Annotated in this window: 61 protein-coding genes and 4 pseudogenes (2 of these 65 only partly in view); 31 read left to right on the top strand and 34 right to left on the bottom strand. The window is 38.4% G+C overall.

The features are described from left to right. From ACUW6H_RS02650 to ACUW6H_RS02640, 3 genes and pseudogenes are all read right to left on the bottom strand, one after another. On the bottom strand, positions 1–178 hold the 5' portion of the coding sequence (locus ACUW6H_RS02650) for a hypothetical protein (protein WP_454360872.1). Its footprint begins 167 nt before the window's first position; the window shows 178 of its 345 coding nt (coding positions 1–178); its start codon is at positions 176–178; its stop codon lies beyond the left edge, outside the window. Between the two features lie 447 nt (positions 179–625). Further along, positions 626–1,060: a CTP synthase gene (locus ACUW6H_RS02645; RefSeq protein ID WP_454360870.1), complete on the bottom strand. Its 435-nt coding sequence runs from the start codon at positions 1,058–1,060 to the stop codon at positions 626–628. Positions 1,061–1,506: 446 nt separating this feature from the next. Then, a pseudogene (locus ACUW6H_RS02640) lies at positions 1,507–1,617 on the bottom strand (RHS repeat-associated core domain-containing protein); the annotation flags it as partial. Between ACUW6H_RS02640 and ACUW6H_RS02635 the strand changes: the two are divergent. Then, positions 1,579–1,728 (top strand): hypothetical protein, encoded by a 150-nt coding sequence (locus tag ACUW6H_RS02635; protein ID WP_444817132.1) that lies wholly within the window; start codon positions 1,579–1,581, stop codon positions 1,726–1,728. The pseudogene ACUW6H_RS02640 and the gene ACUW6H_RS02635 sit on opposite strands and share 39 nt — an antisense overlap. Here ACUW6H_RS02635 and ACUW6H_RS02630 read toward each other — a convergent pair. The 17 genes from ACUW6H_RS02630 to ACUW6H_RS02550 form a co-directional block, all read right to left on the bottom strand. Then, complete coding sequence (locus ACUW6H_RS02630) at positions 1,708–2,127, bottom strand: DUF2750 domain-containing protein (protein ID WP_454360868.1); 420 nt, start codon at positions 2,125–2,127, stop codon at positions 1,708–1,710. The genes ACUW6H_RS02635 and ACUW6H_RS02630 overlap by 21 nt on opposite strands. Before the next feature lie 2 nt (positions 2,128–2,129). After that, complete coding sequence (locus ACUW6H_RS02625) at positions 2,130–2,558, bottom strand: DUF2750 domain-containing protein (protein ID WP_444817134.1); 429 nt, start codon at positions 2,556–2,558, stop codon at positions 2,130–2,132. A 365-nt stretch (positions 2,559–2,923) separates the two neighbouring features. Further along, on the bottom strand, positions 2,924–3,439 hold the full coding sequence (locus ACUW6H_RS02620) for an SMI1/KNR4 family protein (protein WP_454360866.1): 516 nt from the start codon (positions 3,437–3,439) through the stop codon (positions 2,924–2,926). 107 nt (positions 3,440–3,546) lie between these two features. Then, positions 3,547–3,939 (bottom strand): ankyrin repeat domain-containing protein, encoded by a 393-nt coding sequence (locus ACUW6H_RS02615; protein ID WP_454360864.1) that lies wholly within the window; start codon positions 3,937–3,939, stop codon positions 3,547–3,549. Positions 3,940–4,044: 105 nt separating this feature from the next. Continuing rightward, entirely contained in the window at positions 4,045–4,278 is a 234-nt protein-coding gene (locus tag ACUW6H_RS02610; RefSeq protein WP_454361272.1) for an RHS domain-containing protein, read from the bottom strand. A gap of 176 nt (positions 4,279–4,454) precedes the next feature. Continuing rightward, a complete protein-coding gene (locus ACUW6H_RS02605) occupies positions 4,455–5,138 on the bottom strand; it encodes a hypothetical protein (RefSeq protein WP_454360862.1) in 684 nt (227 codons plus the stop codon). Positions 5,139–5,188: 50 nt separating this feature from the next. After that, positions 5,189–5,440, bottom strand: a complete 252-nt coding sequence (locus ACUW6H_RS02600; RefSeq protein ID WP_454360860.1) for an RHS repeat-associated core domain-containing protein — start codon at positions 5,438–5,440, stop codon at positions 5,189–5,191. A 104-nt stretch (positions 5,441–5,544) separates the two neighbouring features. Continuing rightward, positions 5,545–6,189, bottom strand: a complete 645-nt coding sequence (locus ACUW6H_RS02595; protein WP_444817140.1) for a hypothetical protein — start codon at positions 6,187–6,189, stop codon at positions 5,545–5,547. Between the two features lie 251 nt (positions 6,190–6,440). Next, positions 6,441–6,926, bottom strand: a complete 486-nt coding sequence (locus ACUW6H_RS02590) for an RHS repeat domain-containing protein (protein ID WP_454360857.1) — start codon at positions 6,924–6,926, stop codon at positions 6,441–6,443. A gap of 18 nt (positions 6,927–6,944) precedes the next feature. After that, the gene (locus ACUW6H_RS02585; RefSeq protein WP_033629686.1) at positions 6,945–7,301 is read right to left on the bottom strand and encodes a hypothetical protein; all 357 of its coding nucleotides are present in this window, start codon (positions 7,299–7,301) and stop codon (positions 6,945–6,947) included. A gap of 179 nt (positions 7,302–7,480) precedes the next feature. Further along, positions 7,481–8,167, bottom strand: coding sequence for a hypothetical protein (locus ACUW6H_RS02580; RefSeq protein WP_454360855.1), 687 nt, complete (start codon positions 8,165–8,167; stop codon positions 7,481–7,483). Positions 8,168–8,617: 450 nt separating this feature from the next. Beyond that, positions 8,618–9,064, bottom strand: a complete 447-nt coding sequence (locus ACUW6H_RS02575; protein ID WP_444817143.1) for a hypothetical protein — start codon at positions 9,062–9,064, stop codon at positions 8,618–8,620. A gap of 117 nt (positions 9,065–9,181) precedes the next feature. Beyond that, positions 9,182–9,598, bottom strand: coding sequence for a CTP synthase (locus ACUW6H_RS02570; protein WP_444817144.1), 417 nt, complete (start codon positions 9,596–9,598; stop codon positions 9,182–9,184). 496 nt (positions 9,599–10,094) lie between these two features. Further along, positions 10,095–10,745, bottom strand: a complete 651-nt coding sequence (locus tag ACUW6H_RS02565) for a hypothetical protein (protein WP_454360853.1) — start codon at positions 10,743–10,745, stop codon at positions 10,095–10,097. Positions 10,746–10,882: 137 nt separating this feature from the next. Next, entirely contained in the window at positions 10,883–12,361 is a 1,479-nt protein-coding gene (gene zwf / locus ACUW6H_RS02560; protein WP_454360851.1) for a glucose-6-phosphate dehydrogenase, read from the bottom strand. Positions 12,362–12,510: 149 nt separating this feature from the next. Further along, on the bottom strand, positions 12,511–13,251 hold the full coding sequence (locus ACUW6H_RS02555; RefSeq protein WP_454360849.1) for an amino acid ABC transporter ATP-binding protein: 741 nt from the start codon (positions 13,249–13,251) through the stop codon (positions 12,511–12,513). After that, the gene (locus tag ACUW6H_RS02550; RefSeq protein WP_454360847.1) at positions 13,251–14,699 is read right to left on the bottom strand and encodes an amino acid ABC transporter substrate-binding protein/permease; all 1,449 of its coding nucleotides are present in this window, start codon (positions 14,697–14,699) and stop codon (positions 13,251–13,253) included. The genes ACUW6H_RS02555 and ACUW6H_RS02550 overlap by 1 nt, the downstream gene beginning before the upstream one ends. A gap of 180 nt (positions 14,700–14,879) precedes the next feature. On the opposite strand from ACUW6H_RS02550, the gene uvrB reads away from it, so the two are divergent. The 10 genes and pseudogenes from uvrB to ACUW6H_RS02500 form a co-directional block, all read left to right on the top strand. Further along, on the top strand, positions 14,880–16,868 hold the full coding sequence (gene uvrB, locus ACUW6H_RS02545; protein ID WP_454360845.1) for an excinuclease ABC subunit UvrB: 1,989 nt from the start codon (positions 14,880–14,882) through the stop codon (positions 16,866–16,868). A gap of 14 nt (positions 16,869–16,882) precedes the next feature. Next, complete coding sequence (locus ACUW6H_RS02540) at positions 16,883–18,784, top strand: DNA/RNA helicase domain-containing protein (protein ID WP_454360843.1); 1,902 nt, start codon at positions 16,883–16,885, stop codon at positions 18,782–18,784. Between the two features lie 30 nt (positions 18,785–18,814). Further along, positions 18,815–18,901: pseudogene (locus tag ACUW6H_RS02535) on the top strand (UvrB/UvrC motif-containing protein); the annotation flags it as partial. A gap of 16 nt (positions 18,902–18,917) precedes the next feature. Continuing rightward, entirely contained in the window at positions 18,918–19,421 is a 504-nt protein-coding gene (locus ACUW6H_RS02530; RefSeq protein WP_454360841.1) for an N-acetyltransferase family protein, read from the top strand. 89 nt (positions 19,422–19,510) lie between these two features. Next, the gene (locus tag ACUW6H_RS02525; protein WP_454360839.1) at positions 19,511–20,014 is read left to right on the top strand and encodes a hypothetical protein; all 504 of its coding nucleotides are present in this window, start codon (positions 19,511–19,513) and stop codon (positions 20,012–20,014) included. Positions 20,015–20,509: 495 nt separating this feature from the next. Further along, positions 20,510–21,067 carry a hypothetical protein gene (locus ACUW6H_RS02520; RefSeq protein WP_454360837.1) on the top strand — a complete coding sequence of 186 codons (558 nt, stop codon included), beginning with the start codon at positions 20,510–20,512 and terminating at the stop codon, positions 21,065–21,067. Next, positions 21,045–21,477, top strand: a pseudogene (locus tag ACUW6H_RS02515) (hypothetical protein). Before ACUW6H_RS02520 ends, ACUW6H_RS02515 begins: the two are co-directional and overlap by 23 nt. 23 nt (positions 21,478–21,500) lie before the next feature. After that, positions 21,501–21,968, top strand: coding sequence for an NUDIX domain-containing protein (locus ACUW6H_RS02510; RefSeq protein WP_454360835.1), 468 nt, complete (start codon positions 21,501–21,503; stop codon positions 21,966–21,968). Positions 21,969–22,174: 206 nt separating this feature from the next. Then, the gene (locus ACUW6H_RS02505; protein WP_454360833.1) at positions 22,175–22,942 is read left to right on the top strand and encodes a class I SAM-dependent methyltransferase; all 768 of its coding nucleotides are present in this window, start codon (positions 22,175–22,177) and stop codon (positions 22,940–22,942) included. Between the two features lie 135 nt (positions 22,943–23,077). Next, a pseudogene (locus tag ACUW6H_RS02500) lies at positions 23,078–23,215 on the top strand (8-oxo-dGTP diphosphatase); the annotation flags it as partial. Here the strand turns inward: ACUW6H_RS02500 and ACUW6H_RS02495 are convergent. Together ACUW6H_RS02495 and ACUW6H_RS02490 are read right to left on the bottom strand one after the other, a co-directional pair. After that, positions 23,212–23,727 carry a 3H domain-containing protein gene (locus ACUW6H_RS02495; RefSeq protein ID WP_454360831.1) on the bottom strand — a complete coding sequence of 172 codons (516 nt, stop codon included), beginning with the start codon at positions 23,725–23,727 and terminating at the stop codon, positions 23,212–23,214. The pseudogene ACUW6H_RS02500 and the gene ACUW6H_RS02495 sit on opposite strands and share 4 nt — an antisense overlap. Positions 23,728–23,738: 11 nt before the next feature. Further along, positions 23,739–24,266, bottom strand: coding sequence for an ECF transporter S component (locus tag ACUW6H_RS02490; protein ID WP_000354642.1), 528 nt, complete (start codon positions 24,264–24,266; stop codon positions 23,739–23,741). 133 nt (positions 24,267–24,399) lie between these two features. On the opposite strand from ACUW6H_RS02490, the gene ACUW6H_RS02485 reads away from it, so the two are divergent. Beyond that, positions 24,400–24,759 carry a hypothetical protein gene (locus ACUW6H_RS02485; protein WP_454360829.1) on the top strand — a complete coding sequence of 120 codons (360 nt, stop codon included), beginning with the start codon at positions 24,400–24,402 and terminating at the stop codon, positions 24,757–24,759. Positions 24,760–24,798: 39 nt separating this feature from the next. Here the strand turns inward: ACUW6H_RS02485 and ACUW6H_RS02480 are convergent, their stop codons facing one another. From ACUW6H_RS02480 to coaB, 3 genes are read right to left on the bottom strand one after another with little or no spacing between them, the layout of a single operon-like run. Further along, entirely contained in the window at positions 24,799–25,362 is a 564-nt protein-coding gene (locus ACUW6H_RS02480) for an ECF transporter S component (RefSeq protein WP_125399345.1), read from the bottom strand. Continuing rightward, a complete protein-coding gene (gene coaC / locus ACUW6H_RS02475; protein ID WP_454360826.1) occupies positions 25,346–25,897 on the bottom strand; it encodes a phosphopantothenoylcysteine decarboxylase in 552 nt (183 codons plus the stop codon). Before coaC ends, ACUW6H_RS02480 begins: the two co-directional genes overlap by 17 nt. Before the next feature lie 11 nt (positions 25,898–25,908). After that, positions 25,909–26,598, bottom strand: coding sequence for a phosphopantothenate--cysteine ligase (gene coaB, locus ACUW6H_RS02470; protein ID WP_454360824.1), 690 nt, complete (start codon positions 26,596–26,598; stop codon positions 25,909–25,911). Between the two features lie 231 nt (positions 26,599–26,829). Between coaB and ACUW6H_RS02465 the strand changes: the two genes are divergently transcribed. From ACUW6H_RS02465 to radC, 3 genes are all read left to right on the top strand, one after another. Further along, positions 26,830–28,500, top strand: coding sequence for a formate--tetrahydrofolate ligase (locus ACUW6H_RS02465; protein ID WP_454360822.1), 1,671 nt, complete (start codon positions 26,830–26,832; stop codon positions 28,498–28,500). A 202-nt stretch (positions 28,501–28,702) separates the two neighbouring features. Further along, positions 28,703–30,994: a DNA helicase PcrA gene (pcrA, locus tag ACUW6H_RS02460; protein WP_454360820.1), complete on the top strand. Its 2,292-nt coding sequence runs from the start codon at positions 28,703–28,705 to the stop codon at positions 30,992–30,994. A gap of 42 nt (positions 30,995–31,036) precedes the next feature. Beyond that, complete coding sequence (radC, locus tag ACUW6H_RS02455) at positions 31,037–31,717, top strand: RadC family protein (protein ID WP_454360818.1); 681 nt, start codon at positions 31,037–31,039, stop codon at positions 31,715–31,717. Here radC and ACUW6H_RS02450 read toward each other — a convergent pair. The 7 genes from ACUW6H_RS02450 to ACUW6H_RS02420 all read right to left on the bottom strand — a co-directional run bounded on the left by ACUW6H_RS02450 (position 31,714) and on the right by ACUW6H_RS02420 (position 36,482). Beyond that, the gene (locus ACUW6H_RS02450) at positions 31,714–32,403 is read right to left on the bottom strand and encodes a gamma-glutamyl-gamma-aminobutyrate hydrolase family protein (protein WP_454360816.1); all 690 of its coding nucleotides are present in this window, start codon (positions 32,401–32,403) and stop codon (positions 31,714–31,716) included. The two genes, radC and ACUW6H_RS02450, sit on opposite strands and share 4 nt — an antisense overlap. Positions 32,404–32,418: 15 nt before the next feature. Further along, a complete protein-coding gene (locus ACUW6H_RS02445) occupies positions 32,419–33,060 on the bottom strand; it encodes a redox-sensing transcriptional repressor Rex (protein ID WP_000660646.1) in 642 nt (213 codons plus the stop codon). Positions 33,061–33,142: 82 nt separating this feature from the next. Next, positions 33,143–33,358, bottom strand: coding sequence for a DUF4649 family protein (locus ACUW6H_RS02440; RefSeq protein WP_454360814.1), 216 nt, complete (start codon positions 33,356–33,358; stop codon positions 33,143–33,145). A gap of 6 nt (positions 33,359–33,364) precedes the next feature. Continuing rightward, positions 33,365–33,712, bottom strand: a complete 348-nt coding sequence (locus tag ACUW6H_RS02435; RefSeq protein ID WP_096407060.1) for a DUF1831 domain-containing protein — start codon at positions 33,710–33,712, stop codon at positions 33,365–33,367. 4 nt (positions 33,713–33,716) lie between these two features. Continuing rightward, a complete protein-coding gene (locus ACUW6H_RS02430; protein ID WP_454360811.1) occupies positions 33,717–34,832 on the bottom strand; it encodes a cysteine desulfurase family protein in 1,116 nt (371 codons plus the stop codon). A gap of 9 nt (positions 34,833–34,841) precedes the next feature. Then, entirely contained in the window at positions 34,842–35,801 is a 960-nt protein-coding gene (locus tag ACUW6H_RS02425) for a ribose-phosphate diphosphokinase (protein ID WP_001283848.1), read from the bottom strand. Between the two features lie 111 nt (positions 35,802–35,912). After that, a complete protein-coding gene (locus ACUW6H_RS02420; protein ID WP_454360809.1) occupies positions 35,913–36,482 on the bottom strand; it encodes a CYTH domain-containing protein in 570 nt (189 codons plus the stop codon). A gap of 129 nt (positions 36,483–36,611) precedes the next feature. On the opposite strand from ACUW6H_RS02420, the gene ACUW6H_RS02415 reads away from it, so the two are divergent. The 9 genes from ACUW6H_RS02415 (at position 36,612) to ACUW6H_RS02375 (ending at position 45,033) form a co-directional block, all read left to right on the top strand. Continuing rightward, positions 36,612–37,283 carry a GTP pyrophosphokinase gene (locus ACUW6H_RS02415; protein WP_000151560.1) on the top strand — a complete coding sequence of 224 codons (672 nt, stop codon included), beginning with the start codon at positions 36,612–36,614 and terminating at the stop codon, positions 37,281–37,283. After that, entirely contained in the window at positions 37,267–38,085 is an 819-nt protein-coding gene (locus tag ACUW6H_RS02410; RefSeq protein WP_454360807.1) for an NAD kinase, read from the top strand. Before ACUW6H_RS02415 ends, ACUW6H_RS02410 begins: the two co-directional genes overlap by 17 nt. After that, positions 38,082–38,978, top strand: a complete 897-nt coding sequence (locus ACUW6H_RS02405) for an RluA family pseudouridine synthase (protein WP_454360805.1) — start codon at positions 38,082–38,084, stop codon at positions 38,976–38,978. The genes ACUW6H_RS02410 and ACUW6H_RS02405 overlap by 4 nt, the downstream gene beginning before the upstream one ends. A gap of 43 nt (positions 38,979–39,021) precedes the next feature. Further along, complete coding sequence (gene pta, locus ACUW6H_RS02400) at positions 39,022–39,996, top strand: phosphate acetyltransferase (protein WP_000451565.1); 975 nt, start codon at positions 39,022–39,024, stop codon at positions 39,994–39,996. Between the two features lie 82 nt (positions 39,997–40,078). Next, positions 40,079–41,257 carry an A/G-specific adenine glycosylase gene (mutY, locus tag ACUW6H_RS02395; RefSeq protein WP_454360803.1) on the top strand — a complete coding sequence of 393 codons (1,179 nt, stop codon included), beginning with the start codon at positions 40,079–40,081 and terminating at the stop codon, positions 41,255–41,257. Between the two features lie 57 nt (positions 41,258–41,314). Beyond that, positions 41,315–42,022, top strand: a complete 708-nt coding sequence (gene yycF / locus ACUW6H_RS02390) for a response regulator YycF (RefSeq protein WP_454360801.1) — start codon at positions 41,315–41,317, stop codon at positions 42,020–42,022. Beyond that, positions 42,015–43,364, top strand: a complete 1,350-nt coding sequence (gene vicK / locus ACUW6H_RS02385) for a cell wall metabolism sensor histidine kinase VicK (RefSeq protein WP_454360799.1) — start codon at positions 42,015–42,017, stop codon at positions 43,362–43,364. Before yycF ends, vicK begins: the two co-directional genes overlap by 8 nt. Position 43,365: 1 nt before the next feature. Next, positions 43,366–44,175, top strand: coding sequence for an MBL fold metallo-hydrolase (locus tag ACUW6H_RS02380; RefSeq protein ID WP_038806131.1), 810 nt, complete (start codon positions 43,366–43,368; stop codon positions 44,173–44,175). 84 nt (positions 44,176–44,259) lie between these two features. Then, positions 44,260–45,033: a potassium channel family protein gene (locus tag ACUW6H_RS02375; RefSeq protein WP_454360796.1), complete on the top strand. Its 774-nt coding sequence runs from the start codon at positions 44,260–44,262 to the stop codon at positions 45,031–45,033. A 37-nt stretch (positions 45,034–45,070) separates the two neighbouring features. On the opposite strand, the gene ACUW6H_RS02370 is transcribed toward ACUW6H_RS02375, so the two are convergent. Next, positions 45,071–45,418 (bottom strand): GxGYxYP domain-containing protein, encoded by a 348-nt coding sequence (locus ACUW6H_RS02370; protein ID WP_454360794.1) that lies wholly within the window; start codon positions 45,416–45,418, stop codon positions 45,071–45,073. Between the two features lie 109 nt (positions 45,419–45,527). Beyond that, positions 45,528–47,246, bottom strand: a complete 1,719-nt coding sequence (locus tag ACUW6H_RS02365; protein ID WP_454360792.1) for a phospho-sugar mutase — start codon at positions 47,244–47,246, stop codon at positions 45,528–45,530. A gap of 386 nt (positions 47,247–47,632) precedes the next feature. Here ACUW6H_RS02365 and ACUW6H_RS02360 point away from each other — a divergent pair, with 386 nt between their 5' ends. The 7 genes from ACUW6H_RS02360 to ACUW6H_RS02330 all read left to right on the top strand — a co-directional run. After that, positions 47,633–48,787: a DUF4352 domain-containing protein gene (locus tag ACUW6H_RS02360; protein WP_000722101.1), complete on the top strand. Its 1,155-nt coding sequence runs from the start codon at positions 47,633–47,635 to the stop codon at positions 48,785–48,787. A gap of 77 nt (positions 48,788–48,864) precedes the next feature. Then, positions 48,865–50,766: an ABC-F family ATP-binding cassette domain-containing protein gene (locus ACUW6H_RS02355; protein ID WP_454360790.1), complete on the top strand. Its 1,902-nt coding sequence runs from the start codon at positions 48,865–48,867 to the stop codon at positions 50,764–50,766. Between the two features lie 2 nt (positions 50,767–50,768). Beyond that, a complete protein-coding gene (locus ACUW6H_RS02350) occupies positions 50,769–51,632 on the top strand; it encodes an Rgg family transcriptional regulator (protein WP_454361270.1) in 864 nt (287 codons plus the stop codon). A gap of 80 nt (positions 51,633–51,712) precedes the next feature. Continuing rightward, positions 51,713–52,891, top strand: coding sequence for an MFS transporter (locus ACUW6H_RS02345; RefSeq protein ID WP_454360788.1), 1,179 nt, complete (start codon positions 51,713–51,715; stop codon positions 52,889–52,891). Between the two features lie 91 nt (positions 52,892–52,982). After that, positions 52,983–54,941, top strand: a complete 1,959-nt coding sequence (gene ligA, locus ACUW6H_RS02340) for an NAD-dependent DNA ligase LigA (protein ID WP_454360786.1) — start codon at positions 52,983–52,985, stop codon at positions 54,939–54,941. A 154-nt stretch (positions 54,942–55,095) separates the two neighbouring features. After that, positions 55,096–57,381 (top strand): type I pullulanase, encoded by a 2,286-nt coding sequence (pulA, locus tag ACUW6H_RS02335; RefSeq protein WP_454360784.1) that lies wholly within the window; start codon positions 55,096–55,098, stop codon positions 57,379–57,381. Between the two features lie 195 nt (positions 57,382–57,576). Beyond that, positions 57,577–57,671, top strand: partial view of an NADP-dependent glyceraldehyde-3-phosphate dehydrogenase gene (locus ACUW6H_RS02330; RefSeq protein WP_454360782.1) — the beginning only. The gene runs 1,330 nt beyond the window's last position; the window shows 95 of its 1,425 coding nt (coding positions 1–95); it begins with the start codon at positions 57,577–57,579; the stop codon falls past the right edge of the window.

Below are 57,671 nucleotides of genomic sequence, written 5' to 3'. Positions count from 1 at the left end.
AGCCACCTATTCCTGAATATTGCTGGCTGTTTATTTCATAATAATAGTATTCTAAGTCGTCAACTTCTCTTTGCAAGATTAAGTAATTATTAGGATTAGGTTTTTTACTATCTGCAAAAGCAATGGTAAGAATACCATCTTCTATCTTGTAATATGTGTTTTTTGAAATAATTTCCATAAATAATTCCTTATCACATTGTTTCTTAACATTTTCCAGGAGGAGGTTTTTGTCGTCTTTTCTCAGTTGGACGAGGTGCTTTACGAGTTCTTTTTTACTTTTCCTGCTTCCCATGGTTCAGTCCCCGGAGCTTCATAAATTGTCCTGGCGACTGTTTTTTCATGGCACCTTTACAACTAGGACATGCTGGGTACTCTCCTTTAATTCTAGTTGATGGAGTTTCGATAGGCGAAACCGCGTACGTCCATACCGCACATGCACTACGTTAGGATTGGAGGTTTCGTACTGGCTACGACTTGCTAGCTCTTTATTGTTAAAGATAATTGAAATCGAAAGTTGATATAGAACCGATCATCTGGAGAGCAGGAATCGCATACCTATGTTCTGTATATACCCTAAAAGAGTTCTATATAAGCTAAGGCTTGGATTTACACGAGCAACAGCTTCTCAATCCTCATTAGCAAAAAATTCATAAGTATCTATCTCCTCTTTTACGAAGACTATAACAACTTTACCTTCAGGTATCCCTTTTTTGGACATGCCACCTATGGAAATACCCAAAGTGGGAAATGTAATATATGCTTTTCCATCAATGCAATCATATTCTTCTTTTAATTCTTTAATATTTTCAGGCTCAAAAAGATTTAAATTATCAAATATTGGATTCAGATGTTTACTACAAATAATGCTAACTAATTTATTATTTTTATATTCTAATGTGCAGGCATCTCTATATTCAGAAGTAATTTTAAGAATGTTATCTTCTATAACCTTTGCTGCCTTTCCATATTTAGCAATAATTTGCTCCATCGTATTTCCAAGTTGAAAAAAACGATTACCTAAATCTATGCCTTTAAAAGGAATAATTTTAACTTCATTCACTTGCATTTTCCAATGACCTTTCTTAGTTTAGATGCTTGATATTTAGTGATTAATTTCTGTCTAACAGCTTCTCGCACCATCCTTCTCAATCTCTTATCATATTTATCTATAAATTACCTCTTAGTCTCAATAATATCCATCTCCATAGCCAAATCCCATCGACCTTGAAGGATAAATTGTCTTTGTTGCGCTCTCCAACGACGAGCAGTAGTTGAACTCCCTGTACTTGACATGCCTCTATGATCTGATTTATCCATATGATACGCAGGTGCAGAACCATAAGATGGTCTATTTGGTAAATCTTTATATGCTCCCCAAGCTGGAGAGTGATTAGTTTCTCCTCCTTTATGGCTCCCTCTCTCTCCTCTGTAAGTTCCTCTACGTGCTAAACCTAAAGTATCAATCCACCCAATGGAATTCGGTGCAAATTGATAAAAATTATTCCCACCCTTCAATTTGATCGGATCCTGATTCACAAACCGCCCCGCATCAGGCTCATAGTACCTGAAGAAGTTGTAATGCAGCCCCGTCTCACGGTCAGCGTACTGGTTTTGCAGGCGGAAGTGCTGGTACGCGCTATCCGTTACCTTGGTTTCCTCTTTCAGATGACCTTTACGGTTCGGTTGGATTTCGAACTGACCATTCGTTTAAAGATAAGGCAAATCTAAGGCCTCATCATAACTTTCATCTAAGATTTTATTGACTGAGGCGGCAAACTGAATAGCCTTCATATCAATTGTTTCAGGATTATGAGGAATCGGAAAGACAGCTATACCTATTTTATTTTCTATCAACCATGGTATGCCATCCTCTAAAAATTCTTCTATCTCAATTTCATAAATATCAGAATTCTTATCTTCAGAATTTGACATAATTCTTGCAAATTCTAATTCAGGCCATATGGCTAAAGATGAATTTTTCTCATCTCCCCATAATATCCAATCTCCGTCTTTGTCTGCTAAAACATATAAAACTCCAGAGTCAGTTATCCTTTTTAAAGTATGCTCATAGCGTTCTTGACTGGACAAATTAAGAATTGCATTTATTGCTTTTTTATGTAAACCCATTGTTAACCTCCTAATAAATAAGGTAAATCAAATTCTTCACCATACCACTCATAAAAATAATCATTGATCATCTTAGCAAATTCAATTGGATCCAAAATTATAGTTTCTGTTTTTTCATCTATAGGAAAAATAACTAATCTAATATTACTTTCAGACATTAAAGGAACAGTATCTTCTAAGAAGTTCTCTAGTTCTATTTCATCTATTCTCAATGCTTGAGGATTCCATTGGAGGGCTAACTCAGCAAACTCAGATTCTGGAAAGATCATTAGATATTCTTTTCCTTCATCATCTTGCAAACATATCCAGTCATCCTTTCCATCTAGGAGGTATAAAGTTTCAATACCGGATATAGTTTTAATAGAATAATCCAATCTTTCTTTAGCTGATAATTTAACAATTGAATCAATTGCTTGTTTTGGCAGGCCCATTATTTAAATCCTTTCTATTTCCGTGCGTCTTTGATTTCTTGCTCAGATTTTCCACTACATTTTTTGACCCGATACAATCCCATTTAACGAATTATTTGATATTTTCAACATAATATATATCCTTTCCTGTATTTGTCTAAGTCAATTAGTTTCTCAGTTATCAGAGAAAACGACCTCTAGATAGAATGTCATTACTAATGGTAATGAGATTGTTAAAGAACAAATAGTTCAGACGACCTCAAAGAAGATATTAAGATTGTCTGAAAAGCAAAAACCGCGTGCGTTCGACCCGCAGGCAAACTACTTCAAAATTGAAGGTTTCATACGGGCTACGGCTTGCTTAATAAATTTATTGAATATTCTAATTAAAAATACTTAAATGGATAAACATTAAACAAATTATTGCTTATACTATTTACTGAATTTATAAACTCAGCTTTTACATTATCCGTAAGTGTCTCTCCTCCATCTAATAGGTGTTCTAAATCTCGGTATAAGAAAGCCAACTGGATAAATTGTGAGAAATCTATCCCTAAATTTGTAAATCCAGATCTGGTATATTCTCCACTATCATGATTATAATGAAAAATGGTATTATCTATTTTATTTAAAAACCATCCATCTCCTTGTCCCGCTTGTCCAATACTCCAAAAACACCTTGATATTTCGGGATAATGACTCTCTAAGTATCTATTTTCATTTAAAGCCTCTTCATAATTAAAAAGAGAAATATCAGGTATTATCTCTACCTCCTGATACTTAGCAATAAATAACAAATAGTTATTATCTAACTTGGGAAGTTTATCTAACTTTTTAATTTCTACTTTACGCTTAATACATATATTAAAAAAATCCTCGGGAAGTAATTTTAATTTGAACACAAAAGTATCCTCCATATATTTTTTGATAGAAGCATATTTCCTTCAATACCATATCGTTAAGATTAGGGGGGCATGCATGATATAGCCCACCAAGATTGATTTATAATTTATTTTTTATTTAGGTTTTTAAAATTATTTAATAGTTTTACTATCTTTTCTTTATTTTCGCTGGATGAGTTAATTGCAATTCTAACGGCATCTTCTCCAAATTCATTTTGTATATTTTTATCAGATCCATTATCAAGGAGTAATCTCACCATTTCTATATTTCCAAACATGCATGCATAATGTAGGGGGGTATATCCTAAGTCTCCTTTAAGGTCGATCAATGCCCCATTTTGAAGAAATACAAGAGCATCATTTAAAGAATTATTTCTGGATGCAATATGTAAAACTGTATCATCCATACCGCCTACTTGATTTACATCTTCAATAGTGTCACTCAAAAAATCAGGATGCGTTTCATATTTTTTTAAAATACATAATAATTCTTTTTCCATTAACAATACCTATAGTTCTAAGTTGATAAATTTAATATCTGGATTTTATTTAATACTCGTGACGCAATTTTCTTTATGCTCTTTTTTAGATTGTTTAATCTGTTTTTAAGTTCTTGTATTTTTTGAGTATGATCGTCCTGACCGTATTCGTAGGCGGTTTTGGCCTAGATTGTTATTGAAGAAATATTTTAGACGGCCCCAAGCGGTGTATTCACCGTACCACAGGAGATTGCCATGAATGTCGGTCATCTCGCGCGGGATGCCGATTTGGTCGCAGTGGAAGTAGTAGGTTTGTTGGCGGCTTTTTGATTTCGGCGCGGACGAGTTGGTTTTCGAAATCGTATTGGTAGTACTGGTTTCGACATTGGGCAGCTGGCGGTAGATCAGGTCACCCAGTGCATCGTAGGTGTAGCTGTGGTTGAACGCAATACAACAAAGGTCGTCTGAAAAGCAAAAACCGCTTGCGTGCGTACCTCACATACCCTACGTCGGGACTGAAGGTTTTATACTAATTATTAAGTATTTTGAATAAAGAAAATACCTGCTTGACTTCCAGATAGAAGTTTCTTCTTAACATTTTGGTCATAATAAAAATAACCAATACCATTCTGAAAAATATGTAATTTTTTATCTATATCTTCTTCTAATAATTGCAAGCAAAAATTAAACTTAGGAGAAGGATATATTATATCTTGTTCAAAATAAGGATTGCCAAAAATTTTGGATACATCCAATCCCATTCCATTATCTTCAAAGAATAAATGTTCATTTTCATTGTATTTCGCATCTGCTTCTTTATCAACTTCATCAAGTCTTTCAAAAAATTTTCTTTCCAAAGAAATACTTCCTAAATCTTGCTTGTCGATATCTTGTTCCCTTTCATAAATAACAGCACAACTAAAACCATCATTAAGTAAAATTAAATCATCCTGACAATTAACAGTATATTTGGATGAAATAGAGTCTTTTACTCCTCCCAGTGCATGCTCCTCTATAGAAATAAAAACAGAGATATAATAATTTCTGCGAGGGAATACATTTTCAGGTAAAAAGTCAGAATAAAGAGTAAACAGATGTGTTTGATAGGTATCAGAATTTGGAACTTTAGGCCATAATTCTAACGGAATATGTTCGGCTCCTCCTCCAATATAGCCAATACTATGTGGCGTTTTAGAAGAAGTAAAAAGTAATTTTGACATTTAAATTTCCTCAATAGCATTTATTTTTTTTTGCAAATTTTATTGCCTGTTTACGCATTAGGAACAAACTGATACAGATTGTCTCTGCCTGAAAGCCCAATCGGATCCTGATTCACAAACCGACCCGCATCAGGTTCGTAATAGCTCATCAGGTTGTAATGCAGCCCCGTCTCACGGTCGACATACTGGTTTTGCAATCGGAAGGGTTGGTGAGCAGTTCCGGATATGTTGGTTTCGCTCTTCAGTTTGCCCCAGCCGTAATAATCCCCGAACCAAATCAGGTTGCCGTCTTTATCGGTCATCTCTCTTGGGATGCCGATTTGGTCGCAGTGGAAGTAGCGGGTTTGTTGTCGGTTTTGTTGTAGGTGTAGGCCAAGGTATGACCCAGCGCGTTGGTGAGAATAAATTATTTAAATACACTATACGTCGCCAATATAACACTTAGCTCCCAAGAATAGTCATCGATATATTCCATAACAATCTCATCACTATACGGTTCATAACAAGATTTAACCAAATTCACATCCAAACGAAGAATTTCTTTTCCATTAACCCATAAATCTTTACTCTTAGCAGATAATTCAGAGAAATCTTTATGTTCTTTAAGCTTTTTGAAGGCTTTCAGATTAGTTAATTGTCTAATTCCCAAAAAATTAGAATCAGATGAGTCAGTAGAAATGCAACTCATTGAGTTTATCTCATTAATTATCGCATCCTTCAGATATGCTGCTGGTGACATAATATTATCAAGACGATTAATACATTTATTGAAAAAATCTTTATCGCCATCCCAACTTTTACTGATTTGCACTCCAAAAGCTAATGGGCTTACCACCCAAGCATCATCATCTGCTCTAGGTAAAGAAATTATTAAATAGCATGTTTGAGAACCTTCTTTATGTTCTATACAATATATGTACATATAGACTAAATGTTCATCATCAAGCTCTTTGACCCAAGATTTATATTTTCCAGAACATTCTGGATAAAGCTTGAAGCCATTATCAATTAGAAATAAATTTAAATTCTTCACATTATTATTAAAGCTCATCTTACATTCCTATAATTATTAAAATAAGTGCTTTACTACCAAAAGCCCACGGGATATTACCTTTTCTCATTTTTTCTAGTAAAGTCTTCATCTCCGGGGCCTTAGATGGATCATCTATAACGTTTATAATATACCCTAATTTGCTGTTCTTTAGGACATTTCTCTTTAGGATTTGCTTTTAATCTCCTTCCTTCTGTTCCTGCAGCAAATATTTCATTGGCACGTTTATCATGATACTGTCTAATAAAAAATCAAAAGTTCCATTTCTTTAATACTAAAGAATCAAACCAACTATTTATATTTGATGAGAATTCATAAAGGTTGTCCCCACCCATCAATCCAATCGGGACCTGATTCACAAACCGAACCGCATCAGGCTCATAATACCTGAAGAAGTTGTAATGCAGTCTGGTCTCTTCATCGAAGTATTGGTTTTGCAGTCTGAACGGCTGATGCTCATCGTTGTAAACCCTTTCATTCTTTTTCAGACGGCCCCAGGCGGTGTATTCGCCGTACCATATTAAATTGCCATGGATGTCGGTCATCTCTCTTGGGATGCCGATTTGGTCGCAGTGGAAGCAGTGTGTTTGTTGGCGGTTTTCGCCTTCTTCATTGGTCCAGTTATGTATCTGTTCCAAGGGGTCGTAGGTGTAGGCCCAAGTCTCTTTCGTGCCGTCTTTTTTGAAGATTTCGGCTTTAACCAGGTGGTCATGCAGATCGTAGAAGTAGTTCTGCACTTCGCCGTCGGTATACGATTATTTAGTAAAGCCAATTTCTTTGATCAATTTATCAATTAAATCATTTAGATTAATTTCCTTTGGAACTTCAAGTTTAATATTATTACAAAAATTAAATAATAGCTTGAATAAATATTCTCTATCATTTATATTAGGAATATGTGGTGTTATTTGTATATTCTCCTTTATAAAGTTACCAAAAAGAAATTTTTTACTATTTTTTAATATAATTGGTTTTAATAAATCTCCATTTCTATTAAATATTTCATAGAAATTTTGTTTGATATCGTCTGGTTCTAAATATAATTCTGCATCTTTGATATTGGCAAACAAACTAATATCTCCATTATCATTCACAATAATTGGCATATCCATCTTATTTTCTCAATTATTTAAAATTTAATTTAAGTTTTATTTCATTACAGTGGTCGTCTGAAAAACAGAAAACGCGTGTGTACCGCACACACCATACGTCAGTATTGGAGGTTTCATACGGGCTACGGCTTGTTTACGTTGGGAATGGAGGCTTTATACGAGATACGAATTACTAATTTCTAAGTTAGATATTTAATGTTCCCATCTGGATATTTTCCCTCCCATTTATAAGGAAAATAATTTTCTTTATAACACTTGATTATTGATTCAATAAAATAATCAGCCTTATCAAAAGCATAGTATTTTATAAGTAATTCTATATCTCGCATTACCTCATCCATAAAATAAACATAAATATTATTTTCCGCATCTAAATTATCAATTCTTTTACTCAATAAAGTGAATATTTTTTCAATAGCTATACTTATCTTTTCTCTACCACTCGATGAAAAGTATACTTTATTGATATTCCTCATATACATATCTTTTAATCTACCATAATAATTTTCATCAAGTAAATTTTTAACCTTCTGTTCTTTAGTATTTTTTTCTAAATCCAAATTTAGAAAGATTTTTTCAACATACTCTATATTCTCTACATTAATAGGCACATCTTCTCTACTAGGAAGTTCCTTTATTTTATTTAAAAAGTATGTAAGTATTTGATCTTTTCCACTAAGCAAAACTTCCATTTCTTTAATTAAGCTAGATTGATTATCTGGAATTAATTTTACAAATAAATCAATCAACTCAGTTCTTCCTTGAATATCAATATCCGAATCATTAATACTTCTAAATATCAAATCCTGCGCTTTACCTATTTCATTTACTTTAATATATTTTTTTATTAGCTCTATCTTTTTCATTTTAACACTTCCTTGATGATTTAATATAGCGAGTCCATGTAGTAGGTTTTAATTTAGCGGACGAGTCGGTTTTCTAAATCGCATTGGTAATATTGGTTTTTGACATTGGGCAGCTGGCGGTAGATCAAGTTACCCAGTTTGTGGATGAGAAATTTTTAAAAGGACGAATGTTTCAGACGACCTTGATGTTGAACGGTAATCGGATTATTAAAGAACTGATATTTTGGAAAACCTCAAGAAAGTATTGAGGTCGTCTAAACAGCAAAACCGTATGCGTGAGTACCACACATTCTCTGCGTCAGGACTAAATGTTTTGTCCAAGATACGGCTTGCTACCTATGTATTTGAAAATTTTATGTAGACCATGGTTATGCAAATACAGCTTGCATTTTAAAAGTCATCCAACACACAGACCTACAGAAAAGATATCTAGACAGACTACGTTCTTACTTAAATTTCAAAAGGTTCCTGCTTAACCAAATCTACATAATTAGGATCCTCTTCTTTTTGAGGTGCTCCTACCCAGCCACCTTTTTCCTTTACATAGGCTGATTTCCTATAAGAAAATTTTTGGATAATTCTAGAAATATCTTTATCTAAAGTTTCTTTTGTATTCCAGATATTTGAGCATTCTCCACAACCAAAAAAATCCTCATTATCACCAGTAATATGCGCAACCCAACCAGTACAATGTTGCGTTGGACACCTAAAAACAAAATTCTCTACTGGTATTTTTGATTTTAAATAAGAATCTTCGGTATAAGCCGTACTGTTATGGCATATAGGGCACTCTACCATAACAACTTTTAATCCTGTTTTCATCATTTGATTAACAAAATCTTTATCATTCTGAGTTAATTCAGACTTATTACCACAGTATGCACAAACTATAAACATTATTTCCTCCTAATTTAAACCATCGTACCACACATTCCCTGCGTCAGGACTGAAGGTTTTGTGTAGGCTGTGGCTTACTCTACATCGTAATTGGAAGTTTCATTGGCTACAGTTCGATTAGACCTCGATAAAACATTCAAAAAAATCAAGGTGATTTTTATCGAACGCAATTAATAACTTGCCTTCAGGAATTTTTTTCCCTGTCATACCTCCTATACAAATTCCGAGATTCTTAAAAAGGATATATTTTTTTCCTTCGATAAATTCTGAATCGATGGCTTTAAGGTCTTCGATTGAATTTTTAAATATATCAACATCTCCTAATATGGGATTAGAATCTTTTAAGCAATATCCATAGACCAATTTATCATTTTCATAAACTAACTCACAAGCATTCCTATATTCCACCTTATTATTCATAATATTATCTTCAACCATTCTTGCTGGTTTTCCATATTTTTCTTGTATTTCCTCAAGAGAAGTACCAAATACAAAATCACCAATTGATTCAAATGGCTTAATCAAGTAGTTCATATTAACCCTTTCCAATATATTTACATTAATAAAATTAGGAACATTTACTAATAATTCTACGAAATCTTGTTGCCTATTTCCTAGAAATTAATCCCTGCCGTTTGGTTTCCGAAATCATCCTTCCTACATGATTTTATATACGCCTTTTATTCTATTTCAAAGGCAGCAGTATGATATGAAAACCCTTTCGTGCGCACATTTTTGACGAAATAAGATGAAGGTCGCCTGAAAGTTCGTTTTCAGACGACCTCTATGTCAACTGCTAATGAGATTGTTAAAGAACAAATGATTCAGACGACCTCAAAGAAGATAGTGAGATCGTCTGAAAAACAGAAACCGCGTGCGTGCCACATACACCCTACGTCAGGATTGAAGATTTTGTGCAGGCTACAGCTTGCTACCTATAAAATTGAAAATTTATGCAGGTTACGGTTTGCCTGTTATTCTCAATTATTCAAAGAAAAAATTATAGAAGTTTTTTACTTCAATACTTAGTTTAGTTGACTGAAAAAAAAACATTAAGTTCAGCAATAAATTCATCGTCCTCTAGAATAAAATAATCATCATTATTAATATTTTTCGAAAAGAATTTTTCCGACAATGCCATTATTTCAGACAATGTTTGTATAAAATCTCCTAAAGAAGAAGCTATTTTTTTAGGTTCTTTTGACCCTAATCGTAAAGAAAAGATTTCAAGGGTTTCCTTTGAAATTAATATAGGTTCGTCATTTTGATTAGCTATATAGAGATAATTCTCTATGTTTATGGCTTCTTGCCATCCTACTAAGCCTTCTTGATTTTCAGATGATGCAAAAATTAAATTAAATGGCTGACCTATATGAATTTGAGGATTTAATGTTATCAAATTGAAAAAATAGTTAATGATAGACGCATTATCTTGTAATATTTTTTCGTCAATTATAATTTCCCCAAAATCGATCTCCTTACGAGAAATTTGACCATAAATATTAGAAAAATTTTTAACTGCTGTTTTCAAACTAAACATAATAATATACCCGTATCTTGTGCATTTTTTAAGTTGTTGCAACATTGCTCGCCTATCAATTAACCTATCGCGCCCCAAATTGGCCCAGCGACCTCTATGCCCTTGATTAGAATATAAATGTTCGTCAACTCCTCCAGGCAAGTTTGTCTTTTCTTTCCTTACTCAGTCTTCGTCCGAACGGGTCGTAGGCGTAGGTCCAAATCTCGGTGTTGCCGGCGGGCTTTTTGATCTCGGCTCGGACGAGTTAGTTTTCTATATCGTATTGGTAATAATGGTTTTCACTGTCGGTCAGCTTGCGATAGATCTGGTTGCCATGTCCATTTGGCACCGTATTTTTCAAGTAAATCAAAGCTGGCTTGTGGTCCCATGCTACCTGATTTATAATCATGAAGAGGAGTGCCATTATCAGCCCACAACTTCTCGATACGATCAATCAATTCCCAAGAAGCGCTAACTTCTTCCCAGTGGCTAAAGTTAGTTGAATCGTTATTCAATACATCGTAGATTAGCTTTTCATAAGGATCTGGTGAAGCACCTGTAGCTGTAGCATCAGTTCTGTAGTCAAGCGAATTATGTGCTAGTTTGAACTCTTCTCCAACTTCTTTACCGTTAAGGCTGAGAGAGAAACCTTCTGTTGGTTGGATATAGATGGTCAAAATATTTGGTGCTAGAGGCTCTCCAAAAATTGAATCCATTTGCTTAAAGACAATATTGACATGCGTTCCCTTTTCAGTCATTCGTTTACCTGTACGGAAGAAGAATGGAACACCACGGAAACGGTCACTTTCAACAAAGAAGGCACCTGAAGCAAAGGTTTCTGTCATGGATTCTGGGTTAACATTTGGTTCGCTGCGGTAAGAAATGTATTTCATGCCATCGACTTTCCCAGAACGATATTGACCTCGGATGAAGTGCTCTTTAAGTTCCTCATCTGTAGGGTGGTAAAGGTTCTTGAAGACCTTGATTTTCTCTGCGCGAATGTCATCCTTTGTAAAACTTGCAGGCTTGTCCATAGCAAGGAGTGACAAAAGCTGAAGTGTGTGGTTTTGAACCATGTCACGAAGGGCACCAGATTCATCATAGTAGCCACCACGTTCTTCAACACCTAGACGCTCTGCAAAGGTAATCTGGACATTATCAATGTGCTCACGGTTCCAAACATTTTCAAAGATCATGTTGGCAAAACGAACAGCAAAGATACTCTGAATCATCTCTTTACCTAGGTAATGGTCGATACGGTAGATTTGCTCCTCATCAAAGGCTGCAAGGAGATCTTCATTGAGTTTGCTAGCTGTTTCATAGTCTGTACCGAAAGGTTTCTCGACAATCAAACGTTCAAAGCCTTTACCGTCAACGATGTTTTCAGATTTGAGGTGCTTGGCAATAGTTCCAAAGAACTGAGGTGCCATAGACAAGAAGAAGAGCTTGTTGTGTTCAGCTTGGTATTTTTCATTGAGTTCGGCTTGTAATTGGCGCAAAGCAATGTAATGTTCCGTATCATTCACATCATGGCTTTGATAGTAGAAGTGGCTAGCAAACTCTTGGGCTTGCTCGGTACTATCTGCCAAATCAAGGATGGACTCGACAACAACAGATTCAAAATATTCCTTACTCCAAGGTCTACGAGCTGTTCCGATAACAGCAAAATGTTCAGAGAGATTGCCTGATTTATAGAGTCTGAAAAGGGAAGGGTAGAGTTTGCGTTTAGCTAAATCTCCACTCGCACCGAAAATTGTAACAATAACCTTTGATGACATCTAGCTACCTAATTTCTATATTTTTTCCTAGTTGGACTAGGGATGAGATTTCCTCATTTTCATAGTCTTTATTTTATCATAATTTTCAAAAAAATCAAAAAATCCAATACGCAATTAAAAAACTGTAAGGAGAACCTTACAGTTTTGTTTTATACATTTAAGACCTTGTCCAAGAACTCTTTTAGACGAGGGTGTTGCGGGTTATCAAAGATTTGGTCTGGAGTTCCATCTTCAAGAAATTCTCCATCAGCTGTGAAAATAACACGGTTAGCTACCTGACGAGCAAATCCCATCTCGTGGGTGACGATGATCATGGTCATACCTTGCTCTGCCAATTCCTTCATAACGTTCAATACATCTCCAACCATCTCAGGGTCGAGAGCGGAAGTTGGTTCGTCAAAGAGCATGATGTCAGGATTCATGGCTAGTCCACGCGCGATAGCCACACGTTGTTTTTGACCACCTGAGAGACTATCTGGATTGGCTTGTGCCTTATCAGCTAGACCGACTTTTTCCAGCAACTCTATTCCCAATTTCTCAGCTTCAGCCTTGGTCATCAACTTGTGTTCAACTGGAGCAAAAGTGATGTTATCTAAAACGGACATATGAGGGAAGAGGTTGAAGTGCTGGAAAACCATTCCGATGTTTTCACGGACATGGTCGACGTTGGTCGATTTTTCAGTCAAGTCGTAGCCATTAACCATGATATGGCCACTCGTTCCCTCTTCTAGCAGGTTGAGGCTACGAAGGAAGGTTGATTTACCAGAACCTGAAGGACCGATGATACAGACAACGTCCCCTTCATAGAACTTAGTTGTAATTCCTTTTAGGACCTTATTTTTTCCATATTGTTTATGTAAGTCATTGACTTCGATTTTTAATTTTGCCATTAACGAATCCTCTTTTCTAAGCCTTTGGCTAGTCTAGTCAAAAGCGTGATGATGATAAGATAGAAGATAGCAAGGATTGCATACATCTTGAAACTTTGGTAGTTACGGGCAATGATGATCTTACCAGTTTGGAAAAGTTCTACCAGACCGATAGCTGACACGATAGTCGTATCTTTAAGAGCGATAACGAACTGGTTGACAAAGTTTGGAAGCATGAGTTTAGTTGCTTGCGGCAAGATAATCTTACGCATGGTTTTTCCATAAGAGATACCAAGACTGCGGCTGGCCTCCATTTGACCAACTGGAACAGCTTGGATACCACCACGAACGATTTCAGCGATATAAGCAGCTGAATTGAGCGAAAGGGCAATGGTACCAGCTACAAAGTCGTTGATAGGGCTTTGCTGACCAGTAATCGACTCGATGAAGTTTGGAATACCCCAGAAGATGAAAGCTGCTAGAATCATCAACGGAATACCACGAATGACATCCACAAAAATCTCTGAAATGACTCGGAGTGATTTGTATGGACTAACGCTTAACATACCAAAGATAATTCCAATCACGATCGCAATCGCAAACGAGATAAGTGCTAAAGCGAGAGTGATTCCAAGCCCACTAAGGAGTTGTTTGTAGTTGTTTTGAAGCAAGCCCCAGATAGTGGTTTCGTCAACTGTATTTGTAGAAGTAGTTGTTGCTCCACTTGCTAGATACTTGTCGAGAATTTTTTGGAATTCTCCATTAGCTTTGAGGTTGGCAAGTCCTTTATTGAACATCTGAATCAACTCTGGATTGCTGCCTTTCTTGACTGCAAAGGCTGTTTCGCCGATTGGAGTTCCAGCGATTGGCGTTTTCAATTTTTGACCTTGGCTGATAGAATATTTGAGAACTGGCTCATCATCCATCACGGCATCAATAGCTCCAGTATTGAGGCTGTCATACATGGATGCACCATCTGCAAAAGTTTTAATCTTGTAACCGTATTTGCTTTGGTTCTCAGTAAGGAATGTTTGAGAAGCAGTACCATTTTTAACACCAACGGTCTTATCCTTGAGGTCTTCATAAGAAGCGATAGTGCTTGATTCTTTGACACCGAGAATGGTATTAGCAGTGTAGTAGGAATCTGAGAAGTCAAAGGTAGCTTTACGAGCATCCGTAACAGACATTCCAGCTATAATACCATCTGCTTGTCCTGCTTGAACAGCGCTAATAGCTGCGTCAAATCCAGGATTAGTAATTTCAATCTCAAATCCTTGATCCTTGGCAATAGCCTTGATCAAGTCCATATCAATACCAGTATACTCGTTGCTTGAATTTTGAAATACAAAGGGAGCAAAAGATGAATCACTTGCAATAACATACTTAGATTTAACTGTGTCAGCTTTTACTACTCCTAGTGAGAAAATGGGAAATAAAATTAGCAAAAATGCTAGGATTTTTTTCTTCATTTTAAGTCTCCTTTCTGAATATTTTCCCATTATAACAGAAAATATTTCAGAAGGCAAATTTTAAGGTTTTATATGTAAGAAGATATAACATGGATTTATAACCCTGATAAATTCAGAGATAAAGAATCTGGTGGAATTTATGGTAAAATAGAAGGATAGAAAAATGCAGATGAGGCAATCATGATAAATCGAATTACAGATAATACATTTAAGTTAGTATCAAAATACCAACCATCAGGAGATCAACCCCAAGCCATCGAACAGTTGGTTGATAATATCGAGGGTGGAGAAAAAGCCCAAATTCTGATGGGGGCGACTGGTACTGGGAAGACCTATACCATGAGTCAGGTCATTTCCAAAGTCAATAAACCAACTCTGGTCATTGCTCATAACAAGACTCTTGCTGGTCAGCTCTATGGAGAATTTAAGGAATTTTTCCCAGAAAATGCAGTTGAGTACTTCGTATCTTACTATGATTATTACCAGCCAGAGGCCTATGTCCCTTCGAGCGATACCTACATTGAGAAGGATAGTTCCGTCAATGACGAGATTGATAAGCTTCGCCACTCAGCGACTTCAGCCCTTTTGGAGCGTAATGATGTCATCGTTGTGGCTTCTGTCTCTTGTATCTATGGTTTGGGTTCGCCAAAGGAATATTCTGATAGTGTTGTTAGTCTCCGTCCAGGTCTTGAGATTTCTCGTGATAAACTCTTGAATGACTTAGTCGATATCCAGTTTGAACGCAATGATATTGATTTCCAACGAGGAAGATTTCGCGTTCGTGGGGATGTTGTGGAAATTTTCCCAGCCTCTCGAGATGAACACGCTTTTCGAGTAGAGTTCTTTGGGGATGAGATTGATCGTATCCGTGAAGTAGAGGCTTTGACAGGTCAGGTATTGGGAGAAGTGGATCATCTGGCGATTTTCCCAGCCACTCACTTTGTGACCAATGACGACCATATGGAAGTTGCGATTGCCAAGATTCAGGCGGAGTTGGAGGAGCAGTTAGCAGTTTTTGAGAAAGAAGGCAAACTGCTGGAAGCTCAGCGTTTGAAACAGCGGACAGAGTATGATATCGAGATGTTACGTGAGATGGGTTATACCAACGGTGTTGAAAACTACTCACGTCACATGGATGGTCGTAGCGAAGGAGAGCCTCCTTATACGCTTCTTGATTTCTTCCCAGATGATTTCTTGATCATGATTGATGAAAGTCACATGACCATGGGGCAGATCAAGGGCATGTACAATGGAGACCGTTCGCGTAAAGAAATGCTGGTCAATTATGGTTTCCGTTTACCGTCCGCCTTGGACAATCGACCTCTCCGTCGGGAGGAGTTTGAGAGTCATGTGCATCAGATTGTTTACGTTTCAGCAACACCAGGCGACTACGAAAATGAACAGACCGAGACAGTGATTGAACAAATCATTCGTCCAACGGGACTCTTGGATCCAGAGGTGGAAGTCCGTCCGACTATGGGACAGATTGATGACCTCCTAGGTGAAATCAATGCCCGTGTTGAAAAGAACGAACGAACCTTTATTACCACTTTGACAAAGAAAATGGCAGAGGATTTAACCGACTACTTCAAAGAAATGGGCATCAAGGTCAAGTACATGCACTCGGATATTAAAACCTTGGAGCGAACGGAGATTATCCGTGACCTACGCTTGGGTGTCTTTGATGTCTTGGTCGGAATCAACCTGCTCCGCGAAGGGATTGACGTTCCTGAAGTGAGTTTGGTTGCCATTCTCGATGCTGACAAGGAAGGCTTCCTTCGTAACGAACGTGGCCTCATCCAGACCATTGGACGTGCTGCCCGCAATAGTGAAGGGCATGTCATCTTGTATGCAGACACGATGACCCAGTCTATGCAAAAAGCTATCGATGAAACAGCCCGTCGTCGGAAAATCCAGATGGCTTATAATGAAGAGCATGGTATTGTGCCTCAGACAATCAAGAAAGAAATCCGTGACCTAATCGCTGTGACCAAGGCAGTCGCCAAGGAAGAGGACAAGGAAGTCGATATCAATAGTCTTAACAAACAAGAGCGCAAGGAACTCGTCAAGAAACTGGAGAAACAAATGCAAGAAGCCGTCGAAGTGCTTGATTTTGAACTTGCCGCCCAGATTCGGGATATGATGTTGGAAGTGAAGGCCTTGGATTAGATAGGATAAAACGAATGACTAATACAGAAAATAATAAATTTCCACGCTGGGGTGAATATCCAAAAAATAATCCCATATTTAATTATGTTCATGCAAAGCTCGATAAAGAAATAATTCCTGATATTTCTGATGAAGATTTTAGAGCACTATCTGACTTTCCTTTGATTTATATTTATATATCCCCTATTCAAAGTGATGGAAGAAGGTATTATTATATAGGTCAAACTATTAATGTGAGTAGGAGAACTAAAGAGCATAGTGAAAAGTTAAAAAAAGAAAATTATGAACGTTTTAAAGAATTTATAAATGGTGAGTATATAACTTTTTATGGAGAGAATATATCTCAAAATTTAAATTATATCGAAAAAATTTTGATTTTAACATTTATAGAAGAATTTAATTTTTTAAATTTTGTAAACATGAATAAAGATGGTGATTACGTTGGAAAATTACTTGCAAACAAAGATAGAGGTAATGAATCTGGAAAATATCAAGCATTAAGAGAAGTTGTTGAAAAAGATGTAATCAATAATATTCTTAAATTTTTACAGGAAAATAAATTAATTGATGATAAACCAAATTTAAAGCGAGTAACTTCAAGTTTGTTTGCAGAAAGTCCATTCTTTGAACTTACAAAAAATCAAAATTCTATTTTAAATAATATTTTAGAATCAAATGATAAGCACATTCATCTTATTAAAGGTGGGGCTGGAACTGGGAAGACTGTACTATTATTACATCTTATTGCTCGTTTAAAATTGAAAAACAAAGAAAGCAAAATTGCAGTTTTTGTAAAAAATACACATAGAGATCGTTTTAAAAAAATTTTAACAAGTTACGGATTGAAACCTGATGATAATTGCATTGACATTGTTACTTTTAATCAATTATCAGAAACTAATACTGAGTACGATTATATTATTATTGATGAGGCACAACGAACAACTAGATTAATTGAAGGGTTAGTTTATCCCACAGGAGCAAAAAATGATACGGATATTCTAAAAAGATTAAATGAAATTATCGGAAAGGAAAAAGAGTACACAACTGAAGAAAAAATTAAGGGATTAAAATACCCTTCCGTTTTACATTTTATCAAAAAGAAATTTACTAAATCACATCTAATAATTTCTTATGATGACTCCCAACGTTTAAGAAAAGTTGATGGTATTGATATTAAAGAAATATTTAATGATAAAGATAAGAATAAAGAAAAAGAACAATTAAAAGAACCAGAAATAGATAAAGATAATATTTGTGAATATACATTGGAAGCGCAACTAAGAATTTTAAATGGTAAATCTGAAAAATTTGCAGAGGAATTTGTTACTTTTATTAAAGAATTATTAGGTATCTACCATAAAAAATTAGATGATAAATTCATAAATTATTATAAAAATAAAATAGGAGAAGTAGACTATTTTAGAATTGCCTCAAATATAGAGGAATGGGTAAAATATGTATCAGAGAAGCAATTTAGATTTCCTGAAAAGAAATCACTTTGTTTGGCCGGGTACTGCAAACCTGTAAAAAAAGCAAATGATTATGAATTCATAAAAATTAATTCCAATGGAGATTCATTAAAATGGAGTATGGATGGAGAAAAGTTTAGAAATTATGCAAATAAATCAACAGAAGTTGGAAATGTTTATGATATTCATGGATTTGATATAGATTTCGCATCAATTTATATTGGCAAAGATATCTATTTAGATGAGGAAGATAAATGTATAAAAGTAAATAAAGATAATTCTTTTGATACAGCTGCTAAAAAAGGGGTAGAAAATATTGACGAGTTTGTAAAAAACGCTTATTATATTTTATTGACTAGAGCAGTATATGGTCAAATAGTTTATATAGAGGATGATAAACTAAGGGAGTTTTTGCTAAAAATATTTTCGTCTGACAAAAATTAATTGTTTATGAAATAGTATATTGATTTTTAACAAATGCAAGAAGCCGTCGAAGTGCTTGGCTTTGAACTAGCAGCCCAGATTCGTGATATGATGTTGGAAGTGAAGGCGTTGGGGTAGTGAAGGAGAAAAATAAATGGATCTTACTATCAAACAGATGGAAACTCCTGAAGAGATAGAAGGCAAGTCCCTCGTTCATTGGCAGACGTGGAGAGAGGCTTATGACGACCTTTTACCTGCAGAATTTCAGGAGACAATGACATTAGAAAGATGTCGATTCTTTAGTCAAAAATATCCAGAAAATACATTGATTGCGATGGATGGCATGAAGGTAGTTGGTTTTATCAGTTATGGAAACTTTCGTGATGTGGCTATTCAAGCTGGCGAAATTATTGCCTTATATGTTTTAAAAGACTATTATGGAAAAGGTATTGCTCAGAAGTTAATGAAGGAAGCTCTGACGACTCTTGAACAGTTCTCTGAAATATTCTTATGGGTATTAAAAGAGAATAAGCGAGCCATTGCTTTTTATCAAAAAATAGGTTTTACTCTTGATGGTCAAGAAAAAATACTTGAACTTGGAAAATCGATCACTGAAATTAGAATGGTATATAAGAAATCATCAGAATTTGAGAGTTAAATGCAAGGACAGTTGCGATTTGTTCTCAGAGTGCAAAATCAACAAATGATTACGTTTTAGCATATATTTTTAAATAGAGAGAAGTGATTATGGATTTGAAAGAGATGAAGTATAAGAAGTCATCGAGCTTAGATTCTGTTCGTTTTTGGTTACAAGGGCATCGATTTGTCAAATTTATGCTTGATATGATCTTTTATATCAGCTTGTTCCTAGTTATAGAATTTACAACATCACAGAACAAAAGCATTCCAGCTGATTTTCGGTACAGAGAACTCTTGTTTCCCTTGCAATTGAATCTTATTATCTTAGGTTATAGACTCTATGCCTTCTTTTTATCAGTGAAAACAAAAAAAGAAGAGACCCTTAAAAAATTCTGTGAACCCTTTATTTATATCAATGTCCTTAGCTTCATTTTTCAACTGATTGGTGTGAGAAAAAGAGGAAGAGTTGTTCTCTCACCTTTGTTTTCACTGGAGTCTTCCTATATCTGGTTTCCTATTGTCATCTACCTTCTAGTCTTGATGTTAACGTTGGCAATCTTCTTTCTCTCTAAAGCTTCAAAAAAAGGAGTAGATGAAAATGAAGATGAGTAGACAAATGAAGTACAAGACAAAAGAAAAGTCTTCTTGGACTAAGATGATTTATCTTTGGATGGAAAGGCACCGAAGGATTGGTCAACTCCTGGATACGAGTGTGTTATTCGGATCTTTGTTTGTATCATTTCTTGCTGCCTCTTTCATTGGTTCTCCATTCCCAAACTTAAACTATCTTTCTCCCTTAAGCTTTAATCTTTTCCTTCTGCTCTTATCAACCTATTTCCTTGTCTTTCGTTTTAGTAGTGATAAACTTCAGAAATGGCGTTACTTTTCATGGGGATTTATTGGGTTCAATGGTCTTCTTTTTCCCTTTCATCTCTTGGTAGGTCTGAATTGGCTAGGACGTCGTAAGTCAACGAATTTCCCTCCTCTAATTTCTATGGATCCAGCCTATGTCTGGGTCCCTATTGTAAGTTATCTCTTTTTCTTTTTCTTGGGGCTGGGCATTCTGCTTTTGATTATACAGATAGAAAAGAGAAGAAGGAGGCGTAAATGGAACGAAAGATTAAGAAACCAAAGAAGATCAAACAAAAGAACATAAAAATGAGAAAAATCCATAAAAAGGATTCTTTGATAGCTCACGTCCAATTGTGGATGGGAAGGCATCCAAAGCTTGCTTCTTTTATGGATGGTGGCATAATATTATTTTCTATTTTTGGTATCATGTATGTGTTGTTTGGGACAACACTTATCCCAAAACCATATCAGGAAATGTCCTATGTCTTGCCAATTATTATGAATTTTGTCTTTTTGGTGCACACACTCTATCAAGGTATTTTTAGAGATGGTTTTAGCAATAAGGATTCAGTACAAGAATTTTTAGAACCTTTTCTATACATAAATGGACCTATTTTTCTTCTCCACTTAATTGTTGGGGTGAAAGGGAGAAATGTTAAAAAAATTCCTTCCCTATTATCTGTTGATTATCGCTACATCTGGCTTCCAATTGCTACATATCTGATCTTTTTCATCATTCCAGCGATATTGATGGCAATTTTGAAATATAATGACAAAAAGAGGAAAAATCATGACAAAAGAAAATCGAATTAAGTTATTTTCATTTAAAACACTCTATTTGGCTTTGCTGACTTTTGTGGGTCTTCATTTGGTTTGGCCTATCCTTTACGCCAGTTTTGTGGAATAGTTGGTTTTTCATTCTTTGTTTGACCTTCTTAATCCATCCCTGGAGAATTTTTTATATAACAAGAGATGTTCAATGGTATCATCTTATTTTTCAAATCTTTAGTGGATTGGTGGCACTTTATCTTTGGTTTGGAGCATTTTTTGCTTTGTCAATTATCTCGGATCCAACCATCCCTATCAATATAGACTATCACATACAAGATAAGGAAATCATCATTTCTAGAGTTTTTTTGGCCCGTAGTACTTATGAACATCATGAGTTGATCAACCCCTTTATCATGAAGTCAGAAGTAAAATACAACGAAGATACATTTTAATAACTTAGAAAGCGAGCAAATCTATGTCCCGTGCGCAAGCAACCATTTTAACCAACATCTGTCTAATCGAAGATCTAGAAAATAAGCGAGTAGTCATGCAATATCGTTCACCAGAAACCAATCGCTGGTCTGGCTATGCCTTTCCTGGAGGTCATGTTGAGAATGGCGAGGCCTTTGCCGAGTCTGTCATTCGTGAAATATACGAAGAAACTGGTTTGACCATTCAGAATCCCCAACTGGTCGGTATTAAAAATTGGCCCTTAGATACAGGTGGGCGCTACATCGTTTTTTGTTATAAGTCGACAGAGTTTACTGGAACTCTCCAATCCTCAGAAGAAGGAGAAGTTTCTTGGGTACAAAAAGACCAGATTCCTAACTTGGAACTGGCCTATGATATGCTGCCTTTGATGGAAATGATGGAAGCACCTGACAAGTCTGAGTTTTTCTATCGCCACCGTACAGATGATGGCTGGGAGAAAGAAACTTTTTAGTTCTATGATTAGTTGATAGGTGTTATCCTTTAAAGGTAGGTACTGAAATATAGGCTAAGTATGGCGAAGTAAGCCAACTGATTATTTCTGAAATTCTTATTATTCTTTTCTATCTTTATCTTTAACAATCTCCACCTTCAATTCTGAAATCAGAGATTGTTTTATTATATGGTATAATCTTAAGATATGAAAGGAAGTACCAGAAAATGGATGATAAAGTAATTGAACAATATGCAAAACAAGATAATCTTGATATTAGAGTAAACATACATAAGAAGTATTCAAAAAATAAATTAGGATTTAACAATTGGATATTTTCCAACTACCAAATCACTAATGAAGTAAAGGTTCTAGAATTGGGATGTGGTACAGGAGAACTGTGGAAAAGTAACAGTGGTTCTATAGATAAAATGAAGCAGTTGGTTATTACAGATTTTTCTAAAGATATGGTGAAAACAACGAAGTCAGTGATTGGAAATAGAGACAATGTCAACTATGAAATAATGGATATTCAAAAGATTTCTTTTGAGAATGAAACGTTTGATATTGTTATTGCAAATATGCTTCTACATCACGTAAATGATATTCATAAAGCGCTCTCTGAGGTGAATAGAGTCTTAAAAACAGGTGGAATTTTTTACTGTGCTACATTTGGTGAAAATGGAGTTGTAGATTATTTGGCAGGCTTATTTAAAGATGAGGTTAATCAAGATTTGGAAAATAAAACATTTACTTTACAAAATGGAAAAAGCCAACTGAGTATGTATTTTGACTCTGTTGAAACATTACTCTATGATGATGAGTTACAGGTAACTAGTATAGATGACCTAGTTAAATACATCCAATCCTTTAAAGGAATTTCAGAAATAGGTTCGCTAGAAGAAAAAGTCATTCGTAAAAGATTGGAAGTACATTTTCATAAGGGTAAGTTAATTATTCCTAAAGAATATGGTATGTTTATTGCTCGAAAGTAAAATTAAGGGAACGAAATTGTGAAAAATTAAGGAGAAGCTTTTTAATATAAAATCAAGTGGTTAGTCTTTAGAGCATGATACAGCCGCTTCTATATAAAAAGGTCTCAACTTTTTGGATTTGAAGAAGTTTCTTGAGTACAAAAAGACCAAATTCCTAACTTGGATCTGGCCTATGATATGTTGCCTCTGATGGAAATGATGGAAGCACCTGACAAGTCTGAGTTCTTCTATCGCCACCATACAGAGGACGGATGGGAAAAGAAAACCTTCTAGTCTTTTACTAAATAACCAAGCTGATCCAAGGCCTCCTCGATATAGTGGAGGTCTTGTTGTGTTTCGGCTTCAACAAGGTGGTAATGGGTGCCATCCGTCAATTCAGAAAGTGGTCTAAAGTCAGAGTTCTCGACTTGCTCTAAAAAATGTTGGACATCTCTACGACAGGTGAGTTTGAGTAGGGTCTCAATTTCTCCATAAACTGGATGGTCGATCAAAGTATTCTGAACACGTCCGCCATTATCTACAATAGCTAGAAGTTCTTGACCGATTTCTTCCATCTCATGTTTAACCTTGAATAGTTTGTGAACGTAAGGACTGGCATTGTTTTCTTTATAGATATAGCCACGATTTGTGGATAGGATAGGAGCTCCATCTGCTCGGAGAATAGCGATGTCCTGTACAATGACCTGGCGCGTAACATGAAAGTGTTCAGCCAAGGTTTGGCCATTGAGGGCTTTTGGTGCCTCTTTTAAGAGTTTGAGAAGAGCTTGTTTGCGATCCTTTGTCATAGTTTTTCCTTTTAGCGACGTTTTCGAAGCACTTTAAAGACAGCTAGTGCTAATGTATAGTCTACCATACTATGGATAATTGTACCAAAACCAACTAGAACAAAGAGAACATAAAACATATTTTCAACATTTGTCCCTGAAGTAGCATAGAAGATGATACAAGCTATTACTTCAGCGATAGCATGAACAACACCCAAAACAAAGTTAAAAATCCAAGATGTCTTTGGTTTATCCAAGGTTTCAGGGAATTTCTTTAAGTACAAAGCCCCCAAAGTACCAAAAACGATGTGAGAGAAGGCGCGCAGGACGATAACCATGGGATAGCCTGCCATCAGGAAGCCAAGACTAGAAGCAATAATCACAAAAGCAGCCATCAAAGGCGAAAGAAACATGGCGATAAAGATGGGGATATGACTTCCCAATGTGTAAGAAGCCGGTGGGATAACGATTTTAAAAGGCATAATGATTGGAATCAAAATCGCTATTGCAGTGAGTAGTGCAGTCATGGTCATAAACTGCGTTTTTTTTCGTATATCCATAAGAACCTCCATTTATCTGTATATACATAAGTATAGTATAATAAATAGTCAGCCAAGTCAAGGTCCAATATTGATTTTTAAGACATTTTTGGTTAAAATGTGGTAAAGAATTTTTGATTTAGGAGAGGATGTCATGATACTTGTTGTTTATCTAGTCGTGGTAATCGTGATGATGTCAAAACAGGAAAAAGAAGGGAAAGTAGTCTCAGGTTGGACTCGTTTCATAGTTTATAGTTTATTAGTCCTTTCTCTACTCTCTCTATTAGCAAGTAGTCTGGCTGTTTCGCTTTTTAGCCTTCCTTTATTAGGTTTTCTTTTGATGGCAGCAATACTAGAAATTGCTTATTTCGTCATATTGGTGATTGCATTTGGTTTGGTTTTATTATCACTAACCCTATACTTGGATAGTCAGAGAAACCAAGAACCAACTCCTCTTTCACATCATGTAGTGAGACTCGGTGTTCACATTCTTTTGATTATTCTCATGCATTAAATATGAAAACTCCACTTTCATTACGAAAGTGGAGTTGTTTTATTTTTTCAAGGTTTGTAAACGTGGGACAATTGCTACTGTGAGAACTGCAGAGATGACAAGCTCAGCAATTGAGTTGGTTGAAATAACAGTTGCAAGGAGTTTTTGGATATTTCCATCGAAGACATTTCCAAAAAGGAAGAAGATTCCCCCAAGTACAAAGACTGTATTTGTAAGTGAACCAAGAGCTCCGGCAATGATGAGACCCGTTCTGTTTTTTAATAATTTATAAACTAGATAAGGTGTCAGACCGATCAAAATACGAGGAAGGATAGCAATCATTGCTGAATAGATGTTTCCGTTCGGTACGAATGGAGAGAAGAGGTAGCTGGTTGGAAGGATTGTAATCGTGTTAACCGTCAAGCTGAGTAGCCCCATCAAGAAACCGAGTGTAACACCAACTCGTGGGCCGTAAATAATACTTGCAATAATAACAGGAACATGTACGATAGTTGGTTTAATTGGGAATGGGAATAGATTAAATAAGAGTGAGCTCAGAAAGTGAATGACCAACATGGTCGCAAAAAAGATAGCAATCGGAGCAATATTAGAGCGTTTTTTCATTGAGTGTTTCCTTTATTCTTTCTAAAATAATATCCAGGTCTGCCAAAGCTCCCCTTCCGTAGTCACCACATGCAAGTAAGGATTCTTTTGGAGAGATAAGCTTGTAACCATATGTTTCTAAAGTTTTAAGGTTTGTCTGAGTTGCCGGATGGTCATACATCTTTGTATTCATGGCTGGCGCTAAGAGTTTAGGGATGTGACTTGGTAGGGCAAGAGCCGTACTGGTCACCATATTATCCGCAAAACCGTACGCAAGTTTGGCAATGGTATTAGCAGTAGCAGGGACAACGATAAAAAGGTCTGTTTCTTTTCCTCTTTCGATATGATTGACTTGATCAGGATAGGGTTCCTGCATGACATCAAGGTGAACTGGATTTTGTGAGAGTACCTGTAGTGTCAAAGGCTGGATAAACTCTCTTGCCGCTTCGGTCATTAAGACAGTGACATCATGGCCTTGTTTTTTCAAAGAACTGACTAAATCAGCTGCTTTATAGGAGGCAATGGAACCTGTCACTGCAATCAGAATGTTTGCCATAGCTTTCCTTTCTATGAATCGTATGTATGAATTTTCTCAAGGAGGAGGTTCGCAATTTCCTCTTTGGTTTGAACGGTTTGAAGACGATCTTTCTCAACAAAGATTGCCCGATGCTGATATGCTGAGATTTGAGTAAGATCATTCGCTATGATTAAGTCAGCCTGGTTCTTGACAAGACTCTGTCTAGCAACTTCAATAAGATGATCATCAGTAACATCAACCAACAGTTTGAAACCAATCAAATGAATAGAAGGATTCCACTCTTTGACTAGGGAGATAATCTTGGGTGTTTTTTTCAAAAATAAAACCTGCACCTCATCAGTTGAAGAAATCTTAGCTTCTTTATTTTGCTTATCTAATAATTCTTCCAGATTAGAGCTCGTCTTAACTTCATCTAGTCCTGTCATATAAATAGGAGTGTAGTCAGAAACTGCCATCGAATGAATCAAGACCTGATAATCTTGAACACACTCTTTCATTTCTAAAAGAAGATCATTCGTATTTTTGATTTCTAGAATGGTTAGATGGGGATGAAGTTCTGGCTTAAGAGCACTAGGAGTCGTAATCAGACAAACCTCATGACCAGCAGCAAGTAGGGTTTCGGTGATGATTTTCCCCAAGCGACCAGTCGAGTGATTCGTGATAGAGCGGACGCTATCGATTGCTTCACTTGTACCGCCTGACGTAACTAAAATTTTCATAGGACTATTGTACCAAAAAATAAAATAGAATCAAAAGAAAGCGTTTGTTTTTTTATCTAATTTTCCTGTAAGATTATAGTTTTTGGCTATAAAAACTTATAAAAAGTAGAAAAGATGACTAAAATTGGACTTAAAACTTGATGTTTATAAACTTTACTAAGCTTTTTGTATGTGAAAAATCTTTTTTTGTGTTATAATGAGTTATCATATTAGATGTTAGAGGAGTTTGCTATGAAAACAGATATTGAAATCGCACAGAACATTGAGTTAAAGCCAATCGTGGATGTTGTGGAGAAACTTGGGATTTCTTACGATGATTTGGAGTTGTACGGAAAATACAAGGCTAAGCTCAGTTTTGATAAGGTCCGTGCAGTCGAGAGTAATCCTGTTGGGAAATTGATCTTGGTTACTGCCATTAATCCAACACCAGCGGGTGAAGGAAAGTCAACCATTACCATCGGTCTTGCAGATGCCTTAAACAAAATCGGCAAGAAAACCATGATTGCTATCCGCGAACCATCTCTTGGACCAGTAATGGGGATTAAGGGTGGTGCCGCTGGTGGTGGTTATGCGCAAGTTTTGCCAATGGAAGACATCAACCTCCACTTTACTGGGGATATGCATGCCATTACAACTGCTAACAATGCCCTTTCTGCATTGATTGACAACCACTTGCACCAAGGAAATGAGCTGGGAATTGACCAACGTCGTATTATTTGGAAGCGTGTTGTGGACTTGAACGACCGTGCTCTTCGCCATGTGACTGTTGGTCTTGGCGGTCCTCTAAATGGTATTCCACGTGAGGATGGTTTTGATATTACAGTTGCTTCTGAAATCATGGCGATTTTGTGCTTGGCGACGGACATCGAGGACTTGAAACGCCGTTTGGCGAATATCGTTATTGGCTATCGCTATGACCGTACCCCTGTTTCTGTAGGTGATTTGAAGGTTGAAGGTGCCTTGGCTCTAATCTTGAAGGATGCTATTAAACCGAACTTGGTTCAGACAATTTATGGTACACCTGCCTTTGTACATGGTGGTCCATTTGCCAATATCGCTCATGGATGTAACTCTGTCTTGGCAACAACAACAGCCCTTCACTTGGCTGATTATACAGTCACTGAAGCTGGTTTTGGTGCGGACCTTGGAGCTGAGAAATTCCTTGATATCAAGACACCAAACTTGCCAACTTCTCCAGATGCGGTAGTCATTGTTGCAACCCTCCGTGCCCTTAAGATGAATGGTGGGGTGGCTAAAGATGCTTTGACAGTAGAAAATGTTGAAGCGGTCCGTGCAGGTTTTGCTAACTTGAAACGCCACGTTGAGAACATCCGTAAATTTGGAGTGCCTGCAGTTGTCGCGATTAACGAATTTGTTTCTGATACAGAAGCTGAAATCGCTGCCTTGAAAGAACTCTGTGCTTCTATTGATGTACCAGTTGAACTAGCAAGTGTCTGGGCCAATGGCGCGGAAGGTGGAGTAGCGCTTGCCGAAACGGTTGTTCAGACTATTGCTGAAAATCCATCCAACTATACTCGCCTTTATGACAACGACCTTTCTGTCCAAGAAAAGATCGAAAAGATTGTTACTGAAATCTATCGCGGTACAAAAGTCAACTTTGAAAAGAAAGCTCAAACGCAAATCGCCCAAATCGTTCAAAATGGTTGGGATAAATTGCCAATCTGTATGGCGAAAACTCAATACAGTTTCTCAGACAATCCAAATGCACTTGGAGCGCCAGAGAACTTTGAAATTACCATTCGTGAATTGGTACCAAAATTAGGGGCTGGCTTTATCGTTGCCCTTACTGGTGATGTCATGACCATGCCCGGACTTCCAAAACGACCTGCAGCTCTCAATATGGATGTTGAAAGCGACGGAACCGTTCTAGGCTTGTTCTAAGATTTAGATGATATTAAAAGAGTTTGGAAATGCTATCCAAGCTCTTTTTCCTGTCAAAGAATAACCTCAACTTCATTTGAAAAATACATGTTTTGTAAGCACTGATGAAAATTTGGCTTATCAAAGTGTTCTCTGTAAAGTTTCTATTTTCCCTGATTTCTGATATAATAGAAACATTGACTTCAAGAGTAAGGAAGAGAAGATGAACGCATTATTGAATGGAATGAATGACCGTCAGGCTGAGGCGGTGCAAACGACAGAAGGCCCCTTGTTAATCATGGCGGGGGCTGGCTCTGGAAAGACTCGTGTTTTGACCCACCGTATTGCTTATTTGATTGATGAAAAAATGGTCAATCCTTGGAATATCTTGGCCATTACCTTTACCAACAAGGCTGCGCGTGAGATGAAAGAGCGTGCTTATGGTCTTAATCCAGCTACTCAAGACTGTCTAATTGCGACTTTTCACTCCATGTGTGTTCGTATTCTGCGTCGTGATGCAGATCATATCGGCTACAATCGTAATTTCACTATTGTAGATCCTGGTGAACAGCGAACCCTCATGAAACGAATCCTCAAGCAATTAAACTTGGACCCTAAAAAATGGAATGAACGAACTATTTTGGGGACTATTTCCAATGCTAAGAATGACTTGATTGATGATGTGGCTTATGCTGCCCAAGCTGGAGATATGTACACGCAAATCGTGGCCCAGTGTTACACAGCCTATCAGAAAGAGCTTCGTCAGTCTGAGTCCCTTGACTTTGATGATTTAATCATGTTGACCCTGCGTCTTTTTGATCAAAATCCTGATGTCTTGACCTACTACCAGCAGAAGTTCCAATACATTCACGTGGATGAGTACCAAGATACCAACCATGCCCAGTACCAATTAGTCAAACTCTTGGCATCTCGCTTTAAAAATATCTGTGTAGTTGGAGATGCTGACCAGTCCATCTACGGTTGGCGTGGTGCGGATATGCAAAATATCTTAGATTTTGAGAAAGACTATCCCAAAGCCAAGGTTGTCTTGTTAGAAGAAAACTATCGCTCAACCAAAACCATTCTCCAAGCCGCCAATGATGTCATTAAAAATAATAAAAATCGTTGTCCTAAGAATCTCTGGACTCAGAATGCTGATGGGGAGCAGATTATTTACTATCGTGCAAATGACGAACAAGATGAGGCTGTTTTTGTAGCCAAAACCATTGATGAACTTGGTCGTAGCCAAAACTTTCTTCACAAAGACTTTGCAGTTCTTTATCGGACTAATGCGCAATCTCGTACTATTGAGGAGGCCCTCCTCAAGTCTAATATCCCTTATACTATGGTTGGTGGGACCAAGTTCTACAGTCGTAAGGAAATCCGTGACATTATCGCTTATCTTAACCTCATTGCCAATCTGAGTGACAATATCAGTTTTGAGCGTATTATCAACGAGCCTAAACGTGGCATTGGACCAGGAACCGTTGAGAAAATCCGTGATTTTGCAAACCTGCAAGACATGTCCATGCTAGACGCTTCAGCCAATATCATGTTATCTGGCATCAAAGGGAAAGTAGCCCAGTCTATCTGGGATTTTGCCAATATGATTTTGGATTTGCGGGAGCAATTAGACCAATTAAGCATAACAGAGTTGGTTGAAGCAGTTCTTGAAAAAACAGGTTATGTCGAAATTCTTAATGCCCAAGCGACGTTAGAAAGCAAGGCTCGGGTTGAGAACATCGAAGAGTTCCTATCTGTTACTAAGAATTTTGACGACAATCCTGATAGTCAAGAAGAGGAAACAGGTTTAGATAAACTCAGTCGTTTCTTGAATGATTTGGCCTTGATTGCGGATACGGACTCTGGTAGTCAGGAAACATCGGAAGTGACCTTGATGACCTTGCATGCTGCTAAGGGGCTTGAGTTTCCAGTCGTCTTTATCATCGGGATGGAGGAAAATGTCTTTCCTCTTAGTCGAGCAGCTGAGGATCCTGATGAGCTGGAAGAAGAGCGCCGTTTGGCCTATGTCGGTATTACGCGTGCTGAAAAGATCCTCTATCTGACCAATGCCAACTCTCGATTGCTTTTCGGTCGTACAAGCTATAACCGTCCAACACGTTTCATCAATGAAATCAGTTCGGACTTGCTTGAATATCAAGGCTTAGCTCGTCCTGCTAATACCAGTTTTAAGGCTTCTTATAGCAGTGGTGGGATTGCTTTCGGTCAAGGTATGAGTTTGGCTCAGGCCCTTCAAGAACGAAAACGCAAGGCTGCACCAAGCTCTATCCAGTCAAGTAGTCTCCCGTTTGGACAATATACAGCTGGAAATAAAACTGATACGAGCGATACCAACTGGTCTATTGGGGATATTGCACTTCACAAGAAGTGGGGAGAGGGAACAGTCCTTGAAGTTTCGGGTAGTGGTGCTACGCAGGAACTGAAAATCAATTTCCCAGAAGTCGGCCTGAAAAAACTCCTAGCCAGTGTGGCACCAATTGAGAAAAAAATCTAATTTTCCATCCTTCTCACGAATAATATAGTGAGGAGGATTTTTATGTACAGCATTTCATTCCAAGAAGATTCACTTTTGCCTAGAGAAAGACTGGTTAAAGAAGGAGTAGAGGCACTGAGCAATCAAGAATTGCTAGCTATACTACTCAGAACCGGAACGCGTAAGGCTAATGTTTTTGAAATTGCCCAAAAAGTCTTGAATAGTCTCAACAGTCTAACTGATTTGAAAAAAATGACCCTGCAGGAATTGCAGAGTCTGTCTGGTATTGGACGCATTAAAGCTATTGAACTACAAGCAGTGATTGAACTGGGGAATCGCATTCACAAGCATGAAACCCTTGAGATGGAAAGTATTCTCAGCAGTCAAAAGCTAGCTAAAAAAATGCAACAGGAACTTGGTGATAAAAAACAAGAGCACCTAGTGGCGCTCTATCTCAATACTCAAAATCAAATCATTCATCAGCAGACTATCTTTATCGGATCCGCGACACGTAGCATTGCTGAACCGAGGGAAATCCTTCACTATGCCATCAAGCATATGGCGACTTCTGTTATTTTAGTCCACAATCATCCTTCAGGCGCAGTAGCACCTAGCCGAAATGATGACCATGTAACCAAGTTAGTCAAGGAAGCCTGTGAACTGATGGGAATTGTTTTCTTGGACCATCTGATTGTCTCGCACTCGGATTACTTTAGTTACCGTGAAAAAACGGATCTGATTTAAAGTTCATTAACAACATAGTCAAATAGTGTTTTGTCCTTGGGGCGATTTTCAAATAGAAATTCTGGATGCCATTGGACGCCGAGAAATGGGATGTCATCTGTTGTTACGACTGCCTCGATAATCCTATCCTTGGGATCATAGGCCACAACCTTTAAATTTGGAGCCAAATCCTTGATACTCTGATGGTGGAAGGAGTTAATATGAGAGATTTCTCCGTAAATTTCTCTGAGAACAGTATCTGGTTCGGTAAGAAGTCGCTGGGTAGTGTACTCAGCGGAACAATCCTGCCAGTGATCTTCGATATCTTGATGAAGTGTGCCTCCCATGGCAACATTAAAGAGCTGGGTACCACGACAAACAGAAAAAATCGGTTTTTTCTGCTGGATAGCTTCTTTGATAAGAGCTAGTTCAAAGATATCCCTTTGTAAATGGTAGTCATCGCTGTCAATTGTTTTTGGCTGGCCGTAGAATTTTGGATCGACATTTTGCCCACCAGTTAGGATGAGTTTATCAATCATGCTAATATAGTGATGTGCCATTTCTTGGTCACCAATCGGAAGGATAATGGGAATTCCGCCAGCGTCCTTGACTCCTTCAATAAAGCCTTTTGCAGCATAGCTCATCATGATGTCATCGTCTGGATGAGCTTTTTCATTTCCTGTAATCCCAATAACTGGTTTATTCATAAATGCTTTCGCTTTCTAATCCTCTTTCCGCATAAAATAGAGGAGGGTTTGGAGTTCACTTGTCAAATCAACGTACTGAACGACCACATCTTTTGGAAGGTGCAGGTGGACAGGAGAAAAACTGAGAATACCTTTTACACCAGCATCTACCAAGAGGTTAGCTACTTCTTGGGATTTGACACTTGGAACAGTTAGGATAGCAGTTTTAACATCTGCGTCCTTAATCTTTTCCTTGATTTGAGATATACCATAGATGGGAATCCCGTCAGCAGTCTCAGTACCGACTTCAGGATGGTCATCCAGGTCAAAGGCCATGATAATCTTCATTTTGTTGCGCTCGTGGAAGCGGTAGTGGAGAAGGGCATGCCCCATATTACCAATCCCAACCAACATAACATTGGTGATGGAGTTATCATTTAGGAGGTCAGCAAAAAACGTCATGAGTTTTTTAACATCATAACCAAATCCACGTCTTCCTAGTTCACCAAAGTAGGAAAAATCACGACGGACGGTCGCCGAATCGATACCGATAGCCTCTGCAATTTGTTTAGAGTTGGCACGTTCGATTTTTTCTGCATGAAATCTCTTGAAAATTCGATAGTAAAGTGAGAGTCTTTTTGCTGTTGCTTTTGGAATAGCAGACTGTTTTTCTTTCACAAAATCACAACCTTTCTATTCTTCTATTTTATAGAATCATTGTGAAAAAATCAACAAAAATAAGAAAAAACTAAGAAAATTCTTAGTTTTTATCTAAAAAATGAACTTGTGATAGAAATCGATAGAGATCTCCGACTAAACCTTGGTAGATTACTTTATCATTAAAGGTTAAAGAGGTTACCAGAAATGTATCTGGTAGCGTTACGCATCCTGACAGGGATAACATGAGTTCATCGTAGTCGGTATATTCAAGTATGCGCTCAATTTGGTAACTATCTATGTAGGTGAGACGATACATGAGGTCTTATCTTTCCTCTTTAGTGAAAATCCCACGTTCCACAAGACTATCCATGAGGAAGTAGAATTTTTCTTGGTGAATATGGTGATCATCTGATTTAAAGATATCTACCAAACGAAGACCGGACTTATCTGTAATGTTGAGTTTAACACCTGTAAGGTCTTTATTGATAATGATTTTTAGTTTGAAACCTTCACCACTATTAGGTACTTTCTCAAGTAGACGAGTCAGTTCGTAGTTTCCTACTTTTGTTTCAAAGAAAGTATTGTCTTTTAGTGTGAACTTTTTAACAGTTGGACTAAGTGTATAGTTGTAGCGACAGTTTTGTAGTTTAATGGTTTTTTCGAATGCCATTAGTTTAATCTCCAATAATATTTTTTAAGGTTTGTGCGAGTTGTTTCAGTTCTTCCTCAGTATTAAGAGGAGAGAGACTGATACGGACAGATTCTTTTAAACGAGGCGAATCGGCTCCATAGAAAGCTTCGAGTACATGACTGGTTTGCACAATACCAGCAGTACAAGCGGAACCAGTTGAAATTGAAATTCCCTCAAGGTCTAACCGAAGTAAAAGCAAATCATTTTTCTGGCCAGGAAAACCGATATTTAAAACATAAGGCAGTTGGTTGCGACTTTCATTGAGATAGTAGTCTAAATCGGCAATCTCTTCTAAAAAAGTAGCTTTAAGTGTGCTTAGTTTTTGGTAATGATCAGCTTGATAATCCAGATCTTCTTTGAGAGCAGCAATCATACCTACAATGGCAGCAAGGTTTTCTGTTCCGGCTCGTTTTTTTTGCTCTTGGTCCCCACCGTGAAGGTAGGAATCAAAATCTACAGTCGAAGAGTAAAGAAAGCCAATTCCCTTTGGTCCATGGAATTTGTGGGCAGAAGCACTGAGGAAATCAATTCCTAATTCTTCTGGATGGATAGGAATCTTCCCGATGGCTTGTACAGCATCTACATGATAAGCAGCAGGATGGTCTTTTAAAATATGTCCAATCTCAGCGATAGGCAAGAGACTCCCAGTTTCATTATTAGCATACATGGTAGAAACGAGGATGGTATCGTCACGTAAAGCTTCTTGAATCTGTTGGGCAGTGATTTCTTGATTTTCTGGTTGGATGATGGTCGCTTCAAAGCCAAGATGTTGAACCAGATAATCAATGGTCTCAAGGACAGAATGGTGTTCAATAGCTGTAGTGATGATATGTTTGCCACGTTCCTGATGACGGAGACAATAGCCAATGATAGCTGTATTGTTACTTTCTGTACCACCAGACGTGAAAAAAATATGTTGAGGTTTGGTTCCAAGTAAGTGAGCCAAGTCCTGACGAGCTTCACGGAGCAGTTTACCAGCATGACGACCATGACTGTGAATACTTGAAGGATTACCATGGGTTTCTTGCATAACCTTGGTCATTTCTGCGATAGCTACAGCTGACATAGGTGTAGTTGCAGCATTGTCCAAATAAATCAAAGAATCACCTTATTTCTTTTTGTTGTAAGCAAAGAGTGGGCTGACTGGTTTTCTTTCGTGAATACGGATGATAGCATCACCGAGCAATTCGCTAGCAGTAATGTAACATACATTTTTAGGAGTTCTTTCTTTTGTTGCTACAGAGTCCGTTACAAGGATTTCTTTAATGTTAGTTGCGTCTAGAAGTTCAGCAGCACCTTCTACAAAGAGGCCGTGACTAGAGACCGCATAGATTTCAGTTGCCCCTTCGCGTTCAACGATTTTTGCTGCTTCAGAGAAAGTACGACCAGTATTTAGGATATCGTCAATCAGGATGGCTTTCTTACCTTCAACATCCCCAATGATATAGCCCTCACTTCGTTCTGAGTCATCTTGAGCATAGTCTATGATAGCGATTGGAGCATCCAAGTATTCAGCTAAGCTACGAGCACGTTTAACACCAGAGTTTTTTGGACTAACCACAACGACATCAGAACCAAGAAGACCTTTGTCACAGTAGTGTTTAGCAAATAGAGGAATTGTATAAAGATTGTCCACAGGAATGTCGAAGAAACCTTGTACCTGTACAGCATGGAGATCAAGAGTTAGAACACGATCAACCCCAGCTTTTACTAACATATTTGAAACCAATTTAGCTGTCAGTGGTTCACGGGAAGAAGCGATGCGATCCTGACGCGCATAGCCAAAGTAAGGAAGTACGACGTTGATACTATGAGCACTGGCGCGAACACAGGCATCAACCATAATCAATAATTCCATCAAGTGGTTGCTAACTGGGTAGCTTGTTGATTGAATGATATAGACGTCATACCCACGAACACTCTCTTCGATATTGACTTGGATTTCACCATCAGAAAATTGACGTGAAGATAATTTTCCAAGAGGGACACCAACAGTATCAGCAATCTTTTGAGCGATTTCTGGGTTAGAGTTTAGGGTGAAAAGTTTCATGTTGTTTCTATCTGACATTATAGACCGTCCTCTGTAAACTTTGTGAATCTTCTTTGGAAAAGTTTCTTTTTCTTAATGAAGATTCTATTATTTTTATCTTTTCTATTTTACCAAAAAAAGGAGATTATTTCAGCTTTTTTTCATGTTTTTAATGAATCGAATTAATTTTGATGGAGCCTTCTGGTAAGTTATGTGATTTTCATCTAAAAATTGCTGAAAATCGACTTTTCCTTGTTCAAAATTAGTGACTTCAAGTTCCAGTTCGTAGTCGGTTTGACCAAAGTAATGGCTTTGATCTAAGGCCATCAAACCGATATCGGTTTCCATTTCGTAACGAATCGTTTCAAGACAACCCAGAATAAGCCAGTCATGGCTTTCAATACCAATCTCAGTAAGCTTCTCCAGAACCATTCCTTGAGGTAGGATCTGTTTTTCTAAATAATGTTCAGCTTCTGGAAGAGTCATTTTTTGATTGTATTCCATATTGCCAATAGTTTGAGGAACTTTCAAGGTTAATTCAGCGCAATCTGAAAGGGCGCGAATGCGCATGGCAACCTTTTTTTCGCGCAACTGGAAATCAGGCGTGTCAATGTAGTAGTTTTTTTGGTGAACAGGAGCTATATGGGCAAACTGTTTTTTTAAATGATTGTAGTCATCTTTTTTCAGTAGTGTTTTCAGTTCAATTTCTAATTGTTTCATTTTTCTAACCTTTTCTTTATCTTTGAAAGCGGATTTATGGTATAATGTACAATGTATTTATTGTATAAGATTGTAGTGAAAAAATCAAAAATTTTTAACAGCACAATCTCATACTAAAAGGGAGAAAGTATGACCATAGAATGGGAAGAATTTTTAGATCCTTACATTCAAGCTGTTGGTGAATTGAAGATTAAACTTCGTGGGATTCGCAAACAGTACCGTAAGCAAAACAAGCATTCTCCGATCGAGTTTGTAACTGGTCGGGTAAAACCGATTGAAAGTATCAAAGAAAAAATGGCTCGTCGAGGAATTACTTATGCAACTCTGGAAAATGACTTGCAAGATATCGCAGGGCTACGTGTCATGGTTCAGTTTGTTGATGACGTGGAAGAAGTTGTTGCAATTCTACGTAAACGTCACGATATGAGAGTCGTTCAGGAACGAGATTATATCAACCATCGTAAGGCGTCGGGTTATCGTTCTTATCATGTTGTTGTCGAATATACTGTAGATACGATAAATGGGGCTAAGACCATTCTCGCCGAGATTCAAATTCGGACCTTGGCTATGAACTTTTGGGCTACCATTGAGCATTCGCTCAATTATAAGTACCAGGGGGACTTTCCAGAGGAAATAAAAGAAAGATTGGAAATCACTGCCAAAATTGCTCATCAACTAGATGAAGAAATGGGCAAGATTCGAGATGACATTCAGGAAGCTCAGGCACTCTTTGATCCTTTGAGTAGAAAACTAAACGACGGTGTAGGAAATAGTGACGATACAGATGAAGAATACAGGTAAGCGAGTTGACCTCATAGCTAATAGAAAGCCGCAGAGTCAGAAAGTTTTACATAAACTGAGGGAAAAACTCAAAAAACAGCATTTTATAATCAATGATACAAATCCCGATATCGTCATTTCGATTGGTGGTGATGGGATGCTTTTGTCTGCTTTTCACAAGTACGAGAATCAGTTAGACAAGGTTCGATTTGTAGGTGTACATACAGGACACTTGGGATTTTACACGGATTACCGTGACTTTGAGTTGGACCAGTTGGTTACCAATCTCCAACTGGATTCTGGAGCCAAGGTTTCTTATCCAGTCCTGAATGTCAAAGTGACTCTTGAAAACGGTGATGTAAAAACCTTCCGTGCTCTAAATGAAGCGAGCATCCGTCGGTCAGACCGCACCATGGTTGCAGATATCATCATTAATCACGTTCCATTCGAGCGCTTTCGTGGAGATGGTGTGACTGTCTCAACGCCTACTGGGAGCACTGCCTATAACAAGTCCTTGGGAGGAGCGGTTTTGCACCCTACCATTGAAGCCTTGCAACTGACTGAAATTGCAAGTCTCAATAATCGAGTTTATCGGACTCTAGGTTCGTCAATTATTGTTCCGAAGAAAGACAAAATTGAGCTTTTACCGACTCGTAATGACTATCACACGCTATCTGTTGACAATAGTACCTATTCTTTCCGAAATATAGAACGGATTGAGTACCAAATCGACCATCACAAGATTCATTTCGTAGCGACACCAAGCCACACTAGCTTCTGGAATCGTGTTAAAGATGCCTTCATCGGCGAGGTGGAAGAATGAGGTTCGAATTTATCGCAGATGAACATGTCAAGGTCAAAACCTTTCTGAAGAAACACGAGGTTTCTAAAGGACTGTTGGCTAAGATAAAGTTTCGAGGTGGGGCTATCCTAGTCAATAATCAACCTCAGAATGCAACTTATCTCTTAGATATCGGAGATAGGGTTACCATTGATATTCCAGCAGAGGAAGGCTTTGAAACCCTTGAAGCCATTGACCGTCCTTTAGATATCCTGTATGAGGATGACCACTTTTTGGTTTTGAATAAGCCTTATGGAGTAGCTTCCATCCCCAGTGTCAATCATTCCAATACCATTGCGAATTTTATCAAAGGCTACTATGTTAAGCAGGAATACGAAAACCAGCAGGTTCATATCGTGACCAGACTGGATCGGGATACATCTGGTTTGATGCTCTTTGCCAAGCACGGTTATGCTCATGCACGATTAGACAAGCAACTGCAACGAAAGTCTATCGAAAAACGTTATTTCGCTTTGGTTAAGGGCAATGGGGATTTGGAGCCAGAAGGGGAGATTATTGCACCGATTGCGCGTGATGTGGACTCCATTATCACGAGAAGGGTTGCCAAGGGTGGAAAATACGCCCATACCTCTTACAAAGTTGTAGCGTCTTATGGAGATATTCACCTGATCGATATTCAATTGCATACTGGGCGAACCCATCAGATCAGAGTGCATTTTTCTCATATCGGTTTTCCCTTGTTGGGAGACGATCTCTATGGAGGTAGCCTAGACGATGGGATTCAACGACAGGCCTTGCATTGCCATTTCTTATCATTTTATCATCCCTTCTTGGAGCGTCAGCTAGAGCTGGAAAACCCCTTGCCAGATGATTTTAACAATCTTATTACTCAGTTATCAACTAATACTCTTTAAAATCTATTTTGAGTATAATTTAATTTCTTAAAGGAGAAAACTCATGGAAGTTTTTGAAAATCTCAAAGCCAACCTAGTTGGCAAAAATGCTCGTATTGTTCTCCCTGAAGGGGAAGAACCTCGTATTCTTCAGGCAACCAAACGATTGGTAAAAGAAACAGAAGTTGTCCCTGTTTTGCTTGGGAACCCAGAAAAAATCAAAATTTATCTTGAAATCGAAGGGGTTATGGACGGCTATGAAGTGATTGACCCTCAACACTATCCTCAATTCGAAGAAATGGTTACTACCTTAGTTGAACGTCGTAAAGGTAAAATGAGTGAAGAAGGTGCTCGTAAGATTTTGCTTGAAGATGTCAACTACTTTGGTGTTATGCTCGTTCACATGGGCTATGTTGATGGAATGGTATCAGGTGCTACTCACTCAACAGCTGCAACAGTTCGTCCTGCACTCCAAATCATTAAAACTCGTCCAAATGTATCCCGCACTTCAGGTGCCTTTCTCATGGTTCGTGGAACAGAACGCTACCTATTTGGGGATTGTGCCATTAACATCAATCCAGATGCAGAAGCTTTGGCAGAGATTGCTATCAACTCAGCTATTACAGCTAAAATGTTTGGCATCGAACCTAAAATTGCCATGCTAAGCTATTCTACTAAAGGTTCAGGATTTGGTGAAAGTGTTGATAAGGTAGTGGAAGCTACTAAAATTGCTCATGACTTGCGTCCTGACCTTGAAATCGATGGAGAATTGCAATTTGATGCGGCCTTCCACCCTGAAACTGCAGCATTGAAAGCCCCAGGAAGTAACGTTGCTGGGCAAGCAACTGTCTTTATCTTCCCTGGTATCGAAGCAGGAAATATTGGTTATAAGATTGCAGAACGTCTTGGTGGCTTCGCGGCTGTAGGTCCAGTTCTGCAAGGTTTGAACAAGCCAGTAAACGACCTTTCTCGTGGATGTAACTCTGATGATGTTTACAAGTTGACCCTTATCACTGCTGCCCAAGCGGTTCATCAATAAGAAATAGGCCTCTTTCCTTTGGGAAGAGGCTTTTTAGCGCTAAGAAAAGGACAGTTAGGAGCTTCTATGTTATACTAGATATATGTTAGATTTGAAAGAATACGGTGTTGACATGTGGCCAGAGGAGAAGATTTTCTCTTTCCGTGAGAAACTTCTCAACTGGTACGATGAATACAAAAGAGATTTACCTTGGCGAAGAAGTAAAAATCCTTATCATATCTGGGTTTCTGAAATCATGCTCCAGCAGACTAGGGTAGATACGGTTATTCCCTACTATGAACGATTTTTGGATTGGTTTCCAACTGTTGAAAGTTTGGCAAATGCGCCTGAGGAGCGTTTACTGAAGGCTTGGGAAGGTTTGGGCTATTATTCTCGCGTACGCAATATGCAGTCGGCGGCTCAGCAGATTATGACAGACTTTGAAGGGAAATTTCCAAACACTTACGAAGGGATTTCTAGCTTGAAAGGGATTGGCCCCTATACTGCGGGAGCAATTTCTAGTATCGCTTTTAATCTACCCGAGCCAGCAGTTGATGGCAATGTCATGCGAGTTTTATCTCGCTTGTTTGAGGTAAATTATGATATCGGAGTTCCTAGCAATCGAAAGATTTTCCAAGCTATGATGGAAATCTTGATTGATCCGAAACGGCCAGGGGATTTTAATCAAGCTTTGATGGACTTAGGCTCTGATATTGAGTCTCCAGTTAATCCTCGACCTGAAGAAAGTCCTGTTAAAGACTTTAGCGCAGCCTATCAGAATGGAACCATGGATCGATATCCGATCAAAGAACCCAAGAAAAAGCCTCTTCCAATCTATCTCAAGGCTTTGGTTGTGCGCAATGACCGAGGGCAATATTTACTAGAGAAAAACGAAAGCGAGAAACTGCTAGCTGGATTTTGGCATTTCCCCTTGATTGAGGTCGAAGAATTTTCTAGAGAAGATGATCAGCTAGATCTTTTTTCTCAAGTCAAAGAGGAAAGCAGAGCATTTGGACCAAGCCCCCAAGAAAGTTTTGAGCAGGATTATGATTTGGAGGTTGATTGGTCTCATCAAACTTTTGAACAAGTCAAGCATGTCTTTAGTCATCGTAAATGGCATATTCAAATCCTAGCAGGTCAGGTGACAGGATCAAAACAGTTCTCCGACAGAGAAATTCGCTGGCTCTCCCCTCAAGAGTTTGCTGACCACCCCCTCGCTAAACCTCAACAAAAGATTTGGCAGGCTTATAAAACAGTTCTTGGAGATGGGGGCTGGGATTAGCCATTTGTGTCTTCTTTCCATTTTTTTGTTATAATAGAAAAAGAAAAAGGTGATCTTATGAAAAAAATATTAATTGTAGATGATGAGAAACCAATCTCAGATATTATTAAGTTCAATATGACCAAAGAAGGCTACGAGGTTGTAACAGCCTTCAACGGTCGTGAGGCAATCGAGCTATTTGAAGCCGAGCAACCCGACATTATTATCCTCGACTTGATGCTTCCTGAAATTGATGGTTTAGAAGTAGCCAAAGCCATTCGCAAGACCAGTAGTGTTCCTATCATTATGCTCTCAGCTAAGGATAGCGAGTTTGACAAGGTTATCGGTTTGGAACTAGGGGCAGATGATTATGTCACAAAGCCCTTCTCAAATCGTGAGTTGCAGGCGCGTGTCAAGGCTTTACTTCGCCGTACCGACTTGGTTTCAGTTGATAATCAAGAGTCTGATGAGAAGAAATCTCAGCCACTTCAGATTGGCGATTTGGAAATTGTTCCAGACGCTTACGTGGCCAAAAAATACGGTGAGGAATTAGATTTGACCCACCGTGAGTTTGAGCTCTTATATCACTTGGCTTCCCATATTGGACAAGTGATTACGCGTGAACACTTGCTTGAGACTGTTTGGGGTTATGATTATTTTGGTGATGTTCGTACAGTGGACGTGACTATTAGACGTTTGCGTGAAAAAATTGAAGATACTCCAAGCCGTCCAGAGTATATCCTCACCCGTCGTGGTGTTGGCTACTATATGAGAAATAATGATTGAAGATATTAGACAAACTATTCTGACCAGTGATTTTATCTTTATCTTGATTTTACTTGGCTTTATCTTGGTAGTGACCTTGCTCTTACTGGAAAACCGTCGAGATAATATTCGTCTCAAAGAGATAAATCAAAAGGTTAAGGACTTGATTGCGGGTGATTATTCTCAAGTTTTGGACTTACAAGGCAGTACAGAAATCACCAATATTAGCAATAATCTCAATGATTTGTCAGAAGTTATTCGTTTGACCCAAGAAAATCTGGAACAAGAGAGTAAAAGATTGCATAGTATTCTTTCTTACATGACAGATGGAGTGCTTGCGACCAATCGCCGTGGCCAGATTACCATGATCAACGACATGGCCAAGAAACAGCTCGGTGTGCAGAAAGAAGATGTTCTTAACAAAAGCATTTTAGAATTGCTTAAGATAGAGGATGAGTATGAACTGCGTGACCTGATTACTCAGATTCCTGAGTTGATGATTGATTCCCAAGATGTGAATGGTGAATACCTGAGTCTTCGTGTACGTTTCGCTTTGGTTCGCCGTGAGTCTGGATTCATCTCGGGTTTGGTTGCTGTTTTACATGATACGACCGAGCAGGAGAAGGAAGAACGCGAGCGGAGACTCTTCGTTTCAAACGTGAGTCATGAGCTGAGAACTCCTTTGACCAGTGTTAAATCTTATCTTGAAGCCTTGGACGAGGGAGCCTTGTATGATCCTGTAGCCCCTGATTTTATCAAGGTTTCACTCGATGAAACCAACCGTATGATGCGGATGGTGACAGATCTCTTGCATCTCTCTCGAATTGATAATGCGACCACTCAGTTGGATGTGGAATTGATTAACTTTACGGCCTTTATCACCTTTATTCTTAACCGTTTTGACAAGATGAGAGGTCAGGAACAAGAGAAAAAATATGAGCTGGTTCGAGATTACCCAATCAATTCTGTTTGGATCGAGATTGATACCGATAAAATGACCCAGGTGATTGATAATATTCTTAACAATGCCATTAAGTATTCACCAGATGGTGGCAAAATTACTGTCAGCATGAAGACCACTGATGACCAGATGATTTTATCCATCAAAGACCAAGGTTTAGGTATTCCAAAGCAAGATTTACCTAAAATTTTTGACCGCTTCTACCGTGTGGATCGTGCAAGAAGTCGTGCACAAGGTGGAACTGGGCTAGGTCTAGCCATCGCCAAAGAAATCATCAAACAACACAACGGCTTTATTTGGGCCAAAAGTGAATACGGTAAGGGCTCAACCTTTACCATCGTGCTCCCTTATGATAAGGATGCCGTAAAAGAAGAAATATGGGAGGACGAAATAGAAGACTAGAATGAGTGAAATAGGCTTTAAATACAGTATTTTAGCATCAGGTTCCAGTGGAAATTCCTTTTATCTGGAAACCCCAAAAAAGAAAATATTAGTGGATGCAGGCTTGTCTGGTAAGAAAATTACCAGTCTGCTAGCTGAAATCAATCGCAAACCTGAAGATTTGGATGCAATTTTAATTACGCATGAGCACTCAGATCATATCCATGGAGTGGGTGTTCTAGCTCGCAAATATGGTATGGACCTTTACGCCAATGAAAAAACCTGGCAGGCTATGGAAAATAGCAAGTACCTCGGTAAGGTGGATTCATCGCAGAAGCACATTTTTGAAATGGGTAAAACCAAAACCTTTGGCGATATCGACATCGAGAGTTTTGGGGTTAGTCATGATGCCGCAGCACCACAGTTTTACCGATTTATGAAAGACGACAAGAGTTTTGTCATGTTGACTGACACAGGTTATGTTAGTGATCGTATGGCAGGAATTGTTGAGAATGCTGACGGTTATCTCATCGAGTCCAACCACGATGTAGAAATCTTACGAGCGGGATCTTATGCTTGGCGACTCAAACAGCGTATCCTATCTGATCTCGGTCACCTTTCTAACGAAGACGGTGCTGAGGCCATGATTCGTGCCATGGGAAATCGAACAAAGAAAATCTATCTTGGCCACTTGTCCAAAGAGAACAATATCAAGGAGCTGGCTCATATGACCATGGTCAATCAGCTAGCCCAAGCTGATCTGGGAGTCGGAGTTGACTTTAAGGTTTACGACACTTCACCAGATACCGCAACACCATTGACAGATATATAAAAAGAAGGCGGGAGCCTTCTTTTCTTATGTATTTATCAGGGATTTAGTGTGGTATAATGATTAAAAATATATAGGAGTGATATTGTGAAGAAAAAATGGTTATTTAGAGATTACTATGATACAACGATTATCATTCTAGCACTGATATCGGTTGTTCTGGTTTTACTTGGATTTGCGGAAATGATTGATTTGGACAATCCTCCCTACAGCATCATTGATTTAGTGATTTGGTTTGTTTTTGTGGTAGATTATGGTTGGCGCTTCTTTTCAAGCCAAGGAAAATGGCGATTTATCCTTGAAAATATCTTTGACTTGTTAGCTATCCTTCCTTTAAACGCTATTTTTACAGTATTTCGATTAGGGCGTATCTTCCGCTTAGCAAGACTGACAAAATTACTGAAACTCACTCGTCTTTTAAGAATCGTAGGATTGACTGGCAAGTTGGAAAAGAAGGTTAGCAAACTCTTACGGACAAATGGCTTACTTTATATTTTCTATCTCAATTCCTTTATTGTACTGGTAGGGAGTTCAATTTTATCAGTTGTTGAAGAAAAATCTTTTTCGGATAGTCTTTGGTGGGCGCTTGTAACGGTAACAACTGTTGGTTATGGGGATATTGTTCCTACTTCCATTTTTGGGAAGTGGTTAGCTGTTTTACTAATGCTTGTTGGTATTGGAACAATAGGAATGTTAACGAGTTCCTTGACGAATTTTTTCGTGAAAGAGAATCCAGATGAACAGATAAAACTCGATAAACTACAAGATGAATTATCCAGTCAGAGAATACTACTTGAGAAACAATCTGAGAAGATAGAAGAACTACATAGAATGATACAAGATTTGCTTGAAAAAAAGTAATTTAGACCATACAAAAACCACTCAACGAGTGGCTTTTTTACAATCCTGCAAATTCTTTGATTTCTTGTGCTGACATGGAAGAGTCGCAACGGACATTGATTTGGCCATCAGCAACATGAACGAATCCCGGAACAGTTGGGATTCCATAACGTGAGCGGAAATCTTGCAAAGCATTGAGTTGGCTTGGTTCTTCGCTATTGATGAAGTAGATGTGTGCCTTAGTTTCAGCTACGACACCTGCTAATGTAGCAGCAAATTTACGGCAGTAAGGGCAAGTTTTGCGACCGATGAAGAAGGATGCAGTTTCTTTATTATCGAGTGCTTCTTGGGCGCGTGAAACTGTAGTCACTTCAAGGTCTTTAATATCTTCTAAAAACTGATTCATAAGAATACCTCTCTTTTTTTGATAAAACTAGTATGCCACAAAGTTTCTAAAATTGCTCGAATTTGATACGAAAAAAGATGAGATTGGTTTATCTCATCTTTTAGCTTGCTTATTTTACAAAGGCATTGATTTCTGCTTCGATGTTGGCAATCTTAGCTTGTGAATCTTCGTTGCTTTCACCCACAACGGCAATGTAGAACTTGATTTTTGGTTCTGTACCTGAAGGGCGAACTGCAATCCATGAACCGTCAGCAAGTGTGTATTTCAAAACATCACTTGGAGGAGTTGTCAAGTTTGTAACAGTACCGTCAGCAGCAGTAGCAGTTTGAGCCTTGAAGTCTTCTACGACAGTGATAGCTGTTGTGTTCCATTCTTTTGGAGCATTGTTACGGAACTTAGCCATAATCGATTTGATTTGTTCAGCACCGTCTACACCTGAGAGAGTTACAGAGATAGTCTTTTCAGCATAGTAACCATACTCTTTGTAGATTTCCTCGATACCGTCAGCAAGAGTCAAACCACGTGAACGGTAGTAAGCAGCAAGCTCAGCAACGACAAGAACGGCTTGGATAGCGTCTTTATCACGTACGAATGGTTTAATCAAGTAACCGAAGCTTTCTTCAAATCCCATCATGTAGGTGTGGTTGTGTTTTTCTTCGAATTCTTGAATCTTTTCAGCGATAAATTTGAAACCAGTTAAGACGTTGAACATAGTTGCGCCGTAGCTTTCAGCAATCTTCGTTACCAAGTCAGTTGATACGATTGATTTGCAGAGGGCTGCATTTTCAGGAAGAGTTCCAGCGTTTTTGTGAGCTTCCAAGATGTATTTAGCCATGATGGCACCGATTTGGTTACCTGAGAGGTTGAGGTAGCTGCCATCTTTTTGAAGAACTTCAACTCCAACACGGTCAGCGTCCGGGTCAGTTGCAACAAGAACATCTGCACCAACTTTGCGTCCGAGTTCTTCAGCAAGGGCAAAGGCTGCTTGACTCTCTGGGTTTGGAGATTTAACCGTTGAGAAGTCTGGGTCTGGAGTTGCTTGCGCTTCCACGACTTGAACAGAATCAAATCCTGCTTGAGCAAGAGCGCGACGTGCCAACATTTCACCAGTACCATGAAGTGGTGTGTAGACAATCTTCATGTCTTTACCAAATTCTTCAATCAAGGCAGGGTTGATGTTGACATCTTTAACTTCTTTGAGGTACTCAGTGTCAATAGCATCACCGATGACTTCAATCAAACCAGAAGCTTTTTCCGCTTCTACATCGGCAACTTCCACAGCAAATGGATTTTCGATAGCACGGATATAAGTAGTCAAAGCGTCCGCATCGTGTGGAGGCATTTGTCCACCATCTTCTCCGTAAACCTTGTAACCATTAAATGGAGCTGGGTTGTGGCTAGCAGTAATCATGATACCAGCGAAACAGTTGAGGTGGCGAACGGCAAATGAGAGTTCTGGAGTCGGACGAAGGCTTTCAAAAACATAAGATTTGATACCGTGTTTTGCTAGAACTGCAGCAGATTCAAAGGCAAATTCTGGAGAGAAGTGACGGCTATCGTAGGCAATTGCCACACCACGTTCTTTTTCATTTCCACCTTTTGACTCAATCAAACGAGCCAAACCTTCAGTCGCTTGACGGACAACATAGATATTGATACGGTTAGTACCAGCTCCAATCAATCCACGCATACCAGCAGTACCAAATTCAAGATTGGTATAGAAGGCGTCTTCCTTTGTCTTTTCGTCCATGTTTTCCAAATCTTGACGAAGGTAGTCTGGAAGTTCAGCAAAATCAAGCCATTTTTGATAGTTTTCTTGGTAAGTCATTGAGCGTCTCCTTTTATTGTAAATTGTTTTAATCGGCTTTATTATACCATGATTTAGGATTTTAGTAAAACGTTAGCATAGGCGCTATTACTCGAATCGAGCTTTTTTCATTTCCCTAAAAAAGGATAAACAAGAGTTTATAACTAAACGGTTTCAAATTGAATTCCTAATAAATTTAGAAAATTATATAGAAAAAGTTTTCAAAGAAAAAACGTGACTTCCTATTGATTCTCTAAGAAGAAGCTTCTATACTTAAAATAATTTTTTGGAAAAATTTAAGCTATTATTCTATAATTTTAAGTTTTTTTTAAAAGGTTCGGTTTCTATTTTGAATTTTATTATCGCTATGGTAGAATATAGTAAATAATAAAAGGAGATATTCTATTATGAAAAAAATTCTTAAGCATTCTGCTTTGCTGGTATCAGCTTTAGCACTTGTTGCTTGTGGATCAACAAAGAAGGCAAGCGACAACGGTACTGCCTCAAACTCCAACTTTGAAGTATCTGTTAAAGATGGTATGTTTGTATTGCCTAAAGATGAAGATTCATCTTCAAGCTACCTTGCTCTTCAGGTTGAAATCAAAAACAACCGTGATAAAAAGTTCAGTTTCACTAGCCGCGATATCACCCTTTACAATGAAAAAGATGAAAAAGTAGAACCAATTCAAATCTATGAGAGTGACAGTAAGACTAAATTCATGTCTTATGGAGATAGCATCTCTAAAGGTAAGAGTGTAGCTGGTTATGTTGTTTATGAAGTAGACAAAGATGCTAAATATGAGCTTCATTTTGCACCTAGCTTCTACGAAGATATCAAAGAGGACTCTAAAAAGAATAACGACGTAGCTATCAAAGTTGATCCAAGCAAATACGAGGATCACATTGATGAAGCTAAAGAAGTAATGAAAAAATATGTCGATGCCGTTTACCTTAATGGAGAAAGCTCTGGTGGCGGAACGAACTTAAGTACATCTGATAACAAGGCTCAAGTCGTATCCCTTGCAGATGATAAAAAATCTTCTGATGGTGATGCTGAATTTACAAATGATGTGAAGGCTGATAGAGAAGAGTTCATCAAGAAATTTGTAGAATCATTCGGAAAAGGTTTCTACAACTACAAACCATCAGACGCAGAGCTTCGTACATTTGCTGAGGCGTATATCAAAGCAAACTCTAAACGAGCAAAAATTGATTACAAAGTTAAAACATACTTGCCAGACTACGCAGTTATCTATGTAAGACCTGAAACGATTGACTTAGATAACTTGAATGTTTATGAATTAAGCCGTAAATTCTACGACGAAAACAAAGGTAAGTACAGCAACTATTCAGAAGCTATGAAAGCTGGTGAGAAGTATATTTTAGAAAATGCTCCAAGCCAATTTGAATCAACTCCTCTAGATACTAGTAATAGTATGAGAAAAGAGGGTTATGAAATCAAAATGACGAAGAAGGATGGTAAATGGACAATCGATACCTCTTCTAAGAACTATGATTTAAAAGATATGGCTCGCACATTCCGTGGAGGCATTGGATACTAAAATAAAAAGTTCGAGTTTATACTCGAACTTTTTTCATTGCAATTGTCTAAAATTGAAAAAGATAGTAAAATAGAATCATGATTATTTTACAAGCCAATAAAATTGAACGTTCTTTTGCAGGAGAGGTTCTTTTTGATAATATCAATCTGCAGGTAGATGAACGCGATCGGATTGCCCTTGTTGGAAGAAATGGGGCAGGAAAGTCGACTCTTTTGAAGATTTTAGTTGGAGAAGAGGAGCCAACTAGAGGGGAAATCAATAAGAAAAAAGACATCTCTCTTTCCTACCTAGCCCAAGACAGCCGATTTGAGTCTGAGAATACCATTTATGACGAAATGCTCCATGTTTTTGATGATTTACGGCGTACGGAAACACAACTGCGTCAGATGGAGTTGGAGATGGGTGAGAAAACTGGAGCTGAACTAGATAAACTCATGGCAGACTACGACCGTTTGTCAGAGAATTTTCGTCAAGCTGGCGGTTTTACCTACGAAGCAGACATTCGAGCGATTTTAAATGGTTTCAAGTTTGATGAGACTATGTGGCAGATGAAAATTGCTGAGCTTTCAGGTGGTCAAAATACTCGGCTTGCTCTTGCAAAAATGCTCCTCGAAAAACCAAATCTCTTGGTCTTGGATGAGCCAACCAACCACTTGGATATTGAAACCATTGCCTGGTTGGAAAATTACCTAGTCAACTACAGTGGCGCTCTCATCATTGTTAGTCACGACCGTTATTTCTTGGACAAGGTTGCAACAATTACGCTCGATTTGACCAAGCATTCTTTGGATCGCTATGTGGGGAATTACTCTCGATTTGTTGAGCAAAAAGAACAAAAAATGGCAACTGAGGCAAAAAACTATGAAAAACAGCAGAAGGAAATCGCTGCTCTGGAAGACTTTGTCAATCGCAATCTAGTAAGAGCTTCGACAACCAAACGTGCCCAATCGCGCCGTAAACAACTGGAAAAAATGGAGCGCTTGGATAAACCTGAAGCTGGTAAGAAATCAGCTAATATGACCTTCCAGTCTGAAAAAACATCTGGTAATGTTGTCTTGACAGTTGAAAATGCAGCCATTGGTTATGATGGGGAAATTTTGTCAGAACCGATAAATCTTGACCTTCGTAAAATGAATGCTGTTGCGATTGTCGGACCAAATGGGATTGGGAAATCAACCTTTATCAAGTCAATCGTTGATCAGATTCCTTTTATCAAGGGAGAGAAGCGATTTGGTGCTAACGTTGAGGTTGGTTACTATGATCAGACTCAAAGTAAGCTAACACCAAGTAATACTGTACTCGATGAACTTTGGAATGATTTTAAACTGACACCTGAAGTTGAAATCCGCAACCGCCTAGGTGCCTTCCTTTTCTCAGGAGATGATGTTAAAAAATCAGTTGGCATGCTGTCTGGTGGTGAACGTGCTCGTTTGTTGCTTGCTAAACTGTCTATGGAAAACAACAACTTCTTGATTCTTGATGAGCCGACCAACCACTTGGATATTGATAGCAAGGAAGTGCTAGAAAATGCCTTGATAGACTTTGATGGAACCCTTCTGTTTGTCAGCCACGACCGTTACTTTATCAATCGCGTAGCTACTCATGTTTTGGAATTGTCCGAAAATGGTTCGACACTCTATCTAGGAGACTATGACTACTATGTTGAAAAGAAGGCAGAAGTAGAAGTGAGTCAAGCTGAGGAACTTTCTACTAGCAATCAAGAAAAAGAAGCAAGTCCATTTAATGATTATCAAGCTCAGAAAGAAAGTCAGAAAGAAGCCCGCAAGCTCATGCGTCAAATCGAGAACTTGGAGGCAGAAATTGAAGAATTAGAAACCCAAAGTCAAGCCATCTCTGAACAAATGTTGGAAACCAATGACGCTGAACAACTCATGGAGTTGCAGGCTGAACTGGAAAAAATCAACCATCGTCAGGAAGCGGCTATGCTTGAATGGGAAGAATTATCGGAGCAGGTGTAAAGATGAAACATCTAGGAAAGGTATTTCGTGAATTTCGAACAAGTGGGAAGTACTCCTTGAAAGAGGCGGCAGGTGAATCATGTTCAACCTCTCAGTTATCTCGCTTCGAGCTTGGGGAGTCTGATCTAGCAGTTTCTCGGTTCTTTGAGATTTTGGACAATATTCATGTGACTATTGAAAATTTCATGGACAAGGCTAGGGATTTTCAAAATCATGAACATGTTGCCTTGATGGCACAGATTATTCCGCTTTACTACTCAAATAATATTGCAGGTTTTCAAAAGCTTCAAAGAGAACAACTTGAAAAGGGTAAGAGTTCGACCAATCCCCTCTATTTTGAGCTGAATTGGATTCTGCTACAAGGTCTGATTTGTCAAAGAGATGCTCATTACACGATGAGTCAGAGTGATTTGGAAAAGGTAGCAGATTATCTTTTTCAAACAGAAGAATGGACTATGTATGAGTTGATTCTTTTCGGGAATCTCTATACTTTCTACAATGTGGACTATGTGGCTCGGATTGGCAGAGAAGTCATGGAGAGGGAAGACTACTACAAGGAAATTTGTCGGCATCGAAAACTTGTTTTGATTTTAGCTCTTAACTGTTACCAGCATTGTTTGGAAAATCGGTCCTTTGCGGATGCGGACTATTTTGAGGGCTATGTGGAGAAGTTGATTGGAAATGGTATCAAGCTTTATGAGCGCAATATCTTCCATTATCTTAAAGGTTTTGCCCTCTACCAGAGAGACTTGAAAGAAGAAGGTTGTAGTCAGATGCAGGAGGCTATGCATATTTTTGATGTGCTTGGACTTCCAGAGCAAGTGGCTTACTATCAGGAACATTATGAAAAATTTGTAAATGCTTAAATTTCCCAAATAAGGGAAAAATAAAGAGACTCCTTTCAGTTTTGATACAATAGTTTCAAAATTTGAGAGGAGCTTTTTATATGAATCGACATGCAATCCAGTTGATTAGTCGTGGGGCTATTAATAAGATAGGAAATATGCTCTATGATTATGGAAACAGTGTTTGGTTGGCATCAATGGGGACGATAGGACAGACTGTTCTTGGTATTTATCAAATTTCTGAGTTGGTTACATCGATTCTGGTCAATCCCTTTGGTGGAGTGATTTCAGATCGCTTTTCGCGTCGCAAAATTTTGATGACGACAGACTTGATTTGTGGTATTCTCTGTTTAGCTATTTCTTTCATCAGAAATGATAGATTGATGATTGCTGCCTTGATTTTTGCCAATATTGTTCAGGCGTTTGCCTTTGCATTTTCTCGTACAGCCAATAAAGCCATTATAACTGAGGTTGTAGAGAAAGACGAGATTGTGACCTATAACGCTCGCTTAGAGCTCGTTTTGCAGGTTGTAGGAGTTAGCTCCCCTGTACTTTCTTTCCTCGTTTTACAATTTGCCAGTCTCCATATGACGCTTGTTTTAGATGCCATTAGTTTTTTCATTGCATTTGTTCTAGTGGCTCTCCTTCCTCGAAAAGAAATCCAAGTACATGAGAAAAAGAGTTTTAGTTGGAAAGACATCTTTGTTGATATGAAGGCTGGAATACACTATATTTGGCATCAGCAAGAGATCTTTTTCCTTTTGTTAGTAGCTTCCAGTGTTAATTTCTTTTTTGCAGCTTTTGAATTTCTCCTCCCTTTTTCAAATCGACTATACGGGGTAGAAGGAGCTTTTGCAAGTATTTTGACTATGGGCGCTATTGGTTCGATTATCGGAGCTCTTCTTGCTAGTAAGATAAAAGCAAGTGTTCATAGCCTTTTGATTTTACTAGCTTTGACTGGTATTGGAGTTTTTATGATGGGGTTACCACTGCCAACTTTTCTTTCCTTTTCTGGAAATTTAGTTTGTGAACTATTTATGACAATGTTTAATATTCATTTTTTTACTCAGGTTCAAACCAAGGTTGAAAGTGAATATTTGGGCAGAGTATTGAGTACTATTTTTACTTTAGCTATTCTCTTTATGCCAATTGCAAAAGGCCTTATGACAGTGTTGCCAAGTGTACATCTTTCTTCTTTCTTGATAATCGGAAGTGGAGTTGTCTTCTTGTCCTGTATATCTCTCATTTATGTTCGAAATCGTTTTAAAAAAAAGGTATAAATCTCCTTGCCTAAAAAAATATTTCACTATTAACTATTTTTTCAGCCCTTCTCCATTGTGAGGAGGGCTTGGTTTGTGGTAAAATGGTTTTATGAATAAAAGAATGAATGAGTTAGTTGCCTTACTCAACCGCTATGCGAGCGAGTACTATACGAGTGACAATCCTTCGGTTTCAGATAGCGAGTACGATCGCCTCTACCGAGAGTTGGTCGAGTTGGAAGCTGCCTATCCAGATCAAGTTTTAGCAGACAGTCCAACCCATCGTGTTGGTGGTAAGGTTTTAGATGGTTTTGAAAAATACAGTCATCAGTATCCTCTTTATAGTTTGCAGGATGCTTTTTCACGTGAAGAGTTAGAAGCTTTTGATGCGCGTGTGCGAAAGGAATTACCTCATCCCACTTATATCTGTGAGTTGAAAATCGATGGTTTGTCTATCTCTCTTACCTATGAGAAGGGGATTTTGGTCGCTGGGTCGACGCGTGGAGATGGTTCTATTGGTGAGAATATCACTGAAAATCTCAAACGCGTTAAGGATATTCCTTTGACCTTGCCAGAAAAACTAGATATCACAGTTCGTGGGGAGTGTTACATGCCACGCGCTTCCTTTGAATTGGTCAACCAAGCTCGCCAAGAAAATGGAGAGCCTGAATTTGCCAATCCTCGTAATGCGGCGGCTGGAACTTTGCGTCAGCTGGATACAGCAGTAGTTGCCAAGCGCAATCTTGCGACTTTTCTCTATCAAGAAGCAAGCCCTTCTACTCGTGATAGCCAAGAAAAAGTCTTGAAGCATCTTGAACAACTTGGTTTTGTAGTTAATCCTAAACGAATCTTGGCTGAAAGCATGGATGAGATATGGGATTTTATCCAAGAAGTAGGACAAGAACGGGAACATCTACCTTACGATATTGATGGAGTGGTTATCAAAGTCAATGACTTAGCAGGTCAAGAAGAACTCGGTTTTACAGTTAAAGCGCCTAAGTGGGCAGTGGCCTACAAGTTCCCTGCTGAGGAAAAAGAAGCCAAACTACTCTCAGTTGACTGGACAGTAGGCCGTACTGGGGTTGTCACGCCAACTGCCAATTTGACACCTGTTCAGCTTGCTGGTACTACCGTTAGCCGTGCGACCCTACACAACGTAGACTATATTGCTGAAAAAGATATTCGCAAAGACGATACGGTTATCGTTTATAAGGCTGGAGATATCATTCCTGCTGTTTTGCGTGTGGTAGAGTCCAAGCGTGTTTCTGAAGAAAAACTAGATATTCCGACTAACTGTCCGAGCTGTGACAGTCAGTTACTTCATTTTGAAGATGAGGTTGCTCTACGTTGTATCAATCCTCGCTGTCCAGCCCAAATCATGGAAGGCTTGATTCACTTTGCCTCTCGTGATGCCATGAATATTACAGGCCTTGGTCCTTCCATAGTTGAGAAGCTCTTTGCTGCTAATCTAGTTAAGGATGTAGCGGATATTTACCGTTTGAAAGAAGATGATTTCCTCCTTTTAGAAGGTGTCAAGGAAAAGTCTGCGTCAAAACTGTATCAGGCTATTCAAGCATCTAAGGAAAACTCAGCTGAGAAGCTTTTATTTGGCTTGGGAATTCGCCATGTCGGAAGTAAGGCTAGTCAGCTCTTGCTCCAACATTTCCATACGATTGAAAATCTGGCTCAGGCAGATCCAGAGGAAGTGGCAAGTATTGAAAGTCTGGGTGGTGTGATTGCCCAAAGTCTTCAGACCTATTTTGCTACCGAAGGATCCAAAATTCTCTTAGATGAGCTGAAAGAAGCAGGCGTCAATCTGGCCTACAAAGGTCAGACTGTAGTAGCAGATGCAGCCTTGTCAGGTTTGACAGTAGTTCTGACAGGAAAATTGGAACGTCTCACGCGCTCAGAAGCAAAAAGCAAACTCGAAAGTCTGGGAGCTAAGGTAACAGGCAGTGTATCCAAGAAAACAGATCTAGTCGTAGCAGGAGCGGATGCAGGAAGCAAGCTCCAAAAAGCACAAGAACTTAGTATCGAAGTTCGAGATGAAGCTTGGTTGGAAAGTTTGTAAAGAATAGCAGCCAGCTAGGTCTTAAACAGTCAGAAATAATCTGTCCTGAAGTGTTTTTACATAGATTGAGTCTATTGTCAGTCAGAGATTCAATCGCTGAATCTATCAGTACCACATAAAAAATTTAAATAGAAATTAGAAATTAGGAAAAGAAATGTATAGATACCCAGTAGTCATCCATTTTCATCGAAAAAATGGGGATTATACTGCTTGTTCATTTGGTAGAAAACAGGCAGACAATGTTGAAAAATTGTATTATGAGAATGACTTTTTTGGAGCAAAGTTCTCCTTTACAGTTACAAGTTCAGAAAAGTTAGAAAACCTAAAATTCTCAGTTGAGATTGATGGAAAAATTAAGGAATATCCAGTGCGTTATAACTACTATCCGCTTCTGACAGAGGTTTGGATTTTAGAGGGTGACGAGACGGTTTATTATTCTGAAAACCCAGCCATTGCTAGTCCTTACTACAAAGATCAAAATCCATTTGCTTTTGATAAAGCAATCCATAGCGCTAGCTACGATCACCACTGGGGCTACCAAGGAGAACTAGGTTGCAGCCTTTCAGATTATCAGACAAGCTTTAAACTTTGGGCTCCTACGGCTACAGCTGTACAGGTAGTTGTCTATGAAAATACCAGCAACGATGCTCCGATTTGGAAAACCTATAATCTAGAGCGTGGGAATAGCTATTCATATAGTCATAAGTACAATACCATTGGTGTTTGGGGTCTAGATTTAGATGAAAATCTTGCTGGCAAGGCTTATCAGTATCAGATTGAATTCCCTCATCACAAGAGTTTGACAAGAGATCCTTATACAATTGCAACCAGTCCTGACGGAAAACGTTCTGTTATTCTCTCACACAAAGAAAGACAAGTAGATGGATTTGAAGTCAAACATGGGACAGAAGCTCCTTGGCGTTTGGAAAATCCATGTAAAGCTGTTATCTGTGAAATGCATATCCGAGATTTGACCAAATCTCCAACATCTGGAGTGGCAGAGCATCTCCGTGGAACCTTCCTTGGGGCTGCACAGACAGGAACGACTAACCAATTCGGACAAGCAACCGCCTTTGACTATATCAAAGAACTTGGCTGCAACTATGTTCAACTTCAACCAATCTTTGATCGCCATAAGGAATACGATGAGGATGGAAACGTAACCTATAACTGGGGCTATGATCCTCAAAACTACAATGCCCCAGAACCAAGTTTCTCTAGCAATCCAGATGATCCAGGACAAGTCGTTCGTGATCTAAAAACGATGGTTCAGGCCTATCATGATGCAGGAATTGGTGTCATCATGGACGTGGTTTATAATCACACCTTCTCAACGGTTGATGCGCCTTTCCAGACAACTGTACCAGATTATTACTACCGCATGAACCGAGATGGAACCTTCCAAAATGGTACAGGAGTAGGAAATGAAACAGCCAGTGAACATGAAATGTTCCGTAAGTACATGATTGATTCTCTCCTATACTGGGTGAAAGAATACAATATTGATGGTTTCCGTTTTGACTTGATGGGTATTCATGATGTCAAAACCATGCAAGCGATTCGTTGGGCGCTAGATGAGGTTGATCCCCGTATTATCACCTATGGAGAAGGCTGGGATATGGGAACAGGTCTTGCACCTTATGATAAGGCCAAGAAGGACAATGCCTACCAAATGCCAAATATCGGATTCTTCAACGATGATCAGCGTGATGCGATTAAAGGAGGAGAAGTTTATGGTGCAATCAAGTCAGGATTTGTCAGTGGTGCAGCCACCGAACCAATCGTAGCCAAGGCTATTCTTGGTAGCCGAGAGTTGGGCTCTTATCTGAGTCCAAACCAGGTTCTCAACTATGTTGAAGCCCATGACAATTACAATCTTCATGACCTGCTGGCGACGCTTCATCCTGATCAAAGTTCTGACCAGATTATGCGCAAGGTTGAGACAGCGACAGCAATGAACCTTCTCATGCAAGGAATGTCCTTTATGGAAATTGGCCAAGAATTTGGTCGAACCAAGTTGATTCCGACTGGTGAAGATAGACAACTCACTCCCGCAGACCGAGAACGAGCTATGAATAGTTACAACGCTCCTGACAGTGTCAACCAAATAAACTGGGATTTGATCAATGAAAGACAAGAGAGCATTGAGTTTGTCCGTCAGATTATTCGACTGAAAACACAGACTAGTGCCTTTTCTTATCCTACATACGAAGAAGTTTACCGTCATGTCTTTGTCCACACGGCTGCAGAAAATAGCGGATGGATTGTTTACGAGATTCACGGGGGACCAGAACATCTATTGGTCGTATTTAATGCCAAGGGAACTTCCTTCTACTTTGAAAATGCAGGAAATCTGGAAATGCTTGTGACAAATAGTCGTTCAAAAGAGTCGAATGTAATCGACAATACTAGTGTCGCAGTGCTTAAAGTACTCTCTTAAATTCATAAACTAAAAAGGGTTAGATTGTCTAATCCTTTTTGTTATGTATAAGTTTTCAATGAAGAGTAGAATTAAGTGTCAAATTATTTGAAGAATCAAGTTTGTGAAAAAAATCTCAAAATTTTCACAAAAAGGGTTGTAATTTTCTGAAAATTTGTTAAAATAAGTTTTAATCATTTTCAGGAGGAAGCGGATTTGACAAACTATCAGAATTTAGTAAACGGAAATTGGAAATCATCAGAGAATGAAATTACAATCTACTCTCCTATTAATCAGGAGAAGCTTGGTAC

The organism is Streptococcus sp. 151470009-6 (genome assembly GCF_053628175.1).
This window is presented reverse-complemented; position numbering and strand designations above follow the sequence as displayed.

Coding starts and splice junctions, on each gene's coding strand:
- ACUW6H_RS02635 (WP_444817132.1), top strand. CDS start 1,579: ATGCAGCCCCGTCTCACGGTCAGCGTACTGGTTTTGCAGGCGGAAGTG.
- ACUW6H_RS02630 (WP_454360868.1), bottom strand. CDS start 2,127: ATGGGTTTACATAAAAAAGCAATAAATGCAATTCTTAATTTGTCCAGT.
- ACUW6H_RS02625 (WP_444817134.1), bottom strand. CDS start 2,558: ATGGGCCTGCCAAAACAAGCAATTGATTCAATTGTTAAATTATCAGCT.
- ACUW6H_RS02615 (WP_454360864.1), bottom strand. CDS start 3,939: ATGGAAAAAGAATTATTATGTATTTTAAAAAAATATGAAACGCATCCT.
- ACUW6H_RS02605 (WP_454360862.1), bottom strand. CDS start 5,138: ATGTCAAAATTACTTTTTACTTCTTCTAAAACGCCACATAGTATTGGC.
- ACUW6H_RS02600 (WP_454360860.1), bottom strand. CDS start 5,440: ATGACCGATAAAGACGGCAACCTGATTTGGTTCGGGGATTATTACGGC.
- ACUW6H_RS02595 (WP_444817140.1), bottom strand. CDS start 6,189: ATGAGCTTTAATAATAATGTGAAGAATTTAAATTTATTTCTAATTGAT.
- ACUW6H_RS02585 (WP_033629686.1), bottom strand. CDS start 7,301: ATGGATATGCCAATTATTGTGAATGATAATGGAGATATTAGTTTGTTT.
- ACUW6H_RS02580 (WP_454360855.1), bottom strand. CDS start 8,167: ATGAAAAAGATAGAGCTAATAAAAAAATATATTAAAGTAAATGAAATA.
- ACUW6H_RS02575 (WP_444817143.1), bottom strand. CDS start 9,064: ATGTTTATAGTTTGTGCATACTGTGGTAATAAGTCTGAATTAACTCAG.
- ACUW6H_RS02570 (WP_444817144.1), bottom strand. CDS start 9,598: ATGAACTACTTGATTAAGCCATTTGAATCAATTGGTGATTTTGTATTT.
- zwf (WP_454360851.1), bottom strand. CDS start 12,361: ATGTCATCAAAGGTTATTGTTACAATTTTCGGTGCGAGTGGAGATTTA.
- ACUW6H_RS02555 (WP_454360849.1), bottom strand. CDS start 13,251: ATGGCAAAATTAAAAATCGAAGTCAATGACTTACATAAACAATATGGA.
- ACUW6H_RS02550 (WP_454360847.1), bottom strand. CDS start 14,699: ATGAAGAAAAAAATCCTAGCATTTTTGCTAATTTTATTTCCCATTTTC.
- uvrB (WP_454360845.1), top strand. CDS start 14,880: ATGATAAATCGAATTACAGATAATACATTTAAGTTAGTATCAAAATAC.
- ACUW6H_RS02540 (WP_454360843.1), top strand. CDS start 16,883: ATGACTAATACAGAAAATAATAAATTTCCACGCTGGGGTGAATATCCA.
- ACUW6H_RS02530 (WP_454360841.1), top strand. CDS start 18,918: ATGGATCTTACTATCAAACAGATGGAAACTCCTGAAGAGATAGAAGGC.
- ACUW6H_RS02525 (WP_454360839.1), top strand. CDS start 19,511: ATGGATTTGAAAGAGATGAAGTATAAGAAGTCATCGAGCTTAGATTCT.
- ACUW6H_RS02520 (WP_454360837.1), top strand. CDS start 20,510: ATGGAACGAAAGATTAAGAAACCAAAGAAGATCAAACAAAAGAACATA.
- ACUW6H_RS02510 (WP_454360835.1), top strand. CDS start 21,501: ATGTCCCGTGCGCAAGCAACCATTTTAACCAACATCTGTCTAATCGAA.
- ACUW6H_RS02505 (WP_454360833.1), top strand. CDS start 22,175: ATGGATGATAAAGTAATTGAACAATATGCAAAACAAGATAATCTTGAT.
- ACUW6H_RS02495 (WP_454360831.1), bottom strand. CDS start 23,727: ATGACAAAGGATCGCAAACAAGCTCTTCTCAAACTCTTAAAAGAGGCA.
- ACUW6H_RS02490 (WP_000354642.1), bottom strand. CDS start 24,266: ATGGATATACGAAAAAAAACGCAGTTTATGACCATGACTGCACTACTC.
- ACUW6H_RS02485 (WP_454360829.1), top strand. CDS start 24,400: ATGATACTTGTTGTTTATCTAGTCGTGGTAATCGTGATGATGTCAAAA.
- ACUW6H_RS02480 (WP_125399345.1), bottom strand. CDS start 25,362: ATGAAAAAACGCTCTAATATTGCTCCGATTGCTATCTTTTTTGCGACC.
- coaC (WP_454360826.1), bottom strand. CDS start 25,897: ATGGCAAACATTCTGATTGCAGTGACAGGTTCCATTGCCTCCTATAAA.
- coaB (WP_454360824.1), bottom strand. CDS start 26,598: ATGAAAATTTTAGTTACGTCAGGCGGTACAAGTGAAGCAATCGATAGC.
- ACUW6H_RS02465 (WP_454360822.1), top strand. CDS start 26,830: ATGAAAACAGATATTGAAATCGCACAGAACATTGAGTTAAAGCCAATC.
- pcrA (WP_454360820.1), top strand. CDS start 28,703: ATGAACGCATTATTGAATGGAATGAATGACCGTCAGGCTGAGGCGGTG.
- radC (WP_454360818.1), top strand. CDS start 31,037: ATGTACAGCATTTCATTCCAAGAAGATTCACTTTTGCCTAGAGAAAGA.
- ACUW6H_RS02450 (WP_454360816.1), bottom strand. CDS start 32,403: ATGAATAAACCAGTTATTGGGATTACAGGAAATGAAAAAGCTCATCCA.
- ACUW6H_RS02440 (WP_454360814.1), bottom strand. CDS start 33,358: ATGTATCGTCTCACCTACATAGATAGTTACCAAATTGAGCGCATACTT.
- ACUW6H_RS02435 (WP_096407060.1), bottom strand. CDS start 33,712: ATGGCATTCGAAAAAACCATTAAACTACAAAACTGTCGCTACAACTAT.
- ACUW6H_RS02425 (WP_001283848.1), bottom strand. CDS start 35,801: ATGTCAGATAGAAACAACATGAAACTTTTCACCCTAAACTCTAACCCA.
- ACUW6H_RS02420 (WP_454360809.1), bottom strand. CDS start 36,482: ATGAAACAATTAGAAATTGAACTGAAAACACTACTGAAAAAAGATGAC.
- ACUW6H_RS02415 (WP_000151560.1), top strand. CDS start 36,612: ATGACCATAGAATGGGAAGAATTTTTAGATCCTTACATTCAAGCTGTT.
- ACUW6H_RS02410 (WP_454360807.1), top strand. CDS start 37,267: ATGAAGAATACAGGTAAGCGAGTTGACCTCATAGCTAATAGAAAGCCG.
- ACUW6H_RS02405 (WP_454360805.1), top strand. CDS start 38,082: ATGAGGTTCGAATTTATCGCAGATGAACATGTCAAGGTCAAAACCTTT.
- pta (WP_000451565.1), top strand. CDS start 39,022: ATGGAAGTTTTTGAAAATCTCAAAGCCAACCTAGTTGGCAAAAATGCT.
- mutY (WP_454360803.1), top strand. CDS start 40,079: ATGTTAGATTTGAAAGAATACGGTGTTGACATGTGGCCAGAGGAGAAG.
- yycF (WP_454360801.1), top strand. CDS start 41,315: ATGAAAAAAATATTAATTGTAGATGATGAGAAACCAATCTCAGATATT.
- vicK (WP_454360799.1), top strand. CDS start 42,015: ATGATTGAAGATATTAGACAAACTATTCTGACCAGTGATTTTATCTTT.
- ACUW6H_RS02380 (WP_038806131.1), top strand. CDS start 43,366: ATGAGTGAAATAGGCTTTAAATACAGTATTTTAGCATCAGGTTCCAGT.
- ACUW6H_RS02370 (WP_454360794.1), bottom strand. CDS start 45,418: ATGAATCAGTTTTTAGAAGATATTAAAGACCTTGAAGTGACTACAGTT.
- ACUW6H_RS02365 (WP_454360792.1), bottom strand. CDS start 47,246: ATGACTTACCAAGAAAACTATCAAAAATGGCTTGATTTTGCTGAACTT.
- ACUW6H_RS02360 (WP_000722101.1), top strand. CDS start 47,633: ATGAAAAAAATTCTTAAGCATTCTGCTTTGCTGGTATCAGCTTTAGCA.
- ACUW6H_RS02355 (WP_454360790.1), top strand. CDS start 48,865: ATGATTATTTTACAAGCCAATAAAATTGAACGTTCTTTTGCAGGAGAG.
- ACUW6H_RS02350 (WP_454361270.1), top strand. CDS start 50,769: ATGAAACATCTAGGAAAGGTATTTCGTGAATTTCGAACAAGTGGGAAG.
- ACUW6H_RS02345 (WP_454360788.1), top strand. CDS start 51,713: ATGAATCGACATGCAATCCAGTTGATTAGTCGTGGGGCTATTAATAAG.
- ligA (WP_454360786.1), top strand. CDS start 52,983: ATGAATAAAAGAATGAATGAGTTAGTTGCCTTACTCAACCGCTATGCG.
- pulA (WP_454360784.1), top strand. CDS start 55,096: ATGTATAGATACCCAGTAGTCATCCATTTTCATCGAAAAAATGGGGAT.